The 56,541-nt window shown below is 57.3% G+C and carries 56 protein-coding genes and 1 pseudogene (2 of these 57 only partly in view); 42 read left to right on the top strand and 15 right to left on the bottom strand.

Annotated elements, in window-relative coordinates:
• The 3 genes from NHG65_RS18480 to NHG65_RS18470 all read left to right on the top strand — a co-directional run.
• Positions 1–270, top strand: the 3' portion of a protein-coding gene (locus NHG65_RS18480) for a sulfite exporter TauE/SafE family protein (RefSeq protein ID WP_261425381.1). It extends 531 nt beyond the left edge of the window; only the last 270 of its 801 coding nucleotides appear in the window; the start codon falls outside the window, past its left edge; the stop codon is at positions 268–270.
• 63 nt (positions 271–333) lie between these two features.
• Complete coding sequence (locus NHG65_RS18475) at positions 334–891, top strand: elongation factor P hydroxylase (RefSeq protein WP_262260041.1); 558 nt, start codon at positions 334–336, stop codon at positions 889–891.
• 31 nt (positions 892–922) lie between these two features.
• A complete protein-coding gene (locus NHG65_RS18470; RefSeq protein ID WP_099065661.1) occupies positions 923–1,204 on the top strand; it encodes a YfcL family protein in 282 nt (93 codons plus the stop codon).
• Between the two features lie 50 nt (positions 1,205–1,254).
• Here the strand turns inward: NHG65_RS18470 and mnmC are convergent, their stop codons facing one another.
• Positions 1,255–3,276 carry a bifunctional tRNA (5-methylaminomethyl-2-thiouridine)(34)-methyltransferase MnmC2/FAD-dependent 5-carboxymethylaminomethyl-2-thiouridine(34) oxidoreductase MnmC1 gene (mnmC, locus tag NHG65_RS18465; RefSeq protein ID WP_499182528.1) on the bottom strand — a complete coding sequence of 674 codons (2,022 nt, stop codon included), beginning with the start codon at positions 3,274–3,276 and terminating at the stop codon, positions 1,255–1,257.
• 170 nt (positions 3,277–3,446) lie between these two features.
• On the opposite strand from mnmC, the gene fabB reads away from it, so the two are divergent.
• From fabB to NHG65_RS18430, 7 genes are all read left to right on the top strand, one after another.
• A complete protein-coding gene (gene fabB, locus NHG65_RS18460; protein WP_012146081.1) occupies positions 3,447–4,661 on the top strand; it encodes a beta-ketoacyl-ACP synthase I in 1,215 nt (404 codons plus the stop codon).
• Positions 4,662–4,870: 209 nt separating this feature from the next.
• Positions 4,871–5,092: a putative periplasmic lipoprotein gene (locus tag NHG65_RS18455; RefSeq protein ID WP_004947462.1), complete on the top strand. Its 222-nt coding sequence runs from the start codon at positions 4,871–4,873 to the stop codon at positions 5,090–5,092.
• 205 nt (positions 5,093–5,297) lie between these two features.
• Positions 5,298–5,720, top strand: coding sequence for a hypothetical protein (locus NHG65_RS18450; RefSeq protein WP_413503211.1), 423 nt, complete (start codon positions 5,298–5,300; stop codon positions 5,718–5,720).
• A gap of 68 nt (positions 5,721–5,788) precedes the next feature.
• The gene (locus tag NHG65_RS18445; protein WP_219016705.1) at positions 5,789–6,112 is read left to right on the top strand and encodes a copper-binding protein; all 324 of its coding nucleotides are present in this window, start codon (positions 5,789–5,791) and stop codon (positions 6,110–6,112) included.
• A gap of 10 nt (positions 6,113–6,122) precedes the next feature.
• Positions 6,123–7,382, top strand: a complete 1,260-nt coding sequence (locus NHG65_RS18440) for a TolC family protein (RefSeq protein WP_499182527.1) — start codon at positions 6,123–6,125, stop codon at positions 7,380–7,382.
• Complete coding sequence (locus NHG65_RS18435) at positions 7,379–8,830, top strand: efflux RND transporter periplasmic adaptor subunit (RefSeq protein ID WP_499182526.1); 1,452 nt, start codon at positions 7,379–7,381, stop codon at positions 8,828–8,830. The genes NHG65_RS18440 and NHG65_RS18435 overlap by 4 nt, the downstream gene beginning before the upstream one ends.
• Positions 8,827–11,946 (top strand): efflux RND transporter permease subunit, encoded by a 3,120-nt coding sequence (locus NHG65_RS18430; RefSeq protein WP_499182525.1) that lies wholly within the window; start codon positions 8,827–8,829, stop codon positions 11,944–11,946. The genes NHG65_RS18435 and NHG65_RS18430 overlap by 4 nt, the downstream gene beginning before the upstream one ends.
• Before the next feature lie 49 nt (positions 11,947–11,995).
• Here the strand turns inward: NHG65_RS18430 and apbE are convergent, their stop codons facing one another.
• Positions 11,996–13,027, bottom strand: a complete 1,032-nt coding sequence (gene apbE, locus NHG65_RS18425) for an FAD:protein FMN transferase ApbE (protein ID WP_499182524.1) — start codon at positions 13,025–13,027, stop codon at positions 11,996–11,998.
• A gap of 155 nt (positions 13,028–13,182) precedes the next feature.
• On the opposite strand from apbE, the gene NHG65_RS18420 reads away from it, so the two are divergent.
• The gene (locus NHG65_RS18420; protein ID WP_499182523.1) at positions 13,183–14,295 is read left to right on the top strand and encodes an SLC13 family permease; all 1,113 of its coding nucleotides are present in this window, start codon (positions 13,183–13,185) and stop codon (positions 14,293–14,295) included.
• Positions 14,296–14,340: 45 nt separating this feature from the next.
• Here NHG65_RS18420 and pepT read toward each other — a convergent pair whose 3' ends face one another.
• Positions 14,341–15,573, bottom strand: coding sequence for a peptidase T (gene pepT / locus NHG65_RS18415; RefSeq protein ID WP_499182522.1), 1,233 nt, complete (start codon positions 15,571–15,573; stop codon positions 14,341–14,343).
• Between the two features lie 215 nt (positions 15,574–15,788).
• Between pepT and NHG65_RS18410 the strand changes: the two genes are divergently transcribed.
• Complete coding sequence (locus NHG65_RS18410; protein ID WP_283603660.1) at positions 15,789–16,685, top strand: endonuclease/exonuclease/phosphatase family protein; 897 nt, start codon at positions 15,789–15,791, stop codon at positions 16,683–16,685.
• 130 nt (positions 16,686–16,815) lie between these two features.
• Here the strand turns inward: NHG65_RS18410 and NHG65_RS18405 are convergent.
• Positions 16,816–17,004: pseudogene (locus NHG65_RS18405) on the bottom strand (GntR family transcriptional regulator); the annotation flags it as partial.
• Positions 17,005–17,096: 92 nt separating this feature from the next.
• On the opposite strand from NHG65_RS18405, the gene NHG65_RS18400 reads away from it, so the two are divergent.
• Positions 17,097–17,552, top strand: a complete 456-nt coding sequence (locus NHG65_RS18400) for a rhodanese-like domain-containing protein (RefSeq protein ID WP_099061640.1) — start codon at positions 17,097–17,099, stop codon at positions 17,550–17,552.
• A 4-nt stretch (positions 17,553–17,556) separates the two neighbouring features.
• On the opposite strand, the gene flk is transcribed toward NHG65_RS18400, so the two are convergent.
• Positions 17,557–18,585: a flagella biosynthesis regulator Flk gene (flk, locus tag NHG65_RS18395; RefSeq protein WP_085117864.1), complete on the bottom strand. Its 1,029-nt coding sequence runs from the start codon at positions 18,583–18,585 to the stop codon at positions 17,557–17,559.
• Between the two features lie 178 nt (positions 18,586–18,763).
• Between flk and NHG65_RS18390 the strand changes: the two genes are divergently transcribed.
• The 4 genes from NHG65_RS18390 to NHG65_RS18375 are packed head-to-tail and all read left to right on the top strand — an operon-like array spanning position 18,764 to position 22,421.
• On the top strand, positions 18,764–19,129 hold the full coding sequence (locus NHG65_RS18390; RefSeq protein ID WP_099061639.1) for a copper resistance protein: 366 nt from the start codon (positions 18,764–18,766) through the stop codon (positions 19,127–19,129).
• Between the two features lie 49 nt (positions 19,130–19,178).
• Positions 19,179–21,215, top strand: a complete 2,037-nt coding sequence (locus NHG65_RS18385; RefSeq protein WP_413477937.1) for a protein-disulfide reductase DsbD family protein — start codon at positions 19,179–19,181, stop codon at positions 21,213–21,215.
• Positions 21,212–21,928: a DsbA family protein gene (locus NHG65_RS18380; protein WP_085117858.1), complete on the top strand. Its 717-nt coding sequence runs from the start codon at positions 21,212–21,214 to the stop codon at positions 21,926–21,928. The genes NHG65_RS18385 and NHG65_RS18380 overlap by 4 nt, the downstream gene beginning before the upstream one ends.
• Positions 21,921–22,421, top strand: a complete 501-nt coding sequence (locus tag NHG65_RS18375) for a protein disulfide oxidoreductase (RefSeq protein WP_499182521.1) — start codon at positions 21,921–21,923, stop codon at positions 22,419–22,421. The genes NHG65_RS18380 and NHG65_RS18375 overlap by 8 nt, the downstream gene beginning before the upstream one ends.
• Positions 22,422–22,432: 11 nt before the next feature.
• On the opposite strand, the gene pdxR is transcribed toward NHG65_RS18375, so the two are convergent.
• On the bottom strand, positions 22,433–23,887 hold the full coding sequence (gene pdxR / locus NHG65_RS18370; RefSeq protein WP_499182520.1) for a MocR-like pyridoxine biosynthesis transcription factor PdxR: 1,455 nt from the start codon (positions 23,885–23,887) through the stop codon (positions 22,433–22,435).
• Between the two features lie 170 nt (positions 23,888–24,057).
• Between pdxR and NHG65_RS18365 the strand changes: the two genes are divergently transcribed.
• Positions 24,058–25,053 (top strand): DMT family transporter, encoded by a 996-nt coding sequence (locus NHG65_RS18365; protein WP_207978867.1) that lies wholly within the window; start codon positions 24,058–24,060, stop codon positions 25,051–25,053.
• Between the two features lie 238 nt (positions 25,054–25,291).
• Here NHG65_RS18365 and NHG65_RS18360 read toward each other — a convergent pair whose 3' ends face one another.
• From NHG65_RS18360 to NHG65_RS18350, 3 genes are read right to left on the bottom strand one after another with little or no spacing between them, the layout of a single operon-like run.
• Positions 25,292–26,809, bottom strand: a complete 1,518-nt coding sequence (locus NHG65_RS18360) for a tripartite tricarboxylate transporter permease (protein ID WP_085117845.1) — start codon at positions 26,807–26,809, stop codon at positions 25,292–25,294.
• Between the two features lie 11 nt (positions 26,810–26,820).
• Positions 26,821–27,252, bottom strand: a complete 432-nt coding sequence (locus tag NHG65_RS18355) for a tripartite tricarboxylate transporter TctB family protein (RefSeq protein ID WP_012146057.1) — start codon at positions 27,250–27,252, stop codon at positions 26,821–26,823.
• A gap of 13 nt (positions 27,253–27,265) precedes the next feature.
• Complete coding sequence (locus NHG65_RS18350) at positions 27,266–28,246, bottom strand: Bug family tripartite tricarboxylate transporter substrate binding protein (RefSeq protein WP_099061633.1); 981 nt, start codon at positions 28,244–28,246, stop codon at positions 27,266–27,268.
• Between the two features lie 295 nt (positions 28,247–28,541).
• On the opposite strand from NHG65_RS18350, the gene NHG65_RS18345 reads away from it, so the two are divergent.
• The 3 genes from NHG65_RS18345 (at position 28,542) to NHG65_RS18335 (ending at position 31,162) form a co-directional block, all read left to right on the top strand.
• Positions 28,542–28,862 carry a hypothetical protein gene (locus tag NHG65_RS18345; RefSeq protein WP_099061632.1) on the top strand — a complete coding sequence of 107 codons (321 nt, stop codon included), beginning with the start codon at positions 28,542–28,544 and terminating at the stop codon, positions 28,860–28,862.
• 220 nt (positions 28,863–29,082) lie between these two features.
• The gene (gene tctD, locus NHG65_RS18340; protein WP_099061631.1) at positions 29,083–29,757 is read left to right on the top strand and encodes a transcriptional regulator TctD; all 675 of its coding nucleotides are present in this window, start codon (positions 29,083–29,085) and stop codon (positions 29,755–29,757) included.
• Positions 29,744–31,162 (top strand): sensor histidine kinase, encoded by a 1,419-nt coding sequence (locus NHG65_RS18335; RefSeq protein WP_099061630.1) that lies wholly within the window; start codon positions 29,744–29,746, stop codon positions 31,160–31,162. The genes tctD and NHG65_RS18335 overlap by 14 nt, the downstream gene beginning before the upstream one ends.
• Here NHG65_RS18335 and NHG65_RS18330 read toward each other — a convergent pair.
• On the bottom strand, positions 31,159–32,061 hold the full coding sequence (locus NHG65_RS18330) for a DMT family transporter (RefSeq protein WP_099061629.1): 903 nt from the start codon (positions 32,059–32,061) through the stop codon (positions 31,159–31,161). The genes NHG65_RS18335 and NHG65_RS18330 overlap by 4 nt on opposite strands.
• A 117-nt stretch (positions 32,062–32,178) precedes the next feature.
• On the opposite strand from NHG65_RS18330, the gene NHG65_RS18325 reads away from it, so the two are divergent.
• The 15 genes from NHG65_RS18325 to hisP all read left to right on the top strand — a co-directional run bounded on the left by NHG65_RS18325 (position 32,179) and on the right by hisP (position 46,540).
• Positions 32,179–32,952 carry an AraC family transcriptional regulator gene (locus tag NHG65_RS18325; RefSeq protein WP_099061628.1) on the top strand — a complete coding sequence of 258 codons (774 nt, stop codon included), beginning with the start codon at positions 32,179–32,181 and terminating at the stop codon, positions 32,950–32,952.
• 53 nt (positions 32,953–33,005) lie between these two features.
• Entirely contained in the window at positions 33,006–34,127 is a 1,122-nt protein-coding gene (gene pdxB / locus NHG65_RS18320; RefSeq protein ID WP_099061627.1) for a 4-phosphoerythronate dehydrogenase PdxB, read from the top strand.
• 90 nt (positions 34,128–34,217) lie between these two features.
• A complete protein-coding gene (locus NHG65_RS18315) occupies positions 34,218–35,228 on the top strand; it encodes an aspartate-semialdehyde dehydrogenase (protein WP_099061626.1) in 1,011 nt (336 codons plus the stop codon).
• A complete protein-coding gene (gene truA / locus NHG65_RS18310; RefSeq protein WP_085117830.1) occupies positions 35,228–36,049 on the top strand; it encodes a tRNA pseudouridine(38-40) synthase TruA in 822 nt (273 codons plus the stop codon). Before NHG65_RS18315 ends, truA begins: the two co-directional genes overlap by 1 nt.
• 208 nt (positions 36,050–36,257) lie before the next feature.
• Positions 36,258–36,920, top strand: a complete 663-nt coding sequence (locus NHG65_RS18305; RefSeq protein ID WP_085117828.1) for a DedA family protein — start codon at positions 36,258–36,260, stop codon at positions 36,918–36,920.
• Between the two features lie 231 nt (positions 36,921–37,151).
• The gene (accD, locus tag NHG65_RS18300) at positions 37,152–38,060 is read left to right on the top strand and encodes an acetyl-CoA carboxylase, carboxyltransferase subunit beta (RefSeq protein ID WP_099061625.1); all 909 of its coding nucleotides are present in this window, start codon (positions 37,152–37,154) and stop codon (positions 38,058–38,060) included.
• A 149-nt stretch (positions 38,061–38,209) separates the two neighbouring features.
• Entirely contained in the window at positions 38,210–39,475 is a 1,266-nt protein-coding gene (gene folC, locus NHG65_RS18295; RefSeq protein ID WP_099061624.1) for a bifunctional tetrahydrofolate synthase/dihydrofolate synthase, read from the top strand.
• On the top strand, positions 39,476–40,216 hold the full coding sequence (gene dedD, locus NHG65_RS18290; protein ID WP_099061623.1) for a cell division protein DedD: 741 nt from the start codon (positions 39,476–39,478) through the stop codon (positions 40,214–40,216). It begins immediately after the preceding gene.
• Positions 40,217–40,448: 232 nt separating this feature from the next.
• Complete coding sequence (gene cvpA, locus NHG65_RS18285; protein WP_012146043.1) at positions 40,449–40,949, top strand: colicin V production protein; 501 nt, start codon at positions 40,449–40,451, stop codon at positions 40,947–40,949.
• A 21-nt stretch (positions 40,950–40,970) separates the two neighbouring features.
• Complete coding sequence (gene purF / locus NHG65_RS18280; RefSeq protein ID WP_499182519.1) at positions 40,971–42,488, top strand: amidophosphoribosyltransferase; 1,518 nt, start codon at positions 40,971–40,973, stop codon at positions 42,486–42,488.
• Positions 42,489–42,619: 131 nt separating this feature from the next.
• On the top strand, positions 42,620–43,192 hold the full coding sequence (locus tag NHG65_RS18275; RefSeq protein ID WP_099061621.1) for a UbiX family flavin prenyltransferase: 573 nt from the start codon (positions 42,620–42,622) through the stop codon (positions 43,190–43,192).
• A 301-nt stretch (positions 43,193–43,493) separates the two neighbouring features.
• A complete protein-coding gene (gene hisJ / locus NHG65_RS18270; RefSeq protein WP_099061620.1) occupies positions 43,494–44,276 on the top strand; it encodes a histidine ABC transporter substrate-binding protein HisJ in 783 nt (260 codons plus the stop codon).
• An 84-nt stretch (positions 44,277–44,360) separates the two neighbouring features.
• A complete protein-coding gene (locus NHG65_RS18265) occupies positions 44,361–45,047 on the top strand; it encodes a histidine ABC transporter permease HisQ (RefSeq protein ID WP_099061619.1) in 687 nt (228 codons plus the stop codon).
• Positions 45,044–45,748, top strand: coding sequence for an ABC transporter permease (locus tag NHG65_RS18260; RefSeq protein WP_012146038.1), 705 nt, complete (start codon positions 45,044–45,046; stop codon positions 45,746–45,748). Before NHG65_RS18265 ends, NHG65_RS18260 begins: the two co-directional genes overlap by 4 nt.
• An 18-nt stretch (positions 45,749–45,766) precedes the next feature.
• Positions 45,767–46,540: a histidine ABC transporter ATP-binding protein HisP gene (gene hisP / locus NHG65_RS18255; RefSeq protein WP_020827863.1), complete on the top strand. Its 774-nt coding sequence runs from the start codon at positions 45,767–45,769 to the stop codon at positions 46,538–46,540.
• 41 nt (positions 46,541–46,581) lie between these two features.
• Here hisP and NHG65_RS18250 read toward each other — a convergent pair whose 3' ends face one another.
• The 3 genes from NHG65_RS18250 to yfcG all read right to left on the bottom strand — a co-directional run bounded on the left by NHG65_RS18250 (position 46,582) and on the right by yfcG (position 48,629).
• Complete coding sequence (locus NHG65_RS18250; protein ID WP_099061618.1) at positions 46,582–47,496, bottom strand: TIGR01777 family oxidoreductase; 915 nt, start codon at positions 47,494–47,496, stop codon at positions 46,582–46,584.
• A 27-nt stretch (positions 47,497–47,523) separates the two neighbouring features.
• A complete protein-coding gene (gene folX, locus NHG65_RS18245) occupies positions 47,524–47,895 on the bottom strand; it encodes a dihydroneopterin triphosphate 2'-epimerase (protein WP_012146035.1) in 372 nt (123 codons plus the stop codon).
• Between the two features lie 104 nt (positions 47,896–47,999).
• Positions 48,000–48,629, bottom strand: coding sequence for a GSH-dependent disulfide bond oxidoreductase (yfcG, locus tag NHG65_RS18240; protein ID WP_099061617.1), 630 nt, complete (start codon positions 48,627–48,629; stop codon positions 48,000–48,002).
• A gap of 248 nt (positions 48,630–48,877) precedes the next feature.
• Between yfcG and yfcE the strand changes: the two genes are divergently transcribed.
• Together yfcE and yfcD are read left to right on the top strand one after the other, a co-directional pair.
• Positions 48,878–49,429: a phosphodiesterase gene (yfcE, locus tag NHG65_RS18235; protein WP_112348840.1), complete on the top strand. Its 552-nt coding sequence runs from the start codon at positions 48,878–48,880 to the stop codon at positions 49,427–49,429.
• A gap of 90 nt (positions 49,430–49,519) precedes the next feature.
• A complete protein-coding gene (gene yfcD / locus NHG65_RS18230) occupies positions 49,520–50,077 on the top strand; it encodes an NUDIX hydrolase YfcD (protein ID WP_099061616.1) in 558 nt (185 codons plus the stop codon).
• A 66-nt stretch (positions 50,078–50,143) separates the two neighbouring features.
• On the opposite strand, the gene pta is transcribed toward yfcD, so the two are convergent.
• The gene (pta, locus tag NHG65_RS18225) at positions 50,144–52,306 is read right to left on the bottom strand and encodes a phosphate acetyltransferase (protein WP_099061644.1); all 2,163 of its coding nucleotides are present in this window, start codon (positions 52,304–52,306) and stop codon (positions 50,144–50,146) included.
• 74 nt (positions 52,307–52,380) lie between these two features.
• Entirely contained in the window at positions 52,381–53,583 is a 1,203-nt protein-coding gene (gene ackA / locus NHG65_RS18220; protein ID WP_129936559.1) for an acetate kinase, read from the bottom strand.
• Positions 53,584–53,938: 355 nt separating this feature from the next.
• Between ackA and yfbV the strand changes: the two genes are divergently transcribed.
• From yfbV to NHG65_RS18200, 4 genes are all read left to right on the top strand, one after another.
• Positions 53,939–54,394 carry a terminus macrodomain insulation protein YfbV gene (gene yfbV / locus NHG65_RS18215; protein ID WP_099061614.1) on the top strand — a complete coding sequence of 152 codons (456 nt, stop codon included), beginning with the start codon at positions 53,939–53,941 and terminating at the stop codon, positions 54,392–54,394.
• 331 nt (positions 54,395–54,725) lie between these two features.
• On the top strand, positions 54,726–55,220 hold the full coding sequence (locus NHG65_RS18210) for a YfbU family protein (protein ID WP_099061613.1): 495 nt from the start codon (positions 54,726–54,728) through the stop codon (positions 55,218–55,220).
• A gap of 16 nt (positions 55,221–55,236) precedes the next feature.
• The gene (locus tag NHG65_RS18205) at positions 55,237–55,893 is read left to right on the top strand and encodes a sugar phosphatase (RefSeq protein WP_499182518.1); all 657 of its coding nucleotides are present in this window, start codon (positions 55,237–55,239) and stop codon (positions 55,891–55,893) included.
• A 99-nt stretch (positions 55,894–55,992) separates the two neighbouring features.
• A protein-coding gene (locus NHG65_RS18200; RefSeq protein WP_261463913.1) for an SLC13 family permease crosses the window boundary here: on the top strand, positions 55,993–56,541 show its 5' portion. The gene runs 1,284 nt beyond the window's last position; only the first 549 of its 1,833 coding nucleotides appear in the window; the start codon lies at positions 55,993–55,995; its stop codon lies beyond the right edge, outside the window.

Raw genomic sequence — 56,541 nt, 5'->3', positions numbered from 1 at the left:
TCTACCGCCCACGCCAAGGTGCTGAACTTCACTTCCAACTTTGGCAGCCTGGTGTTGTTTATCATCGGCGGCAAAGTGGTGTGGAGTATCGGTTTGGTGATGCTGGTAGGGCAGGTGCTGGGGGCTCGTCTCGGGGCGCATATGGTGATGACCCGTGGGCAGAAGCTGATCCGCCCGATGATCGTCATCGTTTCACTGGTGATGAGCTGCAAGCTGATATACGACAATCACGGTACGGAAATTCAGCAGTGGCTGGCATTGCATATTTAGCATGCCAAGAGAGCGGTAAAGTGAAATAATTGCCGCTTTATTTTTGTGGTTATTGGATTTTTTATGTCAGACACACAGGTTACCCATCAATACGAACAGCTGATTGATATCTTTAATCAGTGCTTCAGTGATGATTACAACACCCGACTGGTCAAGGGCGACGATGAGCCCATCTATCTGCCGGCCGACGACGAGTTGCCATACCACCGCATCGTCTTTGCTCATGGCTATTACGCCAGCGGCATGCATGAAATCTCTCACTGGTGCATCGCCGGTGAGCAGCGCCGCAAACTGGTCGACTTCGGTTACTGGTACTGCCCGGACGGGCGCGACGCGCAGACCCAAAGCGAATTCGAAGCGGTAGAAATCAAGCCGCAGTCGCTGGAGTGGATGTTCTGCGTGGCGGCCGGTTTTCCGTTCAACGTCAGTTGTGACAACCTGAACGGTGATTGCGAGCCGGATCGCATTGCCTTCCAGCGTAAAGTCCGCGAACGGGTACTGTTGCTGCTGGAACAGGGAATACCCACAAGACCTGCGCGCTTTATTCAGGCGTTACAATCGTTTTACAATACGCCACCGCTGACGGCCGAGCTTTTCCCCTATCCGGAAGATCTCAATTGACCGTCAGTTTGTTATTTAATGAGGAAATTTGATGATCGCAGAATTCGAAGCGCGCATTTTGGCGCTGATTGATGACATGGTAGAGCACGCCAGCGATGATGAACTGTTTGCCGGTGGCTACCTGCGCGGTCATCTGACGCTGGCGGTTGCCGAAGTGGAAGAACAGGGCGATCACACCGCTGAAGCCTTGAAGGCACAGGTGGAAAATAGCTTGCATAAAGCCATCGCCGCCGGTGAACTGTCGCCACCGGACCAGGTACTGGTGTATGGCATGTGGGAAACCCTGTACCAAACCGCGTTGCCGACCGCCTGATCCGCTTTACAGGGCGCTGGCAACAGCGTCCTGTAAAATGCTGATTAAACCTAAACCTCACGCCCCTTCAGTAATTTTCTTACCCACATCCGGTTCGGATTCAACGCCGCCATCATCTGGGCGTCACCCGGCAAGGGCTCGCCAAACAGCTGCGCCGCTAAAATTTCCGCCGCCAGCGGTGCCGAACACAACCCACGTGAACCTAACGCACCAATCACAAACAGATTGGGATAGCTCGGCGCATTGGCAATAGCCTCACCGCGCTGATGTTGGCGTTGCAGATCCTGATACTGGGCCAGCGTCGCCTGGAAGTCCGGGACTGCGCCAATCATCGGCAGATGATCGCGGGTAGCGCTACGCACGCCGCAGCGGGCGTGGTGACCGCTGACGTCCACCTGCAGCGGCCAGCTTTGGTCCGGCAGGCAGCGCAGCAGGCGGGCACGGTTGGCCTGCTGTTCTTCTTCGCGGTATTCGGTGGCAGTTTCGCCGCGCTGGTAGCTGGCGCCGATACAGTGCTGCTGGTTATGAGGATTGACCGGCGTCAGGTAGCCGTCGTAACACAGCACCTGTTTCAACTCACTCAGCGCCGGGGTGGTGGGGATATGGGAGACCTGACCGCGCACCGCATAAACTGGCATCGCTTCGCTTTGCGCCAGTTCGCCAAGCCGATGGCCACTGGCCAGGATCACCGTCGCATGCTGTTGGGGTTCACCCTGACTGAAGCTGAGCTGCCAGCCGCTGTCGGTGGCGGTCAGAGCGCGGACATCAGATTGATACTGACAGCTCAGCCCCTGAGCTTGCGCCAGGGCAATCGCACTGCGCGTCAGCTCGGCCGGGCACAGCCAACCGCCCTGAGGGTAGTTAATGCCGCCAAAACCGCTGTCAATGCCGCACAGGGCGCTGAGCGTGGTGCGATCGGCCGCCATGGCCAGTTCCTGCGGCCATTCAACCGCCAGCATGTTGGCAATCTTCCCGGCGCTCTTCTCATCAAAAGCTAACTGACTGACGCCGCACCACTGGTGATCGAACGCCACGCCTTGTTGTACCAGCGCATCGTACTGACGGCGGGCAAACAGGAAGGCGGCGCTGAAGAAGTTTTCCAGTGCATCGCCCCGGCCGTTCAACAACGGGTAGAGCGCGCCCTGACGGTTGCCGGATGCTCCTTCGGCCGGTTGCGGATCGGCACAGTACAGCGTGACCTTCGCACCCCGTCGCAACAGGGCGAGGGCGGTCAAGGCGCTGGCAACACCGCCGCCGATGATGGCGATATCGTCGGTATGCTCCGCCGCCGGGCGCAACAGCCAGGGGGTGGGATGGGCGATCGCGGGCGCATCGGCAGGCAGTTCGCCAATCAGCATTTCACGTTTCTGGCCGAAACCTTTGCTTTTGATGACCTCAAATCCGGCCTGCTGAAGCCCACGGCGTACGAAACCGGCGGCGGTAAAGGTGGCAAGGCTGCCCCCCGGCCGGGCAAAGCGTGCCATGGCGGCGAACAGCTGTTCGGTCCACATATCCGGATTTTTTGACGGGGCGAACCCGTCGAGGAACCAGGCGTCGATTTGGCGGTTCATACTGGCGTCAAAGTGCGGCAGCAGAGTATTCACGTCGCCAAACCACAGGTCGAGCGTAATGCGGCCTTCCGCCAGCAGCAGGCGGTGGCAGCCCGGCAGCGGTAACGGCCATTGGGCGCGTAACTCATCGGCATAGGGGGCCAGCTCCGGCCAACGTGCATGCGCCGCCGCCAGATCGGCCTGCAGCAGCGGGAATTTTTCAAAGCTGATAAAGTGCAGTCGCTGCAGCGTGGCGTTCGGCGTGGTTGCACGAAAGCCGGTAAAGGCCTGCCACAGGGTTAAAAAATTAAGTCCGGTGCCGAAGCCGGTTTCCGCGACGATAAACAGCGGGCGAGGGTGTTCGGCAAAACGCAGTGGCAGTCGGTTGCCCTTGAGAAACACGTAGCGGGTTTCTTCCAGCCCATCCTGATTAGAAAAGTAGACGTCATCAAACTGTTTCGAAACAGGTGTACCCTGTTCATTCCAGGATAACGCTGCGGTTTGGATCGGGGCGTTGCTCACGGTTGGTTGCTCGTAACTCAAGGGGTGACGGGATTCTAACGGCGCTGGCGCTATGGCGCAAACTGGATAAGAATAAAGCTGAAAAACGCTGATCGGACTTGTTCGGCGTACATCTGTACGCTAAAGTGCGATGCAAAATCCCGAATGTAAAATTGTGGAAGAGGTACTGAATGAAACGTGCAGTGATTACTGGCCTGGGAATCGTCTCCAGCATTGGTAACAACCAGCAGGAGGTCCTGGCGAGCCTGCAGGAAGGACGTTCTGGGATCACTTTCTCCCAGGAGCTTAAAGATTCCGGCATGCGTAGTCACGTATGGGGCGATGTTAAACTGGACACCACCGGTCTGATCGACCGTAAAGTGATGCGCTTTATGAGCGATGCGTCCGTTTATGCCTATCTTTCCATGGAAGAAGCCATCAAAGACTCAGGTCTGGCTGCCGATCAGGTTTCCAACGATCGCACCGGTCTGGTTGTTGGCTCAGGTGGCGGCTCTCCACGCAACCAGGTTGCTGGATCCGACGGCATGCGTGCCAAAGGCCTGCGCGGCGTTGGCCCGTACATGGTGACCAAGGCTATGGCTTCAGGCGTTTCCGCCTGCCTGGCAACCCCGTTCAAAATTCGTGGCGTTAACTATTCCATCAGCTCAGCCTGCGCAACCTCTGCACACTGCATTGGCCACGCGGTTGAACTGATCCAACTGGGCAAGCAGGACGTGGTCTTTGCCGGCGGCGGTGAAGAACTGTGCTGGGAAATGGCCTGTGAGTTCGATGCGATGGGCGCACTGTCCACCAGCTACAACGACACCCCGGAAAAAGCTTCCCGTACTTACGACGCAGCGCGTGACGGTTTCGTCATCGCCGGCGGCGGCGGTATGGTGGTAGTCGAAGAGCTGGAACACGCTCTGGCGCGTGGCGCACACATCTATGCCGAGATCATCGGCTACGGTGCGACCTCTGACGGTGCAGACATGGTTGCACCATCAGGCGAAGGCGCAGTGCGTTGCATGAAGATGGCAATGCAGGGCGTTGATACCCCAATCGACTACATGAACGTGCACGGGACTTCCACGCCGGTTGGCGATGTGAAAGAACTGGGCGCTATCCGTGAAGTGTTTGGCGACAACACCCCGGCAATCTCCTCCACCAAGGCCATGACCGGTCACTCACTGGGCGCCGCCGGCGTGCAGGAAGCGATCTACAGCCTGTTGATGGTTGAGCACGGCTTTATTGCGCCGAGCATCAACATCGAAAACCTGGATGAGAAAGCCGCAGGCATGAACATCGTGACTCAGCCGACTCAACGTGAGCTGACTACCGTGATGTCCAACAGCTTCGGTTTCGGCGGCACCAACGCCACGTTAGTCATGCGTAAACTGCAGAAGTAATTCCGGCCTCAAGGTTGTCGATCAAGCCCGCGTTTTCGCGGGCTTTTTACTGCCTGCAGATCTTGTCGGGGACCGTTCGGAGTTATCCCAAATTACATCTTCTGACGGATCATTAACGCTTCGTTCAGCCTTTTGCGCATACAATGGCTCAATAGCGCGAATATCACTCGGCGTCGCATTTCAGAGTGATCGAACATTGAGGCAAAAGTATGAAAAAGTTAATTGCGGTTGGGCTGCTGTCGGTATTTCTGGCTGGGTGCGCGACTGAGTCACCTTGTGTCCCGGTTTATGACGATCAGGGGCGTCTGGTGCACACCAACACCTGTATGAAAGGCACCACTCAGGATAACTGGGAAACCGCAGGCGCCATCGCCGGTGGTGCGGCGGCGGTTGCCGGTCTGACGCTGGGTATTATCGCGTTAACCAAATAACCTTCCGTCGGTGAGTTTCCCCGAATCAAGCCCAGCCTCCGCGCTGGGCTTTTTCTTTGGTTGAGACGCCACCGGTTGATTGATATCAAAGAATTTTAATTTCCACTTCGCCGCTGAAAGCCGCTTTGTCAGCGGGTGTAAATTCCATTCCTGCGCAAGCACTTGGCCGATATACTTCCGCCATCTCCCGCTCTGGAATGACCTGATGTCGGCTTTGGCGTCCATCTCTTTATCTATGCACCGTCTGCGCTTTGCTAAAAAGCGGGCTGGCGCATGGTTATTGGTCGTCTGCTGGCTGCTGTTGAATAGCCAACTGGCGCTGGCCAGCCATAATTGTAACCTGCAGTTCAGCGGCGAAGCGCCGATGGCCCAGCATATGATGCATATGCAAAACAGCCTGCCGTCGTCGGAACAGATGCAAACCCAGGGGCCACTGTGTGAGAAACACTGTGTACCGGAGTCAGCCCAACAAGACCACGCCAGCCTGACGTTAGCCGCCTTGCCGATCAGCAGCGAATGGGCCGTTATTGCGCCTTCCCCGTCACTTTCTATCCCGGTTAATACCTGGCAAACACCCCCGATAACAGGCCCGCCGACAGAGATAGTTTTCTGCCGGTTCCGTGAATAGCTCTGACAACCGCTTTGCCGTCCCTGACGGCCACTCGCGTTTGTTAACTATTTAATGGAGTACCCGTTATGCGTAATTTATTTGTCGTTGTATTGATCACCCTGTTTTTCTCCTCTGCCGCCAGCGCCGCCGATATGGCGATGCAACATTCTGCCGTAAAACCTGACGTCGAAATCCATAGCCAGGGCGTGATCAAAGCCTGGGATGAGCGAAAGGTGTCCATCGCGCACCAGGCTATTCCGGCGCTCAACTGGCCGCCCATGACCATGAGCTTCCAACTCCCTTCATCGCCATCGCTCACCGCATTGCCTGCGGGAACGGCGGTGGATTTCAGCTTCCTGCCCGTCGACGGTGGTTATCAGTTGGTGGCTGTCGCCGCCGCTCGCCAATAACGGAGGCGTCATGACCATTATTCTTTCTCACTCTTGGCGGGTGGGCTGGCTGCTGCTTGCCTGTTGGGCACCGGCCAGCCAGGCGGCGGAGTTGACGCTGCAACAGTCGCTGACGGCCGCCGAACGTTATTCGGCCGAGCTTTCGGCGAATCGACATCAGGTGAATGCCCTGGAGAACATGGCGGATTCGGCGATGCAATTGCCCGATCCCAAGCTGAAGTTCGGTATTGAAAACGTGCCGGTGCAGGGTGGAAACGCCCGACGCTTCACCCGTGAAGGCATGACGATGGGGCGGGTTGGCATCATGCAGGATTACGTCAGCAGCACCAAACGCCAACGTAAGGCGGATACCCTGCGTGCCGAGGCCAGCCAGACGGACGCCGGCAGTGCCACCATCCGAACCCGTCTGCAGCAGCAAACCGCACAGGCATGGCTGGAACTGGCGCTGAGTCGGCAAACCTTGCGCGATGCCACTGCCCTGGTCACGGAGAGTGAGCGTCAAATTGCCACTCAGCATGCTGGTGTGGCCGGTGGCGGTACTCCTGCCAGCGGCGTGCTGGACGCCAGACTGACGCTGTTGGCCATGCAGGACCGTATCAGCGAGGCGCAGCGTGACGTCGCGGTGGCGCAGGCACGCCTGACACAACTGACCGGTCTGGCGGCGACGGATACCGCCGGAACCCTGCCGCGCTTTGAACGTTTGCCGGCCGACAGTGACGTCTTGCGGCAGGCGATCAGGCAGCATCCCGAGGTGCTGCAGGCCAGCCGTGAGGCCGACGTAGCCAAGGCGCGTTCGGCGCAGTCAGAGGTGGCAGCCATACCGGACGTCGGCGTAGAGGTCTATTACGGCAAGCGTGCCGATGATTACGAAGATCTGGCTGGGGTGATGTTTACCGTCGATCTGCCGCTGTTCCGCTCACAACGGCAGGACAAGAACTACGCCGCTGATGTGTCCCGCAACATGGAGGCCAACGATCGACTGACGTTGCTGATCCGCGATCATCAGGCACAACTCGATACGCTGTTGGCACAGTATCAGGCGGCACAGGCGCAATGGCAGCGCCAGCAACAACAGGCGATCCCCCTGCAGCAACAGCGAGTGAGCTTGCTGTTGGCGCAATATCGCAGCGGTAAAGGCGACTTGTCTGCGGTGCTGGAAGCAAGGCGAGCACTGCTCGACAGCCGTCTCAGCGCCGGTAAGGCCGCTCGCGGACTGGCACAGATTTGGGCCGCCATCCGCTATCTCACCCCTCAGGAGTCGATGCAATGAAAATGCCATTTAAGCTGGCGCTGTTAGCGGCGTTAATCGGCGCTGGGCTGGCCGGATACTGGTTTGGTGCGTCGGGTGAAACCGCACCGCAGGTGGACAAAAGTGAACGGCAGGTACTGTATTGGTACGATCCGATGATGCCTGCCCAGCGTTTTGATAAGCCGGGGAAATCGCCTTTTATGGATATGCAACTGGTGCCGCGCTATGCCGATGAGGCGGAGACGGAGGGCGGTGTGACCATCAGCGCACGCCAGCAGCAGAACCTGGGGGTACGTATCGAAACCGCCCAGTTGCGTCCGCTGGATCCGCAGCTTAACGTTTTTGGCAGCGTGGCCACCGATGAACGTGGGGTGCAGATCATTGCCGCCCGCGCCAATGGGCTGGTGGAAAAACTCTATGTCCGTGCCAGCCAGCAGCAGGTGAAAAAAGGCGAAGCACTGGCACAGTTGTGGATCCCGGACTGGAGCGCGGCGCAGCAGGAGTATCTGGCGATACGCCAACTGGGTGACCGTGCGTTGACCGCCGCCGCACGCCAGCGGTTGCAACTGCTGTTTATGCCTGAAGCGGTGATTCGGCAGGTAGAGCGCAGGGGTAAACCCGAGCCTCGCATTACGATAGTGGCGCCGGAAAGCGGTTATGTGAACAAGCTCAGCGTGCTCGAAGGCGCGCAGGTGACCGTGGCGCAGGGGCTATTCGAACTTGCCCGTCTCGATCCGGTGTGGATCGTGGCTGATTATCCGCAGGCGCAAGCCGGGTTGCTGAAAGTGGGGGACAGGGTGCAGGCCAACTCCGCCAGTTGGCCGGGAGAGCGCTTTGAAGGCGAGGTGAGTGAACTGCTGGCTAATGTTGATCCGCTGACCCGAACCTTTAAAGCGCGGATCCTGTTGAAAAATCCTCAACAAAAGCTGCGGCCGGGTATGTACCTGCAACTGACGTTGTCGCAGAGCCACGTCGGTAAACCGGTGCTGGCAATCCCGCAGGAGGCGCTGATTGGCAGTGGCGATCGTAATCGGGTATTGATCGCCGAAGGTAATGGTCATTTCACGCCGGTTGAGGTGGTGGCCGGGCGCGCACAGGACGGCTGGGTGGAAATCAAACGTGGGCTGAACGCCGGGCAGCAGGTCGTGACCTCCGGTCAGTTCCTGATCGACTCCGAGGCCAGCATGCGCAGTGCCTTGCCGCAGATGGCGGCGGAAACCGAGGTTAAGCAGTATCAGGCTGAGGGCGTGATTAAGGCGCTGAATGGCGACAGCATGACGCTGTCCCACGGGCCGGTGCCGGAATTGCAGTGGCCGGCGATGACCATGGATTTTGCTCTGCCGCCGGGGGGATTACCGGCAGACATCAAGCCAGGCGACCGGGTGAAAATCCGCTTTGGCGTCGACGACAGCGGTTCGCATATCAGCCAGGTCCTGCCGGCGAGTACTGAACACGGAGGCCACTTATGATTGCATTAGTGATCCGCTGGTCGCTGCGTAATCGGCTGCTGGTGTTACTGGCTTCGGTGTTGTTGGCCGGCTGGGGTGTTTGGGCTTTGCAGAAAGCACCGCTGGATGCTTTGCCGGATTTGTCTGACGTGCAGGTGATCGTCCGTGCCACTTACCCAGGCAAGGCACCGCAGGTGATTGAAGACCAGGTTACCTATCCGCTGACCACTACCTTGTTGACGGTGCCGGGGGCTAAAACGGTGCGTGGCTTTTCCATGTTTGGCGATGCCTACGTCTACGTGCTGTTTGAGGACGGTACCGATCTTTACTGGGCGCGTTCACGGGTGCTGGAGTCGTTGAGCCAGGTGCAATCTTCATTGCCTGAACAGGTGAAGGTGGCGCTGGGGCCGGATGCCACCGGTGTGGGTTGGGTGTATGAATATGCTCTGGTGGATAAAAGCGGCAAACACAGCCTGGCCGACCTGCGTGCGCTGCAAGACTGGACGCTGAAGTTTGAGCTTAAAACCGTCCCCAACGTGGCGGAAGTGGCCAGCGTCGGCGGCATGGTGCGCCAGTATCAGGTGGTGCTGGATCCGCAAAGTCTGCGTGCGCTGAATATCACTCATCAACAGGTGGTGACGGCCATTCAGGACGCCAATCAGGAAGGCGGCGGGGCGCTGCTGGAAATGGGCGAAGCGGAATATATGGTGCGCACCTCGGGCTACCTGAAAAAGCTGAGTGATTTTGCCAACGTGGTGATCACCGTGCGCGACGGTGTACCTATCCTGCTGTCACAGGTGGCGACGCTGCGTGAAGGGCCGGAGATCCGCCGTGGCGTGGCGGAACTGAACGGGGAAGGGGAAGTGGCAGGCGGCATTGTGGTGATGCGCTACGGTAAGAATGCGCTGGAAACCATCAACGCGCTGAAGGTGAAGCTACAGGAGATTCAGCAGACTTTGCCGCCGGGGGTGGAAATCGTCACGGTTTACGACCGCTCTCAGTTGATCGAGCATGCCATCGAAACCTTGTCCCACAAGCTGCTGGAAGAGTTTATCGTGGTGGCTCTGGTCTGCACCTTGTTCCTGTTCCATTTCCGCTCGGCACTGGTGGCGATGATCACGCTGCCACTCGGCATTCTCGGTGCCTTTGTGGTGATGCATTATCAGGGGGTGAACGCCAACATCATGTCGTTGGGCGGGATCGCCATCGCGATAGGGGCGATGGTGGATGCGGCGATCGTGATGATCGAGAACATGCATAAGGTGCTGGAGCAGTGGCGACAACGCCACCCTGGGCAACAACCGACGTCGGCAGATTACTGGCGCATTTCGGAGCAGGCGGCGGTGGAAGTGGGGCCGGCGCTGTTTTGCAGTCTGCTGATCATCACGCTGTCCTTCATTCCGGTGTTCACACTTCAGGCGCAGGAAGGGCGGATGTTCTCTCCGCTGGCCTACACCAAAACCTATGCCATGGCGGTGGCGGCCGGGCTGGGGATTACGCTGGTGCCGGTGTTGATGGGTTACTTCATCCGTGGTCGCATTCCCGACGAACATGCCAACCCGATCAATCGCTGGCTGATCCGTCTGTATCAGCCGGTGCTGGCGGCGGTGTTGGCAAGACCGAAAACCACGCTCGGGGTTTCCTTGCTGCTGCTGTTGCTAACCTTGTATCCGCTTAGCCGCCTGGGCAGTGAATTTATGCCGCAGCTCGATGAAGGCGATTTGTTGTATATGCCATCGTCATTGCCGGGCATGTCGGCGCGCGAGGCCAGCAGGCTGCTGCAACTGACCGACCGGTTGATCAAAACCGTGCCGGAAGTGGCGACGGTATTCGGCAAGGCGGGGCGGGCGGAAACCGCCACCGACCCGGCACCGCTGACCATGCTGGAAACCACCATTCGCTTCAAGCCGCGTGATCAATGGCGGCCGGGGATGACCATGGACAAGCTGGTGGCGGAATTGGACAGCGTGGTCAAGGTGCCGGGGATAGCCAACGTGTGGGTTCCCCCAATCCGCAATCGGCTGGATATGTTGGCCACCGGGATAAAAAGCCCGGTCGGTATCAAGGTGAACGGCAATAACATGGCCGAGATCGAACGGATTTCTGGGCAGATTGAGCAGGTGGTGAAGCGGGTTCCGGGCGTTACCTCGGCACTGGCCGAGCGCATTACCGGCGGCCGTTACGTGGATATTGATATCGACCGCCAGCGGGCGGCACGCTACGGTGTTTCGGTCAAAGAGCTGCAATCTATGGTTGCGACGTTGGTGGGCGGCGAAAACATTGGCGAAACCATAGAGGGGCGGGCGCGTTATCCGATCAATGTGCGTTACCCACGTGAAATCCGTGATTCGGTGCAACAACTGCAGGCGTTGCCGGTTCTGACCGCCAGCGGGGGCCAGGTGCCGTTGTCGATGTTGGCAGACATTCGGGTGACCGAAGGGCCGCCGATGTTAAAAAGTGAGAATGCGCGGCTTTCCAACTGGATTTATGTCGATCTGCGTGGGCGCGATCTTAAATCGGCGGTGGAAGAGATGCAGCAGGCGGTCGCGCAGCAGGTCAAGCTGCCGGCCGGGGTGTCATTGGGCTGGTCCGGGCAATTTGAATATCTGGAACGCGCCAGCGCCCAGCTGAAAATCGTGCTGCCGGTGACACTGGCGATCATTTTCGTCTTGCTGTTTGTCACCTTCAGCAGCGTGCGCGATGCGCTGCTGATCATGGCGACGTTGCCCTTCGCGCTGATCGGCGGCGTGTGGCTGCTGTACCTGTTGGACTACAACCTGTCGGTGGCCGGGGCGGTTGGCTTTATTGCCCTGTCCGGGGTGGCGGCGGAGTTCGGCGTGATTATGGTGTTGTATCTGAATCACGCGTTGGAAAAACACCGTCAGCCAGGGCAGCCGCTCACTCAGCAACAACTGATGGCGGCCATCAGTGAGGGGGCGGTACTGCGCGTGCGGCCAAAAGTGATGACCGTCGCCACCATCATGGCCGGGTTGTTACCGATCATGTGGGGCGATGGTGCCGGTTCTGAGGTGATGCGACGCATTGCGGCACCGATGATTGGCGGGATGGTCAGCGCACCCTTGTTGTCGATGCTGGTGGTTCCGGTGGTTTATTTGCTGTTGCACCGTAAAGGATGACGGAGCGGGGCGCGGTATTGAACTGCGCCCCTTATTACTGAACCCGAAACTATTTCACCAGAAACGCTTTAAACTGCGGCGTCATCACGGCGCTGAATCCCTGGTCAGTTTTGCTGACCAAATACACCGCCAGCCCTTTTTCCTCTGCCAGTTTCAGTGCTTTTTCCGTTCCCAGCACCATCAGCCCGGTATCCCAACCGTCGGCTTCAAGCGCGGTCGGGGCGATCACCGTGGCGGACACCAGACGGTGGGTAATAGGTCGGCCGGTCGCGGGATCGATCACATGTGAATAACGCTGCCCATCCTGTTCGAAATAGTTGCGGTAGCTGCCGGCGGTGCTGATGCCATACCCTTGCAGATCCACCAGGGCCTGCACCGCATTCTCGCGGTCGGTTGGTTTTTGGATCGCTACCCGCCAGGCTTTGCCCTGGCCGTTAACGCCGCGTGAGGAAACCGCACCGCCGACCGAAACCAGATAGTTGGTGATGCCGTTGCGCGCCATCAACTGCACCAACTGGTCAACGCCATAACCTTCACCCAGGGTTGAGAGATCGACATACATCTCCGGCAGGTCTTTTTGCAGCCACTCACCGCGATCGTCACTGATCAGCTTGAGATGCTGCAGGCCGACATTCTTTTGCGCCGCTTCTATTTGCTGCTGGCTCGGCACCTTGACCACTTTTTTATCCGGGCCGAAGCCCCACAAATTGACCAGTGGACCGACGGTAATATTCATCGCGCTCTGAGTATCGCGGCCGATGCGTTGAGCCATCAGGATAATGTCCGCCATACCGCGTGGGATCGGCTGTGGATCGGCGCTGCGGGTCTGATTAAAGCGCGACAGTACCGAATCATTGCGGTAGGTGGAGATATCGTCGTTGGCCCGCTCCAGCACGGCGTCGATCTGCTGTTGCAACTGCTGTTTATTGATTGCCATGTCACCGCTGACCTTGACGCTGTAAAAGGTCCCCATGGTTTTGCCGTCGATGTCCGTCTGCGGGCGGGAGTTCTGGTCATTACAGGCGGTCAGCAAACCGAGCACGAGACTCAGCAACAGTCCTTTGGCGAAAACGTTAGCCATAAAAAATCCTTTAAAACTGGGAAAGGCGCTACCAATAAAGTAAAGCGCGACGAATGAAAAGCAGTTAAAGGTAAAATAGCATTTTGCTGGCGTTCCCGTCGTGCTTGGGCTAACTTCTGGCTCCCGACCCCTGGTTGATTTTTGAAGCGCTCAACATGAGTTCAAACGCCGCTCTCCGGCTGATCCAGCCGTTCCTGAAAGATCGTTTTTTACATATTCTGCTGTTGGCCGGCGTGTTGATGGCGGTCATTAATCCGCAGCCACTGCCCGCGCTCAGCGGTTTTATTGACTGGCGAACCATTATTACCCTGCTGGGCCTGATGCTGTTGACCAAGGGGGTTGAGGTCAGCGGCTATTTTGATTTTATCGGCCGCAAGATAGTCAATACGCTGCACAGCGAACGGCGGCTGGCGCTGTTTTTGGTGTTTTCTGCCGCGCTGTTGTCGTCATTCCTGACCAACGACGTGGCACTGTTTATTGTCATTCCGCTGACCATCACGCTGAAAAAACTTTCTTCGCTGCCGATTAGCCGGCTGATTATCTTCCAGGCGCTGGCGGTCAATGCCGGCTCGCTGCTGACGCCGATTGGCAATCCGCAGAACATTTTGCTGTGGAGTAAATCCTCGTTGTCCTTCCTGGGTTTCATTGCCCAGATGGCACCCTTTGGTGTGGCGATGCTGGCCAGCCTGCTGCTGTTGACCTGGTTCAGTTTCCCGGCGCGGGATATCGTTAAGGCCCCGCACACCGAAGGCTACCCTTATCAGCGACGTCTGTTGCTGAGCTGTGTGGCGTTGTACGTGATTTTTCTGCTGTGTCTGGATATTGACCTGCCGCTGTACGGTCTGTTGGCGGTATTCGCCGGTTTTTTACTGCTGGCGCGCCGGGTATTGCTGCAGATCGACTGGAGCCTGATTTTTGTCTTTATCGCCATGTTTATCGACGTGGGGTTGTTCACTCGACTAGAGGTCGTCCAGCCCTGGTTTGCTGACATTGCCAGGCTAAGCGAGGGCGGTATTTATGCCCTGGGGATAGGCCTGTCACAGGTGATCAGCAATGTGCCGGCGACCATTTTACTGCTCAATTACGTGCCTTCCAGCCAACTGTTGGCCTATGCGGTGAACGCCGGTGGTTTTGGTCTGGCGATCGGCTCGCTGGCCAATCTGATTGCACTGCGGATGGCGGGCGAGCGAAAAATCTGGCTGAAATTCCATTATTATTCGCTGCCACTGCTGGCGTGGGGTGGGTTGCTTGGCTGGCTGTTGGCCTAAGAGCGGTATTTTTGTATGAAATACCGCTCTCCCTTGGCCAAGCAATTAACCGCGAGCCGCCAGCAAACAAATACTGCGGGTGACCTGATAGGACTTCACAAAGGCGCTGATCGGCAGAAACTCAAAGCGTGAATGGAAATTGTGCGCGCCGGTAAAGTAGTTGGGGGTCACCAGCCCGCGGCTGGACAACGCCGCACCGTCGGTGCCACCGCGCATCGGTATCACCTTTGGCGGAATACCATGGGCGGCGAGGGCGCCGAAAATCAGTTCGATGGCACGTTTGTCTTCACCGATAGAGTTGCTGATATTGCTGTAGATATCCGTGACGCTGCAGCTGACCCTGGCCCGCGGGTAGTTTGCCGCCACCTGCTGCACCACTTGCTGAATACGCTCTTTACGCGCATTGAAATTCGCCAGATCAAAATCACGGATCGACACTTTCAGCGTGGCGAGGTTGGCATTGGCCGTCATGTCATTGAACCAGAAGTAGCCTTCACGTCCCTCGGTATGCTCCGGCGTATCCTGGCTGTCGAACTGGTTGATGATGTCGTTGGCGATGCGAATCGGGTTGATCAGCACGTTCTTGGCCGACATCGGGTGAGCGGTCACCCCCTCAATGCGGATCTCCGCCGCGGCCGCGTTGAAGTTTTCATACACCACTTCCCCCAGTTCGCAGCAGTCGATGGTATAGGCGAAGTCCACATCAAAGCGAGCCAGATCCAGCGCCTTGGCACCGCGCAGGCCAATTTCTTCATCCGGCACAAAGGCCACCAGAATATCGCCGTGGCGGTCGGTGGCGCTCAGGTTAGCCAACAGGGTCATCACTACCGTCACTGCGGCCTTGTTATCGGCACCGAGCACGCTGGTCCCGTCGCTGAAAATAATCTCTTCATTCGGGTAGGCCAGGATCTCCGGGTGCTCGGCGGTGCGCAGCCAGATGTCATGCTCCGCGTTCAGGCACAGATCCTGGCCGCTAAAGCGCAGGCGCTGCGGATGAATATGTGCTGACAGGCCGACGTCAACGGTATCGATATGAGTAATAAAACCGATGCGCGGCGCACCTGGCTGGTTACCGGGCTTGCGTGCGGTGACGGTGGCGTGCTCATCAATTTGCACGTCTTTCATCCCCAACTGGCGCAGTTCGGCGGCCAGCAGCTTGGCCATATCATGCTGGCCCAGCGTGCTGGGCAGGGTGGTGACGGCGGCATCGCTCTGGCTGGTCACCGCCAGATAGCGGAAGAAACGTTCGGTGAGCTGTTCGGCTATGGCGCTGGTCATGCGGGTTCCTCTCGGTAAGCGGTCTATTGGTTTTAAAGGTAAATCAGCCGGTTGTCCAATGGTGCAATACTTCGGCTGTCGGAATGCGAGACGCCGCGCAGAATAAAAAAATAGCGGCACAACTAGGAAATAGTCGCGGGTAACTGCGGCAAAATCGTTGTTAGCTGTGGGGAGCGGGTGCCCCAACAAAAATCTTAACCTTAAAAGGAGAATTCATGCGCTCACGTCAGGCTTTGCTTATTACTTTGTTATCCCTGGGAATATCTCAGACCGCCTGGTCTTCTACCGACGGCGGCCATGCCAACAGCAACGCCAATAGCCGCGAAGTAGCCAGCGCGCTCGGCGGCCTGAAGAACAAAACCTATAGCCTGGAGCAGGCACCGAAGATCCGCGTCGCCAGCTTCAATATTGCCGCCGGTAAGGTCAGTGACATGACCGCCATCGCCAAAGCGATCAAGGCGATGAACGTCGACGTGGTGGCGCTGCAGGAAGTGGACAAGCTGACCGGCCGCAGCGGTAAATTGGATCAGGCTGAAGAGTTGGCCAAGCTGACCGGCATGCACGTGGTCTTTGGGCGCGCGATTGACTTTGACGGCGGTGAATATGGTCTGGCGTTCCTGTCAAAATACCCGCTGCATGACAGCAAGATTTATCCGCTCCCCTCCGGTCAGCGTGAACAGCGCATTGCCTTCAGTGCCCAGACTGACGTGCCTGAATTCCCGGCCCCAATCACCCTGATCAATACCCATCTGGACACCAAGGAAGATCCTGCCATGCGTTTGGAGCAGGTGCGTGAGTTGAACGATCGCACTATCGAGATGCGCGGTATCAAGCTGTTGTTTGGCGATATGAACGACGTGCCGGGCAGCGTCACCTGGACCGAACTGGGCCGTTACTGGAACGACATCATGCCCAGCGCGCAAGATGGCCGCAGTTGGCCGGCAGAAAACGCCGAAATCAAGGTCGACTACATCTTTAGCGGCAATGCCCAACGCTGGCACCTGGACAGCCTGACGGTGCCGAACGCCAGCGGCGACTGGAATGGCATTCACTGGCCGGCGGTCAGCGATCACCTGCCGGTGGTTGCCGAACTGCGCCTGACCGAGCAGTAATTTAATCGCAAACGGCGTTGTCAGTTTAAACGAGGGAAATCTGTGCCAGCCGTTCGATAGCGGCACGGATTTCACCCGGTGTCAGGGCAGAAAAGCCCAACAGCCAACCGTCGCGCCGCCCGGCTGGCATTAGATAGCCCTCGGCCTCAAGTTGGCCGTAGGCCGCCTCGGCGGTCACGCGTGAGACCGCTAAATCTGCCGCCAGTACTCTGGATGAGGGCAAACGTTGCCCGCTGATCAACGTCCCGTTATGCATAGCCCGGCGCAGCGTGCTGGCCATAATGGGACTTATCAATGGGCGAAAATGGGTATCAATCATCAGAGTGCCTCCGGGAAACCTCGGCCTTCAGGCCGGGGAGGAAAGGAGGCGGTTTTCGAGCTAACCAGTGTTTATTAACAGGAGTGAATTCCATGGCGGTATCTTCATTGGTTTTGGCCTTTCCACCGGGGACGGCGGCGCAGAGTCTGGATTATCTGGCCGCGAAGCTGAGTTATTACGCAGATGCGTGGGACGTGGCAGAAGATCTGCGCAATGGCGTCAGTGAGATCCTGGTGATCGATACCCGTGCGGAAGCCCTATACGCGGCCGGACATATTCCTGGTGCCATCAGTTTGCCCCATCGCCTGATGGACGAGGCCGGTACGGCGCATCTTGCGCGCGATAAAGTCTATGTCACTTATTGCGATGGCATTGGCTGCAACGGCTCCACCAAGGGGGCGTACAAGCTGGCGCTGCAAGGATTTCGGGTGAAGGAATTGATTGGTGGGTTGGACTTCTGGCTACGCGATGGCCATCCATTGGCCACCGGTGAACAGCCGGGCTCGCTGCAGGGAAGTGCTATTGGAGAAGACTGCGGCTGCGCCTGAGGGGTTAAAACACCAGCGCCAATACCAGGGCCAGCACCAGAACAAACAGGATAAAGGCCACGGCCGGTTTGCTCAGCGCTTTTTGCAGCGGTTGGGGCAGGGCGGCAATCAGTGGGTTGAGCAATGGCTGCGGTTCGGCATGGCTGCCGGACAGCGGCTGTGCCGGACCGGTCTTTTCCAGGCGGCGCGCAAACAGCTGGTTGATAATATCGCTCATCTGCGGATGGGTCAGCGGTGCGCTGGCATTGCAGTGAAAACGTGACTGGCAGTAGTCATTCAACTGCTGTTGCTCCTGCGAGTCTGCAGGCTGTTTGAGCACGGCCAACAGGTTGTTCAGCGTGGGTGCAGTCTGTGGACTCAGCGCGACCTTCACCTGCAAAAACTGGTTCAGCAGTTGGAAGTGGCGGGCAGGCAGCGGATCGTTGGTTTTTACCCCACTCAGGTCAAACAGCGTCTGCCAGATCTTGACCGGTGATTCGCCGGTGGCGGCGCTGAGCTTGGTCACCTGCTGTTGCAGGCTCTGGTGCTCGGCAGGCAGCAGCGGGCGATCGCTGGTGGTGGTTTGCTGCGGCTGAGGAATGGCCAGGCTGCGGGTCTGCAACAGGTTCAGTACCTGTTCTAACTGCGGATGGCTCAACTGGCTCAGCACCGTATGGCCAAACTGCTGGCGAATAAAGTCGCTGACGGCCAGGCGGTTATTGCCCTGCGGCAACAGTTCGGTAAGCTGCTGCAACAGTTGGCGGCTGGCATGGCTTTGTTGCACCTGTGCCAGACGGTTTTGCAACAGTTGCTCGGCCGGTTGGAAATGGCGTGCCAGCAGTTCGCTGTTGTTGTCCGTCTGCAGGTCATGGCGCAGCGTGACCCAAATCTCTGCGGACTTGGCCGGGCTGAGCGCCATGATCTTGACGACCAGCTTCTCCAGCGTCGTGCGTTGTGCCGGGGAGAGCGGACTACCGTCAGTGGCTGTGGTTTTGTCCGGGCTCGGGGAACGATCGTTGGCGATCGGGGTGCCCGGACCACTCAAAGGTTGCATATCACCTGTCCTTCGCTGTGTAGAAAATCGTCATACCCGGCGAAAAGCGCAGGATTGTGCTTATGATACCTGTAAATTGCCGTCATCAATACCGCCGTCAGACATTTCTTTACAGGCAAAACATTGCTAAACGCGTCTGCGCCGCTAAGATAAGCGCAGACTTGGAATTGAGGACGGCATGGTTAAACAGCAGCGGATTGCAAAATGGTTTTTATGCCTGGCTTGCCTGGTCGTATTGACCTGCATGACTCAGCGCATGGCGAGCCTGCATGCGTTGCAGCAAGTGACGGGTCTGCCTGCCGCCAGCGCCGCACAATCCCCCGCCGATGACACCGCCGAATTGCAACCCACGCCCTGCGAACTGAGTGCCAAATCGTTGTTGGCCTCGCCGCCGGTGATGTTCGAAACCCTGCTGTTCGGCCTGGGTCTGTTATTGGTGCTGTTGGCACCCACCGTGGCCGCGCGCCTGCGCATTCCCCCTCCCAGAGTTATTTCCCCCACCACCCTCAGGGTACATCTGCGATTATGCGTGTTCCGTGAATGAGTTAATCACCCGTCTGTTTTGGTGATTGGCTTATTTATGGAGAAAAAACATGTTGAATATCATCAGGTCGGCATTAGCCTGCCTGTTACTGCTGTGGCTACCTGCTTTGCAGGCGGCGGACAGCGGCTGGCTACAAAGTCCGACTAACGATCACGCCAAGGTGCGGCTGCGTGCCGACACTTCGCACAATGGGGAAACCCGTTTGCTGCTGGGCATAGAGCTGCAAAAAGGCTGGAAAACCTATTGGCGTTCGCCGGGGGAAGGCGGTATTGCGCCGGCCATCACCTGGCAGGGCAATCCACCGCCGGCGACCTGGTACTGGCCGACGCCGCAGCGTTTTGACGTTGCCGGTATTTCTACCCAGGGTTATCACGACCGGGTTGAGTTGCCGATGGTAATGAAAGGCGCGGTGCCGCGTCAGTTGGCGGGCACCCTGACGCTTTCTACCTGCAGCAACGTCTGCATCTTGACCGACTATCCGTTCAGTCTGGATCTTGGCGCGCCGTCAGACGCGCAGTTTACCCATGACTTTGCCCAGGCGATGGGGCAGGTACCCATTGCTGATGGGCTGGTGGAGAGCATTAAAGCCGGCTATCAGAACGGGGAGCTGCAGATCAGCGCCGAGCGAACCGCCGGTTGGCAGCAGCCTGAGCTGTTCTTCGATACATTGGAAGATGCCGACCTCGGCAAGCCGAAGGTCAGCAGTGAGGGTTCACAGATGTTCGCGCGGGTGCCGGTCAGCGATGGCTGGGGTGACAGCGCAGCGGATTTACGCGGCAAAACTCTGACGTTGGTGATCGGTGACGGTGGCGTGGCGCAACAGGTGACTCTGCCGATTGGCGGGCCGTTGGCCTCACCGATTGCGGCGAGTTTCTCGTTGTGGCAGGCGGTCCTGATGGCGCTGCTCGGTGGGCTGATCCTCAACCTGATGCCCTGCGTGCTGCCGGTATTGGGCATCAAACTGGGTTCGATTTTGCAGGTCGAACAGCGCGACCGACACAGCATTCGGCTGCAATTTCTGGCCTCGTCGTTCGGCATTGTGGCGTCGTTTATGGCGCTGGCCTTGCTGATGACGCTGCTGCGGCTGAGTAATCAGGCGCTTGGCTGGGGTATCCAGTTCCAAAACCCGTGGTTTATCGGCTTTATGGTGTTGGTGACGCTGTTATTCAGTGCCAACCTGTTCGGCCTGTTCCATCTGCAACTTTCCTCTTCGCTGAACACCAAACTGGCGACCCATAACGGCCGTGGTTTGGGCGGCCATTTCTGGCAGGGTGCTTTTGCCACCTTGCTGGCGACGCCGTGCTCCGCACCTTTCCTGGGTACCGCGGTGGCATTTGCCCTGGCCGCGCCGTTGCCGGTGTTGTGGGGTATGTTTGTCGCGCTGGGCATCGGCATGAGCCTGCCCTGGCTGCTGATTGCCGCCTGGCCGGCGCTGGCGCTGCGTCTACCTCGCCCTGGGCGCTGGATGAACAGTCTGCGCCTGGTAATGGGCCTGCTGATGCTGGCTTCTTCGCTGTGGCTGCTAAGCCTGATGGCCAACCATATCGGTGGGATGCCGACGCTGGTGGTGGGGGTTATCGCTCTGCTGGCCCTGTTGCTGGCGGTCGGCTGGCAACATGGCATTCGTCTGGCGGCCAAGCTGGCTGCCGGGACCCTGGTACTGGTCGGAGTGGTGCTATTGGCCGGTTCGCTGACCGCCGGGCTGTGGCGTCAGCCGCTGCAAGACAATGTAGCCTGGCAGCCGCTGAGCGAAGAGGCGATCACCCAGGCGCTGGCCCAGAACAAGCGGGTGTTTGTCGACGTTACTGCCGACTGGTGTGTAACCTGTAAAGCCAACAAATTCAACGTACTGCTGCGCGATGACGTGCAAAAGGCGCTGAGCGCTGAGGACGTTGTTGCCCTGCGGGGGGACTGGAGCCGTCCATCGGCTGAAATTAGCGCCTTCCTGCAACAACGCGGCAGCGTCGCCGTGCCCTTTAATCAAATTTATGGCCCCGGCAGCCGAGATGGCGTGGTGTTGTCCCCGCTATTGACCCGCGATGCCGTATTGCAAACTCTGTCCGCCGCCAAAGGAAACTCACAATGAAAAAATTAATGATTTTACTGATGTTGATCGCCACCCCTGTTTGGGCCGCCGCCCCTTTTACCCCGGATCAGGAAGTGCGCATTAAAGAGCTGATCCGCGAAACTCTGGTGTCGAACCCGGATATTCTGGCGCAGGCGGTTGATGCCTGGCAGCAGCAAACCGCCGGCCAACAAATCAGCCAGGCGATCAAGCAAAACGCCAAAACCCTGTATGAAGACCCGGCCAGTCCGCGTCTGGGGGCGGCCAATGCCAAACTGACGCTGGTAACCTTTACCGATTACAACTGCCCGTACTGCAAGCGTTTTGATCCGATGCTGGAAAAAATCGTTAAAGAGAACCCGGATGTGGCGTTGGTGGTGAAACTGTTGCCGTTCAAAGGGGAAAGCTCGGTCAGTTCGGCGCGCGTGGCCTTGACTACCTGGCAGCAGCATCCTGACCAGTTCTGGGCGTTGCACCAGCGGCTGATGGCGAAGAAAGGTTTCCACGACACCGCCAGCATTGCCGCCGCACAGCAGAAAACCGGGGTGAAAGCCGTAGCGCCCAGCGAGGTAAGCATGACCACGCTGCGCACTAACATGGAACTGGCGGAGCAACTGGGCGTGCAGGGGACGCCGGCGACGCTGATTGGTGACCAGATGCTGCCGGGGGCCGTGTCTTACGAGGAGCTGGAAACGATGGTGAAACAACAATTGGCGAAGGTCAAAAATGGCTAGGCTGCGACGTTGGACGCGCGAACTGCTGATCCTGCTGCTGATCGTCCTGGTGGCGGCGTTCGGGATGGACTGGCTGCGCGCACCGCAGGCACCGGCAGCCTTCGACTCGCAGGTTCTGACGACGCTGAACGGTGAACAGATGTCACTGGCGCAGCTCAGTCAGGATAAGCCGTTGCTGGTCTATTTCTGGGCCAGTTGGTGCGGTGTTTGCCGCTTCACCACCCCCTATGTCGCCAGACTGGTCGGAGAGGGGGATAACGTGTTGACCGTAGCGCTGCGCTCCGGCGACGACACTCAGGTAGCGCAGTGGCTGGCGGGCAAACGGGTGACCTTGCCGGTGGTGAATGATCCGCGTGGCGAGCTGTCGGCGCAGTGGCAAATCGGCGTCACCCCGACGCTGGTGATCATCTCCAAAGGCCAGGTGGTGCAGAGCACGACCGGGTGGACCAGCTACTGGGGCATGAAGCTGCGGCTGTGGTGGGCCGGGCTGTAATCAGCGGCTTATTATGACGCCATCACCTGACTAATCGCCCGGCACAGCCGGGCGATACCTTCCTCAATCAGCAGCGGCGTATTGGCGGCGAAATTCAATCGCAGGCCGTGTGCGCCACGCTGTTCATCGGCATAAAAACATTCTCCGCGCGCAAAAGTCACACCCTGTCGCCAGGCCACCGGCATCAGGGCTTCGGTGTTAACGGTCGCAGGCAGCGTCAGCCAGATAAACAGCCCGCCCTCCGGTGTTTCAAAATGGCAGCCTGGCGGCAGTTGTTGCTGCAAAGCCGCCACCATCACGTCCCGGTGTTGGCGATAGATCCGCCCGGCGCGCCGCAACTGTTTGTCGTAGCGACCTATGGTGACGAAGGCGTCCAGCGCCCGCTGGATCAGGTTGGAACTGGTAAAGCTGTCGACGTGTTTCAGCCGGGCGATGCGCTGATAATGTTCGCTGTCCGCCACCAAATAGCCGATGCGCATACTGGGTAACAGCATTTTGGAAAAAGTGCTGACGTAAATCACCGCACCCGGCTGCGCCAGTGCCCGCAGCGAGGGCAACTGCTTGCCGTTGTAGCGCAGATCGCCGACAAAATCGTCCTCCAGGATCACCACGCCAGCACGCTGGGCCAGTGCCAACAGGCGTCGACGGCGGGCTTCGCTCATGCAGCGTCCGGTGGGATTATGGAAGTTGGGAATGGTGTAAATCAGCTTCGGGCGATGTTTTTCCAGCAGGGCGGGTAGATGTTCAACCAGCATGCCGTGCCGATCGCTGGGGACAGTGACGATATTGATGCGGTGCAGGCGCAGCAGCCCCAGCGCTTCGGCGTAGGTCGGCTGTTCGACGATCACCGTATCGCCCGGCTCCAGCAGGCTTTGCACAATCAGGCTGATGGCGTGCTGCGAACCGTTGGTGATCAGCAATTGTTCTGCATGGGTCGGAATGCCCTGCGCGGTGAGGATCCGCCCCAGCGTATCGCGCAGCGGGTAGTAGCCACAGTATTCGCCATAGCTGAAAGCCTCTTCCGCATGGCGGCTGAGTACTGACAGCAATATCTTGCGGAATTCTTCCTGAGGGAAAACCTTCGGGCTACCGACACCGGCGGCAAAGTTGATGATGTTGTCCGGCAGCGGGATATCGGGGTAGCCATCCAGCCGTGAGGTCAGGGTGGTGAAACGTTCCGTCGGGAAAGCTGTGTCGGTGCTGGGGCGCGGTTGAGCGGGTTGTGGCAGCGGGTGCTGGACATAGGCACCGCTGCCGCGCCGTTGGCGCAAGAAGCCTTTGGCCGCCAGTTCGGCATAGGCGTTATCTACCGTCAACCGGCTGACGGCCAGTTCGCTCGCCAGCGTACGGGTTGAAGGCAGCTTATCGCCATCGACAAACACGCCGCTCAGGATCGCCCGCCGCAGCGCTTCTTCAATTTGCAGATACAGCGGGACGTCCTGCTGGCGGTCTAATGGAATATGCATGCGAAATTGGCTCGGTTAACGGTGATGATTTTTACTATACCCCATAGCAGCAAGCCTTCAAGCGGATAAAAGTGGCCTGTATAACATTGGGGGAAAGTGGCTCTGGCGGCAAAATCGCGCGGCGTTAGAATCTCTGCCTGAGTCTATTACCGCCGTTTTTTGAGGGTGTCATGTCATTACCATCGGGTGTTTCAGCCAGGCCGGTTTTCCCCGGCGCGGGTATTTTACAGGGCAGCAGTCAGGGTTATGTGATTGCCATTATCAGCGCCATGTTGCTGGCTTTTACCGCCATTATTATCCGCGTGCTGACGCAGTATTATCACCTGCCGACCTTTGTGCTGGCCTTTTGGCGAGCGGCGTTGGTGGCGCTGGTTTTATTGCCGGCGCTGTTGCTGTTTAAGCCCGAGTGGGCGCGTTTACGGCGTTCGCAGATCCCCTTTTATGCCTGCTATGGCCTGCTGCTGGCGGTATTCAACAGCCTGTGGACGTTGTCGGTGGCGCTGAACGGCGCGTCGGTGGCGACCATTCTGACTTACTGTTCGGTAGGCTTTACCGTCTTTCTCGGTTGGATGATCTACAGCGAGCGCCTGAACCTGCGTCAGTTGGTGGTGATTGTGGTCAGCCTGGGCGGCTGTTTCCTGGTCAGCAACGGTGACAGCATGGGCAACAGCCATTTTAACCTGCTGGGGCTGCTGGTCGGTATGTTGTCCGGTATCGGTTATACCCTCTACACGCTGGGCGGGCGGGTCGCGACGGAGCGTCATTATCCGGTGTGGAATACCATTTTATATGTGTTCGGCTTCTCGGCCATCTACCAGTGGCTGTTCAACGCCGCGTTGACGTTCTACCCGCTGGCGGCGTTCCACGGCATGACCGGTTCTTTGTGGTTCCTGTCCCACGGGGTTCAGGGCATTGAGTGGCGTGGCTGGCTGTTGTTGCTGACCCTGGCCGCCGGGCCGACGCTGTTGGGGTTTGGTTTGTACAACATCAGTCTGAAAACCTTGCCGCTGGCGGTGGCTAACCTGATTTTGTCGCTGGAGCTGGTGTTTACGGCGGTGATCGCCTATTTCCTGCTGGGGGAAAACATGAATCAGTTGCAGTTGCTGGGCAGTGCGCTGGTGATGGGCGGGGTGCTGATGTTGAAGAGCAAGACGGCGGAGGCGTGATTTGTTACTCAAAAACAATGCCTCAGGCTTTAGGATGTTGTTTCTTGCAGTAGATAAAGGGCGGAAATCACTCACCCTCAGACGGCTGACAAAGCTCGTTATTAGGGAGAGCGTGCCGAAGGGGTCGTAGCAGCTTTAGCTGCCGGAGCGCCCCTCGGTGCGCTAGGCCCGAGTATCTAGGGTTCAAAGACAACTTTGTCATCAAACCAAGGGCGGGGTAAACACCCCGCCCTTTGGCTTACTCGGCCTTGGCCGCTTCCGCCCTTTGGCGGCGTTTGCGTACGATGCGCAGCAGTGGCGGCAGCACCAGCACGGACACCGCCAACACCAGCAAGGTTTGCGCGATGCTGCTGCTCCACAAAATGCCAAACTCCCCGTTGCTGATCGACAGCGCGCGGCGCAGGTTCTGCTCCAGCATCTCCCCTAATACGAAGCCCAAAATCAACGGCGACATTGGGAAGTGCATTTTCCTCAGAATATAGCCAAACACCCCCAGCCCGACCATCAACAGCAGGTCAAAGGTGGTGCTGTGCACTGCATAAACGCCGACCGCAGACACCGCGGCAATCGCCGGGACCAGGAACCACAGCGGAATGGTCAGCATGCGGGTGAACAGGCCGACCAGCGGCAGGTTCATGATCAACAAGATCACGTTGGCAATCAACAATGCGGCGATCAGGCCCCAGACAATATCCGGTTGTTCGGTGAACATCGCCGGGCCAGGCGTGATGTTATACAGCGTCAGCGCGCCCATCATCACCGCCGTGGTACCGGAACCCGGCACGCCCAGCGTCAGCATCGGAATAAACGAGCCGCAGGCTGAGGCGTTATTGGCGGCCTCTGGCGCTGCCACGCCGCGAATATCCCCTTTACCGAAGGTGTCGCTGTTACCGCTGATTTTCTTTTCGGTCATGTAGGTGAGCGCACTGGCGATGGTGGCACCTGCGCCCGGCAGAATGCCGACGAAGAAACCAATCACCGAAGAACGCAAGGTTGGGCCAACGCACTGGGCGGCTTCCTTACGGTTGAACAGCAGGCGGCCGGTTTTGCGCACCAGCTTTTGTCCGCCGCTGGTGCTTTCCAGCATCAACAGGATTTCACTGACCGAGAACAGGCCAATCACCACCACGATGAACTGCACGCCGTCGGAGAGATGAACACTGTCGAAGGTGAAGCGGTAAACTCCGGTGTTGGCATCCACCCCGACCGTCGCCAGCCCCAGGCCAATCAGCGCCGCCAGCAGCGACTTCAGCGGGTTCTGGCTCATCATGCTGCCCAGGCAGGCGATGGCGAACACCATCAGGGCAAAGTACTCCGCCGGGCCGAACGCCAGTGACCAGCGTGCCAGCAGTGGGGCGAACAGGATAATCCCGCCGATGGCGATCATCGAACCGACAAAAGAGCTGACTGCCGAGATCGACAGTGCCACACCGGCACGGCCTTGCTGCGCCATCGGGTAGCCGTCCAGCGCGGTCATGATGGCCGCCGCGTCACCCGGTACGTTAAGCAGTATCGAGGAGATACGACCGCCGTACTCGCAGCCGATATACACCGTCGCCAACAGGATCAGCGCGGACTCGGCCGGCAGTTTGAGGGCGAACGCCAGCGGCAGCAAAATAGCCACGCCGTTGATCGGCCCCAACCCCGGCAGCAGGCCGACAATGGTGCCAACGAAGCAGCCGATCAGGGCAATAATCAGGTTCTGTGGCACCAATGCCACCTCGAACCCTTGAGATAAATACATCCAGGTTTCCATCATCGCCCCCGTTAGCTCAGCCAAACGCCGAGTGGCAGTGTCACATCAAGTAAGCGGTCAAAGGCGTAATACAGCGCCACGCCCATCACCACGCCGGACACCAATGCTGCCTTCAGGCTGGCCTGGAACAGCAGGCCAATGCTGAAGGTCAACAATGTCGTCGCCAGCGGAAAGCCCAGCCACTCGAAGCCCCAGGCGTACAGCACCAGGGTAATCACCAGCACCAGCAGGCGTTGCATGACCTTGTTATGTGGCCATTCAACTACCTGAGGTTTGTTCAGCAGCAGCAGGGCTGCGCACAGCGCCATCAGGCTGAGGATCGCCAGCGGGAAGGGACGTGGCCCCAGGGGCTCGTAACTGTATTCGCTCTGGATACCCCAGCCGATAAACAGGCCGCCGATACACAGCAGCAGCCAGAAACCGGCAAAAATGCGATCGCTCATGGTATGCCCCCGGTTACTTGGCCAGGCCGAAAATTTTGGCCTGTTCGCGGTACTGATTGACCTGGGTTTTCACGTAGGCATCCAGTTCCTTGCCGGCCAGGTTGAATTCAAACAGGCCACGCAGATCGCGCTGTTTTTTGAACTCATCGGTCGCCGCCATTTTCTGGAAGGTGTCGAGCCACCATTGGTATTCCTCTTCACTGACCTTCGGGCCAAGGTAGAAACCGCGGATAACCGGCCAAACCAGATTGAACCCTTGTTCTTTGGCTGTCGGTACATTGGCTAACTGACCCGGCAGACGCTGATCGGCATATACCGCCAGTACGCGGATTTTGTCGCCCTGCAGGTAGGGCACCATTTCGCTCAAATCACCGGAAACTGCCTGAATGTGGTTGCCGAGCAGGGCGGTAACCGGTTCGCCGCCGCCTTCGAATGCCACGTAACGCATCTTGTGAGGATCGATCCCGACCTCACGCGCCAGCAGGGCGGTTTTCATCCAGTCCTGGCTGCCGATAGAGGCACCTGCGCCGAACACCACGCTGTTCGGATCTTTTTGGAAGGCATCCATCAGGTCTTTCAGGGTTTTGTACGGCGAGTCGGCGCGGACCGCGATCATGCCGTAATCAGTACCGACGGCGGCCAGCCATTTCACGTCGTCGACGTTGTAACGGCCAAATTTCCCTTGTGACAGGTTCAGCAATGAGCCGCCGGAGAAGGCGACCACGGTGCCGAATTCCGCCGGACGCTGGGCGACAATGGCGTTATAGGCCACCGCGCCAACGCCGCCGGGCATGTAGGTGACGCGCATCGGTTTATCGATGGCTTTGGTTTCCTGCAGCGAGACCTGAATCAGCTTGCAGGTCAGGTCAAACCCACCGCCGGGCTTGGCAGGGGCGATACATTCGGTACGTTTCGGTGCTTCAATGGCAAAGGCCTGATGGGTTGCCAGCAGCAGGGCGGTAGCGGTCAGAGTGCGGGTGATTATTTTTTTCATTGCTTTCCCCAAGGTATTTTTTCAGTCGGTGTCGATCCCCGCCGATACGGGTTGCTGGATTGTTAAATCAACAACCTTTCATTTACCTTTCAACCCGCGGAAAAGTTTACGGGATGTGATACGCATCTCCTGTTAGGGGCAAAACAGCGGTGTTTACGGGGCGGCCGTTGCGCTAACACATGCCCTGTGATAATTACAGCCCGTAAACCTTGCTTAAAACCTGTGTATTATCAGTTTTGCCGAGGTTTTTTTGAGATAAAATGCCTAAAACTAAAATTATGACGGGTGCGGGATTATGTTTTTATTAGGGAAATTATTCGGTGGCAGGGATAGCGATAAAGTAAGAGCTATTAAAATGTTACCGTCGGCGTATGCCGAGATGTCCGGAGGGGCAGGAGAGTGTCGGCTGAAACGCCTGCGACCGGAGATTGGCGTTTTTGAACTGCATTTTTCTACTGAAAAAGGCGATAAATACGTTTGCCCAATGACGGCCTGTATTACCGGCATTGATATTGTTTTTGCCGCCCATAATCGCTCGGTGCTGGTGTCACCGCCATTCACCCCAACCAAATTGCAGCCGGTGTTGGATATTGCCCTGGCCGAAAGCGGAAAATAATAGCCCGCCCACGGAATAGACGGCTGCGCCGACTGGCCAGCGTTTATTCCGTGTCACAATTGTGCCCCAGCTCCCAAAACTGGCTCGGCATAACCCTTCTATCCCCCGGTCTTACGTGCCATCCTTCGGTTATCAATATGTTAATTAACCACTGACCAGAGCCGGGTCCCTCGGCACCGCATCTGGCCTGTAGGTATAGATAAATCAATGGAATGGAAAAATGCGTCTGTTATTGGTTGAAGACCATCCCGAGTTATCTCACTGGTTGCAAAAGGCGCTGACCGGCGTCGGTTTTGCCGTCGACGTCGCGCCGGACGGGCTGGCGGCCGACCATCTGTTATTAAACGAAACCTATGCGCTGGTGGTGCTCGACGTGGCGTTGCCGCGCCTGAATGGGCTGGAGCTGCTGGCCCGGCTGCGCAAGCGCGGACAGGATTTACCGGTGTTGTTACTGACGGCCAGAACCGACGTCGCCGATCGGGTCAAAGGGCTGAATCTGGGCGCAGACGATTACCTGACCAAGCCGTTCGAGCTGGATGAGCTGGAAGCGCGTATCCGGGCGTTGCTGCGCCGCAGCGTCGGCGTCACTCAACAGGCGCTGCAGTACGGGGCGCTGACCTATCATGATGAAGGCTATTTCCAACTGGACGACAAACCCTTGCAGTTGACGCCACGGGAACTGGCGGTGCTGACCGCGTTGATCCACCGGCGTGGCCGACCGGTTGCCAAACAGCAGCTGTTTGAACAGGTGTTTACCCTGTCCGATGAGGCCAATCCGGAGAGCATCGAACTGTACGTTCATCGGCTGCGGAAAAAGCTGCAGGGCAGCAATGTGGCAATAATCACCCTGCGTGGTCTGGGCTACAGCCTGGAGCTCAGCAATGAGGTGGTTTAACGCGCCGAGATCGCTGTTTTATCAACTGTTGTTATTCTTTGGTTTACCGTTGCTGGTGTTGGGCGGCATCTCGATTTATACCCACTACTTCAGCGCGATGAATGCTGCCACGCTGGCCTACGATCGCACGCTGCTAGCATCGGCGCGTACCGTGGCCGAGCGGCTGGTGGTGCGCAATGGTCGGCTGGAAGCGGATGTACCCTATGTGGTCCTCGACAGCTTCGAGCGCAACATGAACGATCAGCTGTATTACGAAGTGATCTCCCCGCTGGGGGAAAGTATTTCTGGCTATAACGATCTGCCGCCGATGCCGCCCCATATTCTGCGTTCCAGCCTGTATCCAGCGCTGGTGCATTTCTATGATGCCGAATATCGCGGCCGACCTATTCGCGTGGCTGCGCTGTACCAGCCGATCAACGAGTCTGGCGTGATGGGCATGGCGACCATTCTGGTGGCGGAAACGCTGGAGTCACGCCGCTATCTGGCGCGGCAAATGATGCTTTCCGCGTTGCTCAGCCAGGGTACCGTGGTGGTGTTGACCATGATCCTGGCCTTTGCGCTGCTCAAGCGGGTGCTGAAACCGATGCGCAAGCTTTCCGGCATCATGCTGCGGCGCGATCCGGGTGAACTGACGCCCTTGCCGATGGTGTTGCCCTGGTCGGAAATGCAGCCACTGCTATTGGCATTTAACCGTTATATTGAACGGCTGCGGCTGATGGTGGCGCGTCAGGAACGTTTCAGTGCCGACGCTTCGCACCAGCTTCGCACGCCGTTAACCGTGCTAAAGACTCAGGTGGGGGTCGCGCTGGCCAGCGATAAACCGCAGCAGTGGCGGGAAAGCCTGTTAGCGATGAGCGCTACGCTGGATAACACGGTGGCGCTGACCGATCGTCTGCTTTATCTCTCCAGGCTCAAAGCCCATGAACACCAGGCGGATCGCCAGTTGCAGCCGGTGAATCTGGCGCAGGTGCTGCGCGATGCCTGTTTTTCACGACTGCCACAGGCGCGCAGTAAACGTATCGATCTGGGGTATGAGGGGGAATCCGTCTGTTGGGTCGGTGGGGAGGCGTTGCTGCTGACTGAACTGTGTGCCAACCTGCTGGACAATGCGCTGAAATACACCCCGAATCAGGGTACGGTCACGGCACGACTCACCATGGATACGTTGGCACGGGAGTGCGTGCTGGAAATTGAAGACAGCGGCCCAGGCATTGCCGAACAGGACACGGCGCAGGCGCTGCAGCCGTTTCATCGGCTGGATAACGTGGGCAATCAGCCCGGTGCCGGCCTGGGGCTGGCGCTGGTCAGCGACATTACCCGTTATCACGGCACCCGCCCGGAGCTGTTGACCTCGGCCACCCTGGGAGGCCTGCTGGTGCGGGTGCGCTTTCAACTGCTGCCTTAGCTTTCACACTCTGCGGTTTGTTTTGCCTTGCGTGCCAGCGGCGTGCGCAGGCGCTGCGACAGGATCACCCCCAGCAGGGTGATGCCGCCGCCGATCAAATGGTAACTGTGCAGATGTTCATGCAGGAACAGCACCGCAATGATAGCGGTAAATACCGGTGCCAGATTCATAAAGATCGACGCGGTATTGGCACCCAGACGCATTACGCCGTGGATCCACAGGTAAGGTGCAATGATCGAGGCCGGGATACCGGCGAACAGCACCAGCGGGATATTCTGGCTGGTCAGCGCGACGTCCTGCGCCATCAGAAAATTAGGCAACAGCAACACTACGCCGAAGACGATCTGTACATACAATGACTGCCAATTTGGCAGGGCGATCGCCCAGCGCTTGGTCAGCACGCCATACAGCGCATAGGCGGCGGTGGCGGCAAACATCATCAACTCGCCTTTGCCGATTCCATGTTGCAACAATTCGGCCGGGTTACCGGCGCTCACCAGCCAGATTAAGCCAGCCAGCGACAACAGGCTGCCGATCGCAATGCCCACCGTCGGTGCTACCCGCAATAACACAATACTGATCAGAATGGTCAGTAACGGGATCAGGGAAACAATAATCCCCATAAACAGCGCGCTGACGCTCTGTGCCGCGTAATAGGCCAGGCTCTGATACAGCACCATGCCCAACATGCCGAGAACCAGCAGCTTCCACCAGTTGGCGCGTATTGCCCCCCAGTGACGGATCACCCCTGGCAGGACGAAAGGCGTCAGAGCGATCAACGCCAGCAGCCAGCGGTAGAAGGAGATGGCTGCCGGATCGATGGCGGTGGCGGAGAGCTTGCTGACCACGGCATTGATTGACCAAATCAACACCGCCAGCAGAGGGAACAGCATATTCATGATAATTATTCTCATTAACAACGGACATGCTGGCTAGTTTACTCGTGTCCGGTTTATTATATATAGCGATATCCAGACAATATTTTCCCTAAACAAGACAAGTCACGGGGCGAAACCATGCCAGAAATTCGTCATTATCCCGAAGCGCTGATCCCGGCGCCACGGCCGGTGCAATTCCGCTGCGAGGAGTTCAACGCCCGTACGGAGTTTCAGCCACACCAGCACAGTTGGGGGCAGTTGATGTGGGTCAAGGCCGGTGTGATGGTGCTGCGCATCGGCGGCCAGCGTTTTTTGGCTCCGCCGGAGTTTGTGCTGTGGGCACCGGCGGGCATTGAACACTCCTGTTATAACCAGCGTTTGGCGCAGTGCCGCATGGTCGATATTGCGTTGCCGCTGTGCGCCGGGCTGCCGGTTGACCCCTGTTTGATCAGCGTAACGCCGATTTTCCGCGCCATTGCCGAAGATTTTTACGCACGCAAACAATACATCCCTCAGAGCAAACAGGATTTGCGCCTGTGCCGGGCGCTGATCGACCAACTGCATCTGTCGCCGATTCAGCAAACCTACTTGCCGTCGTCCGAAGACAAATTCCTGGCACCGGTGCTGGAGGCGCTGGAGCACTGCCCTTCGGACAACACGTCGCTCGCCGCCTGGGCTGCCCGGGTTTATACCACCGAACGTACGCTGTCGCGCCGTTGCCAGCAGGATCTGGGGATGTCATTCAGCGAATGGCGCCAGCGGTTGCGTTTCCTGCATGCCGTATCCTTACTGGAACAGGGCAAAACCGTGCAGGAAGTGGCGCTCGAGGTAGGGTATAGCTCGGCCTCGGCGTTTATTGTCATGTTTCAGCAAATCGCCGGTACCACCCCCGAGCGCTTTCGCCGGGCATGATTCGGTGGCACACTATTTCCCAGCGAAATAGCCGTAAACCGTCGGAGCAATAAGTGAAAATCCTGGTTGATGAAAATATGCCGTACGCGACTGAATTGTTCAGTCGTTTGGGGAATGTGCAGGCGGTGCCTGGCCGTCCGATCCCGAGTGATGCGCTGGCTGATGCCGATGCTTTGATGGTGCGTTCAGTGACGAAAGTCAATGAAGCGCTGCTGGCCGGTACCCGTATTGGCTTTGTCGGCACCGCCACCGCTGGGACCGACCACGTAGACGATGCCTGGCTGCAACAGCAGGGCATCGGTTTTTCTGCGGCACCGGGCTGTAATGCCATTGCGGTGGTGGAATATGTGTTCTCCGCGCTGATGCTGCTGGCCGAACGTGATGGTTTTCAACTGCGGGATAAAACCGTCGGCATTATCGGCGTGGGCAACGTAGGCTCGCGTCTGGATGCCCGCCTGAAAGCCCTGGGGGTGCGCACCTTGTTATGCGATCCACCGCGTGCCGAACGTGGTGATGCCGGTGAGTTCTGGCCGCTGGAAAAACTGGTGGCGGAAGCCGACGTGTTGACCTTCCATACGCCGCTGAATAAATCCGGCCCTTATAACTCGCTGCACCTGGTGGGCGCTGAACTGCTGGCGGCACTGCCGGACAATCGTATTCTGATCAACGCCTGCCGCGGTGCGGTGGTGGATAATGCTGCGCTGCTGCAGGCGCTGGAAAAAGGCAAAAAGCTGAGTACGGTGCTGGACGTCTGGGAACCGGAACCGGAGCTCTCGCTACCGTTGCTGGCGCGGGTGGATATCGGCACCGCGCATATTGCCGGTTACACGCTGGAAGGCAAGGCACGCGGCACCACTCAGGTGTTTGAAGCCTTCAGCCGCCACCTGGGGCAGCCGCAACAGATCGAGCTGGCCTCGCTGCTGCCGGTACCCGAATTCAGCCAGATCCAGCTCAATGGGCCGCTGGATGAAGGCAAATTAAAACGATTGATGCACTTGGTGTATGATGTGCGCCGCGATGATGCGCCGCTGCGCAAAGTGGCCGGGCAACCGGGCGAATTTGATCGTCTGCGCAAGCATTATCAGGAACGCCGCGAGTGGTCTTCATTGCGCGTCCAGTGCGATGACAGCGCCAGTGCGGAGCTGCTGCACAAGCTGGGTTTCCTGACGGCATAAGGCTTTCTTAAGCCACAGCGACTAATTTTGTTATCAGGGCGGTGCAGTAGCCGCCCATCTGCATTTGAATAAATACTCTGGAGAAACCCAATGTCTGACGGCTGGAATATCGCTCTGCTTGGCGCCACTGGCGCGGTAGGTGAAGCGTTGCTGGAATTATTACAGGAACGCCAGTTCCCGGTGGGCGAACTCTATCCCTTGGCAAGTGTTCGTGGTGCCGGTGCTACGGTGCGCTTCAATGGCAAATCGGTACTGGTACAAAAAGCGGAAGAATTTGACTGGTCACAGGCGCAGTTGGCGTTCTTCGTCGCCGGTACCGAGGCCTCGGCCCGCTACGCGGAAGAAGCCGGCAACATGGGCTGCCTGGTGATCGACACCAGCGGCCTGTTTGCGCTGGAGCCGGACGTGCCGCTGGTGGTCCCTGGGGTGAACCCGCAGGTGCTGGCAGATTACCGTAACCGCAATATCGTTGCCGTGGCCGACAGCATGGTCAGCCAACTGCTGACCGCGATCAAACCTCTGACCGAGCAGGCCGGGCTTTCCCGTCTGCACGTTACTACCCTGATGTCGGTATCGGCACGCGGCAAAGTGGCGGTCGACGATCTGGCCGGCCAAAGTGCACGCCTGTTGAACGGCATTCCGGCTGAAGCGGGCGTTTTCGCCAAGCAGTTGGCATTCAACCTGTTGCCGTTGCTGGCTGATGAACAGGGCAGCGTGCGCGAGGAACGTTTGATTGTCGATCAGGTACGTAAAGTGCTGCAGGACGAAGGGTTGCCGATTTCCGTGAGCTGTGTGCAGTCGCCGGTATTCTACGGCCATGCGCAGGTGGTTCATCTGGAAGCGCTGCGCCCAATGTCTGCGGAAGAAGCACGCGGTGAACTGGAGCAGGTGGACGATATCCAACTGAGTGAAGAAGACGACTACCCGACCCAGGTGACGGAAGCCTCCGGCAGCGATGTGTTAAGCGTCGGCTGCCTGCGCAATGACTACGGCATTCCGGAGATCCTGCAGTTCTGGTCGGTCGCTGATAACGTACGCTTTGGCGGCGCGTTAATGGCGATCGAAACTGCCGAACGTCTGGTGCAGGAGCAGATGTACTGATGTCTGAAGTTGTCTTGCCCACCCAGCCGACCTTAAAAATCGCGCTGGGGATTGAATATGACGGCAGCCATTATTACGGCTGGCAGCGTCAGCAGGAAGTGGCCAGCGTGCAGGCCTGTCTGGAACAGGCGTTGAGCAAGGTGGCCAATGCGCCGATCAACGTGCTGTGCGCCGGACGTACCGACGCCGGGGTGCATGCTACCGGCCAGGTGGTACATTTTGAAACCACCGCGCAGCGCAAGGACGCCGCCTGGACGATGGGGGTCAACACCCATTTGCCGCCGGATATCGCCGTGCGCTGGGTGACCGGCGTGGCTGAAGATTTTCATGCGCGTTTCAGTGCTACTGCACGCCGCTATCGCTACATTATTTATAACCACCGCTACCGCCCGGCGGTATTACAGCAGGGGATGACCCATTTTTATCACCCGCTGGATGCCGAACGGATGGAAAGGGCGGCTCAGGCGCTGCTGGGCGAGAACGACTTTACTTCGTTCCGCGCCGTACAATGCCAGTCGCGCACGCCCTGGCGTAATGTAAAACACGTTAAGGTTACGCGCTACGGCGAGTATCTTGTGGTAGATATCAAGGCGAATGCCTTTGTACATCATATGGTTCGCAACATTGTCGGTAGCCTGATGGAAATTGGCTGCGGCAATCAGGATGAGAACTGGATGGCCGAGTTGTTGGCACTGAAGGATCGAAATCTGGCTGCGGCGACGGCGCGGGCCGACGGGTTATACCTGGTTAGCGTCGATTACCCTGAGCACTTTGCCATACCCCGGCCGGCAATGGGGCCACTGTTTTTACCCGACAATTAAACAAATGTGCCCTATGAATTTCAAGCTGCAGCTAGGCGCCCAGCTCACTCATCCCCAGGCGCTTACTTGAGTAAGTAACTGGGGTGAGTGAGTGCAGGTAACAACGCTGCAGCTTGAAAGGCGACGGGTATAAACACTGGCGCGCTTGACGCGTTACTCCCTTGTGTACCTGCCGGGTGGGTGAGACACCCGGTAAAAGAGAGAACCTATGGACATTATCAAGTTTGTGATTGATTTTATTCTGCATATTGACGTGCATCTGGCCGAACTGGTGGCGCAATACGGTATGTGGGTGTACGCGATTCTGTTCCTGATCCTGTTTTGTGAAACCGGGCTGGTGGTGACGCCTTTCCTGCCGGGCGATTCTCTGCTGTTTGTTGCCGGTGCGCTGGCGGCATTGCCGACCAACGATCTGAATGTGCACACCATGGTTGCGTTGATGATAGGTGCGGCGATACTCGGGGATGCGGTCAACTACACCATAGGTCGGCTGTTTGGGGAAAAGCTGTTCAGTAACCCGAATTCGAAAATTTTCCGCCGCAGCTACCTGGATAAAACCCACCAGTTTTATGAAAAACACGGTGGAAAAACGATTATCCTGGCGCGATTTGTGCCGATCGTGCGTACTTTTGCGCCGTTTGTTGCCGGTATGGGGCATATGTCCTATCGCCATTTTGCTGCCTACAACGTGATTGGTGCTCTGGTTTGGGTGCTGCTCTTCACTTATGCTGGCTACCTCTTTGGCGATCTGCCGATCGTGCAGGAAAACCTGAAACTGTTGATCGTGGGTATCATCATTGTTTCAATTCTGCCGGGGGTCATTGAAATTTGGCGCCATAAGCGCGCGGCTGCCCGCCAGCAAAAACAGTAAAAACATCGCTTAACCTGTCGGTTCGACCAGTTTTTTGTCCACAGAGTCGGGCCGATATGGTTTAATGAGCGACATTTATGGTCTGTTCCTGTTAACAACCTTGAAACCTGTGCCTTGCTCGCGCGCATGCCGCGTTTTGCCCAGGCATTTTTCATTGGTGTGTTTTCGGGGGGATTGTTAAAGCATGAACAGCGGACTGGCGTCTGCCAGGTTCAAACAGAAAGGTCATCGATGAGCTGGATTGAACGAATTCTTAACAAGAGCAATATCACCCAAACCCGTAAGGCGAGTATTCCTGAAGGGGTCTGGACCAAATGCGATAGCTGCGGTCAGGTTCTCTACCGCGCCGAGCTGGAGCGTAATCTGGAAGTGTGCCCGAAATGCGACCACCACATGCGCATGACTGCGCGTATGCGTCTGCATACCCTGCTGGATGAAGGCAGTGAAGTGGAACTGGGCAGCGAACTGGAGCCGAAAGACGTTCTGAAGTTCAAGGATTCCAAAAAGTATAAAGATCGCCTGGTTGCCGCACAGAAAGCGACCGGTGAAAAAGACGCGCTGGTCGTGATGAAGGGCACGCTGTACGGCATGCCGATTGTCGCGGCTTCGTTTGAATTTGCCTTTATCGGTGGTTCCATGTCGTCCGTGGTCGGTGCGCGCTTTGTGCGTGCGGTTGAGCAGGCGATGGAAGATAACTGCCCGCTGGTGTGTTTCTCAGCCAGTGGCGGTGCCCGTATGCAGGAAGCGCTGATGTCGCTGATGCAGATGGCGAAGACCAGCGCAGCGCTGGCGAAACTGCAGGAACGCGGTCTGCCGTACATTTCGGTATTGACCGATCCGACCATGGGTGGTGTTTCTGCCAGTCTGGCGATGCTGGGCGATATCAATATCGCCGAGCCGAAAGCGCTGATCGGTTTTGCCGGTCCACGCGTTATCGAACAGACGGTACGTGAAAAGCTGCCGCCGGGCTTCCAGCGCAGTGAGTTCCTGATTGAAAAAGGCGCGATCGACATGATTGTACGCCGTCCGGAAATGCGCCAGACCCTGGCGAGTATCCTTTCCAAGCTGACCAACCAGCCGCAGCCGCATTTCGATGAAGCCGCGCCGGTGTCTGAGCAGGAAAATCAGGCCGACGCCTGAGGCAATAAGTGACCCACACCGCTATCAGTCGGTGTGGGTTCAGCCGCCATTTTGTGGCTAAATGACGGCTGAAAACGGAGAGCATCGCCTTTACCGCGGTGAGGGTGGTGCCCGATGGATTAATGAACCCAAGTTCAGTGACGGGACTCATGCAAAACCACCAAATTCCCCAAGCCACGTCGCCATTGAGCTCGTGGCTTTTTTATCTGGAACGTCTGCACAGCCAGGCGATCGAACTCGGCCTGGAACGCGTACAGCGCGTTGCGGCGCATCTTGATTTACTCACTCCTGCACCGACGGTATTTACCGTTGCCGGTACCAACGGCAAAGGCACCACCTGTCGCACCCTGGAAACCATCCTGTTGGCGGCCGGTTTGCGCGTTGGCGTCTACAGCTCGCCGCACCTGGTGCGTTATACCGAACGGGTACGCATTCAGGGCGATGAACTGAGCGAGGCCGAGCATTGCCGTTCGTTCGCCGCTATTGAGGCGGGCCGGGGTGAAACTTCTTTGACCTACTTCGAATTCGGCACCCTGTCGGCGCTGCAACTGTTTAAACAGGCTAAGCTTGACGTGGTGATCCTGGAAGTCGGACTCGGTGGACGCCTGGACGCGACCAATATCGTCGATCCGAGCGTGGCGGTGGTGACCAGCATCGCGCTGGATCATACCGACTGGCTGGGCAACGATCGCGAAAGCATTGGCCGCGAAAAGGCCGGTATCTTCCGTAGCGGCAAGCCGGCGGTGGTAGGTGAACCTGATATGCCGGCCACCATTGGGCAGGTAGCGGAAACCCTGGGTGCCCAACTGTACCGCCGTGGCGATGCCTGGACCTTCAGTGAACAGGGCGAACGCTGGCAGTGGCAAGGCGGCGGCACTTTGCTGACCGACCTGCCGATGCCAAACGTCCCCTTGGCCAACGCTGCGACCGCGCTGGCAGCGCTGCATTTTTCTGCATTGGAAATTGATGAGCGGGCGATCTTCACCGGGCTGCAGCAAGCGACATTGCCTGGGCGCTTCCAGATTGTACGGCGTGAGCCGACGCTGATCCTCGACGTGGCGCATAACCCTCACGCGGCAGGCTATCTGGCCGGGCGTCTGGCGACTTTGCCGCGCAAGGGTGGCAAGGTGCGTGCGGTGGTAGGGATGTTGTCGGATAAAGACATCGCCGGCACCCTGGCCTGTTTGAGTGAGCAGGTCGATGAGTGGTATTGCGCACCGCTGGACGGGCCGCGCGGGGCCAGCGTTGAACTGTTGGCGCAATATTTGACGGAACCGCGGCAGTTTGCCGATGTCGAAACTGCCTGGCGTCAGGCTATGCAGGACGCAGATATTCAGGATATTGTGATCGTCTGTGGATCGTTCCACACCGTTGCACAGGTTATGGCGGCGTTAGACGAGATGCGGGGAGTGTGAGTGGCAAGTAAATTTCAAAACCGATTGGTCGGTACCGTTATTTTGGTCGCGCTGGGGGTGATTATCCTGCCAGGGCTGCTGGACGGTAAAAAGAAGCATTATGAGGACGAATTCGCCGCCATTCCATTGGTGCCAAAGGCCGGTGATGTGGAAGAAAACGACGTGCTGCCACCGGTAAGCCAACCGCTACCGGCACAGCCGCCGGAAGGGGCGGGCGCGTTGGTTGAGCAGCAGGCGGCCAATGAGGCCGCAGCGCAGCAGGCAGTTCGCCAGCCGACGCAGCAGCCGACGTTGGTTACGCCGCCGGTCGAAACCCGTCCACAGCCGACACCACAGCCGACGCCACAGCCAAAACCGAAACCGGTAGAGGTGAAGCCAAAACCGGTGCAGCAGCCGAAGCCGGTAGAAGTGAAGCCGGTAGTGAAACCTGAGCCAACGCCAGTACCCAAGCCTGAGCCTGCACCTGTGCAGAAACCGGCGGAAGAGAAAGCGCCGGCGGGGCAGGCTTATGTGGTGCAGCTCGGCGCGCTGAAGAACGCCGCCAAGGTCAATGAGGTGGTGGCATCGCTCAGGCTGTCCGGCTATCGCGCCTTTACCGTGCCGTCAACGCCGGTACAGGGGCAGATCACCCGGATTTATGTCGGTCCGGACGCCTCGAAACAGAAGCTGCAGTCTTCGCTGTCCGCGCTGAACTCGATCAGTGGTTTGAGCGGTCAGGTGAAGCCGTACGGCGTACGTTAAGATGAGGGGGCACAGCATGCTGTGCCCCTGAAACGATGGATGCCGATATAATCATTAAAAATAATGTGCCTTTCGTAGCTGAAATGGCCTATGTAGGCGCGGCGATTGGGAATTTTTTTATCGCCGTTTTTTATTTGTAACGTGGTAGGAAAACCCCTACGCAAACGTTTACGTTTTCTGTTAGAATTCGCCGCGAAATGGATGCAGGGGCGATTCATCATTGGAATAGTTCATGGTCTGGATTGATTACGTCATTATAGCGGTGATTGGATTTTCGGCTCTGGTGAGCCTGATCCGAGGGTTTGTTCGCGAAGCATTGTCACTTGTGACATGGGGATGTGCGTTTTTTGTTGCCAGCCATTTTTACTCTTACCTTGCAGTCTACTTCACTCGTTTTGAAGATGAACTGGTGCGAAACGGCATCGCGATTGCCATCTTGTTTATCGCGACCCTGATCGTAGGCGCTATTGTTAACTATGTGATTAGCTCACTGGTAGAGAAAACCGGGTTATCAGGCACCGACCGGGTGCTGGGCGTCTGTTTCGGCGCACTGCGCGGCGTGTTGATCGTTTCGGCGATACTGTTTTTCCTGGATACCTTTACCGGCTTTTCACAAAGTACCGACTGGAAACAGTCGCAGCTGATCCCCCAGTTCAGTTACATCATCAGGTGGTTCTTTGACTACCTGCAGAGCACGTCGAGTTTCTTGCCGACCCATTTACCGGGGCGGTAGCGCTGATGAGGAAAAGACAACATGTGCGGTATTGTCGGTATCGCCGGTTTTATGCCGGTAAACCAGTCGATTTATGATGCGTTGATGGTGCTTCAGCACCGTGGCCAGGATGCCGCAGGCATCGTCACCATAGATGCCCATAATGGGTTCCGTCTGCGTAAAGCCAACGGTCTGGTGAAGGATGTGTTTGAGGCACGCCATATGCAGCGCTTGCAGGGCAACATGGGTATTGGCCATGTGCGCTACCCGACGGCTGGCAGCTCCAGTGCCTCAGAGGCTCAACCCTTCTATGTCAACTCGCCGTTCGGCCTTACGCTGGCCCACAACGGTAACCTGACCAACGCCCATGAGCTGCGCCAAAAGCTGTTTGAAAGCGGCCGCCGCCATATCAACACCACCTCCGATTCCGAGATCCTGCTGAACGTACTGGCCAGTGAGCTGGACCGTTTCCAACATTTTCCGCTGGAGTCCGACAACATTTTCACCGCCGTTGCCGCCATGCATCAGCAACTGCGTGGCGCATACGCCTGCGTAGCGATGATCATCGGCCACGGTCTGCTGGCGTTCCGTGACCCTAACGGTATCCGCCCGCTGGTGATTGGCAAACGCACGCTGGAAGATGGCCGTAACGAGTATATGGTGGCTTCCGAGAGCGTGGCACTGGACACGCTGGGCTTCGAATTCCTGCGCGACGTGGCGCCGGGCGAAGCGGTGTACATCACCGATAAAGGCCAACTGTTCACTCGCCAGTGTGCAGAGAACCCGAAAACCAACCCGTGCCTGTTCGAATACGTCTACTTTGCTCGTCCAGACTCCTTTATGGACAAGATTTCGGTCTACAGCGCCCGTGTGCGTATGGGGCAGAAGTTGGGTGAGAAGATTGCCCGTGAGTGGGAAGATTTGGACATCGACGTGGTGATCCCCATCCCGGAAACCTCCTGCGATATCGCGTTGGAAATTGCGCGTATCCTGGATAAGCCGTATCGTCAGGGCTTTGTGAAGAACCGCTATGTCGGCCGTACCTTCATCATGCCGGGCCAGCAGGCGCGCCGTAAGTCGGTACGCCGCAAGTTGAACGCCAACCGTGCCGAGTTCCGCGACAAGAATGTGCTGCTGGTGGATGATTCCATCGTGCGCGGTACCACTTCCGAGCAGATCGTAGAGATGGCGCGTGACGCCGGGGCGAAACGCGTTTATCTGGCTTCCGCTGCGCCGGAGATCCGTTTCCCTAACGTGTACGGCATCGACATGCCGAGCGCCAATGAACTGATTGCCCACGGCCGTGAAGTGGATGAAATCCGCCAGATCATCGGTGCCGACGGCTTGATCTTCCAGGACCTGGACGATCTGATCGAAGCGGTGCGCGAAGAGAACCCGGATATCAGCCAGTTCGAATGCTCGGTATTTAACGGTATCTACGTCACCAAAGACGTCGACCAGAGCTACCTCGAGTATCTGGAATCGCTGCGCAATGACGACGCCAAAGAAATGCGTGGGCAGACCGAAGCGGAAAATCTGGAAATGCACAACGAAGGCTAAGCCTTGGCCTTGACCAAAACAGTGCACCGTGGCGCTCGCTGCGGTGCATTATCCCTCCCTGACTTGCTTATGTAGCCCCATTGCGGCAAAGTCTGCCTGATCCCATTTTTTCCTTGGCAGAGGCCAGCTTTATGAAACGACTCATCATCGGTATTTCCGGCGCCAGCGGCGCAATCTACGGCGTGCGCCTGTTACAGGTATTGCGCGACGTCGCAGAGGTGGAAACCCATTTGGTGATGAGTAACGCGGCCCGGCAAACTCTGGCGCTGGAAACCGATCTCAGCCTGCGTGAAGTGCAGGCGCTGGCCGATGTGGTGCATGACTCACGCGACATTGGTGCCAGTATTTCTTCCGGTTCGTTCAAAACGGCCGGGATGGTGATTTTACCTTGCTCGATCAAAACATTATCGGGTATCGCCAATAGCTACAGTGACGGTCTGCTGACGCGGGCTGCCGATGTGGTGCTGAAAGAGCGTCGTCGGTTAGTGCTGTGCGTACGTGAAACCCCGTTGCATATCGGCCATCTGCGCCTGATGACTCAGGTGGCGGAAATGGGAGCGGTGATCATGCCGCCCGTGCCGGCGTTTTATCATCGCCCTGAAAGCGTAGAAGATATCATCGATCAAACCGTTAACCGGGTGGTCGATCAGTTTGACATTGAATTACCGCAAGATTTATTTGCCCGCTGGCAAGGCACGAATTAACAAATTTTTCCCCAATTTGGTACATTTGTGCAACACCGCACTGAATTAGGGCGGCGCATGCACCATAATGATCCCACTTCATCACGCTCACTGTTTCAAGGCTCTGGTATTTCTCCATTGCCCGTGGCGCGGCCAACACTGGCCGATTTAATTTTGCGGTTATCGTCCCAGGAAACAGTTTTGTGAAGGCCGGAGCCGTTCCCTCCGCCTACAGCAACAAATGTGGCACGATTACTGCAAATTGATTTGGTGGAAAAGTAATGCCCGCAGTGGCATCAAAAAATCAATTTGAGGGTAATTTATGAAAAAGCTGGTTAAGGTTCTCCCTTTAGTCTTGGCTTTAGCAGCAGCAAGCAGCGCATTTGCCGCGGTACCATCGACGCTGAAGATAGGTACCGATCCGACCTATGCACCATTTGAATCCAAAAATGCCAAAGGTGAGCTGGTCGGTTTTGATATCGATCTGGCCAAAGAGCTGTGTAAACGCATAAATACCCAATGTACCTTTGTGGAAAGCGATTTTGACGCGCTGATCCCGTCCCTGAAGGCGAAGAAAATTGACGCCATCATCTCTTCTCTGTCGATCACCGAAAAACGCCAGCAGGAAATAGCCTTTACCGACAAGCTGTACGCCGCTAACGCCCGTCTGATTGCACCGAAAGGCTCCAAGCTGCTGCCAACCGTGGACGCGCTGAAAGGCAAGAGCGTCGGCGTGTTGCAGGGCACCACCCAGGAAGCCTATGCCAACGCCATGTGGCAGCCTAAGGGCATCACCGTTGTGCCTTATCAGAACCAGGATCTGGTGTATGCCGACTTGGCATCCGGCCGTATCGATGCCGCCTTCCAGGACGAAGTGGCGGGCAGCGATGGCTTCCTGAAACAGCCTCCAGGCAAGGATTATGCTTTTGCCGGTGAGTCGGTGAAGGATGACAAATTCTTCGGCGTGGGTACCGGCATGGGCCTGCGCAAGACCGATACCGAGCTGAAAGCGGCGCTGGATAAAGCCTTTGCTGAAATGCGCAAAGACGGCACTTACGACAAGTTCGCGAAGAAATACTTCGATTTTGACGTCTACGGCGGTTAATGCCGCAACCGTTCCGTGTTGTGACTTCGGGGCTGGCTCGCCGGCCCCGATGGTTCGGGATCCAATGACGACAGGGTGAAGTAAATGCTGCAAGGCTATTCCCAATTGATATTTGAGGGCGCTCTGGTGACGCTGGAGCTGGCCCTCAGTTCTGTACTGCTGGCGCTGGTGATCGGTTTGATCGGTGCCGGTGGCAAGCTTTCCCAAAATCGCCTGCTTTCAACGCTGTTTGGCGCCTATACCACGCTGATCCGCGGCGTGCCTGACCTGGTGCTGATGCTGTTGATTTTCTACGGCCTGCAAATTGCGCTCAACAACCTCACCGAACTGCTTGGCTTCTCGCAAATCGATATTGATCCGCTCAGCGCCGGGATCATTACCCTCGGGTTTATCTACGGTGCCTATTTCACTGAAACCTTCCGCGGTGCCTATATGGCCGTGCCGAAGGGGCAGATCGAGGCGGCAACCGCCTATGGCTTCACCGGTTCGCAGATTTTCCGCCGCATTCTGTTTCCCGCGATGATGCGTTTTGCCCTGCCGGGCATTGGCAACAACTGGCAGGTGATCCTGAAGGCGACGGCGCTGGTATCTATTCTGGGCCTGAATGACGTGGTGAAAGCCACTCAATTGGCCGGTAAAGGTACCTATCAGCCGTTCTTCTTTGCGATCGTCGCCGGGGTGGTTTATCTGATTTTCACTACTCTCTCCAATGGCGTATTGCTGTGGCTTGAACGGCGTTATTCCCTGGGCGTCCGGAGGGCTGAGCTATGATCGAAATTTTGCAACAGTACTGGCAATCGCTGCTGTGGAGTGACGGCTACCGTTTTACCGGTGTCGCCGTCACCTTATGGCTGCTGATTTCCTCGGTGGTGATGGGCGGCTTACTGGCGATCCCAATGGCGGTGGCGCGCGTTTCTTCCATCACCTGGGTGCGTTTCCCGGTCTGGCTCTACACCTATATTTTCCGCGGCACGCCGCTGTATGTGCAACTGCTGGTGTTCTACTCCGGTATGTACAGCCTGGAAATCGTCCGTGGGACGGACTTCCTCAATGCCTTCTTCCGCAGCGGGCTTAACTGCACCATTTTGGCGCTGACGCTGAACACCTGTGCCTATACCACCGAGATCTTCGCCGGGGCGATCCGCTCGGTGTCGCACGGTGAAATCGAGGCGGCCAATGCCTATGGCTTCTCACGCTTCAAAATGTACCGCTGCATCATTTTGCCTTCTGCGCTGCGCACCGCACTGCCGGCCTACAGCAACGAAGTGATCCTGATGCTGCATTCCACCGCACTGGCGTTTACCGCTACCGTGCCGGACTTGTTGAAGATAGCGCGAGATATCAATGCGGCGACCTACCAGCCGTTCTATGCCTTTGGCATTGCGGCGGTGCTGTATCTGATCATCTCTTACGGGTTAATCAGCCTGTTCCGCAAGGCGGAAAAGCGCTGGATGGCACACGTTAATCACTGATAATGACGGGAACCTACTATGTCTGAGAATAAATTAGCCGTCACCGAACTGCATAAACGCTATGGCGAACACGAAGTGCTGAAAGGCGTCTCGCTGGCGGCCAACGCAGGGGATGTGATTAGCATCATCGGGTCTTCCGGTTCTGGTAAAAGTACCTTTTTACGCTGCATTAACTTCCTGGAGAAGCCGAGTGAAGGCTCCATCAGCCTGAACAACGAAGATATCCGCATGGTGCGTGACAAGGACGGCCAACTGAAGGTCTTCGACAAGAAACAGCTGCAGCTGCTGCGTACCCGCCTGACTATGGTGTTCCAGCATTTTAACCTGTGGAGCCACATGACGGTGCTGGAGAACGTGATGGAGGCGCCGGTACAGGTGCTGGGGCTGAGCAAGACCGAAGCGCGTGAGCGCGCGATACGTTATCTGGATAAGGTGGGTATCGACGAGCGGGCTCGCGGCAAATACCCGGTGCATCTGTCTGGCGGCCAGCAACAGCGTGTGTCTATCGCGCGCGCCCTGGCGATGGAACCGGAAGTTTTACTGTTCGATGAGCCGACGTCGGCGTTGGATCCGGAGTTGGTGGGGGAAGTCCTGCGCATCATGCAGAAGCTGGCGGAAGAGGGCAAAACCATGGTGGTGGTAACCCACGAAATGGAGTTTGCGCGTCATGTTTCCAGCCACGTTATCTTCCTGCACAAAGGGCTGATCGAAGAGCAGGGGCCACCGGCCGAGCTGTTTGGCAATCCGAAAAGTCCTCGCCTGCAGCAGTTCCTGTCCGGCGCGTTAAAATAGTGACCTGCCGGGGTCGGATCTTTCTGGCCCCGAGCGGATCGTCAGCGGGTTTCGGCCCGCTGATTAATCACATCATCCAATGCCTGTTCCAGCTCCAAAAAGCGGAAGCTAAAACCGGCTTCCTCCAGCCTTCTGGGTACTGCTCGCTGCCCACCCAACACTAATACTGCCGCTTCCCCCATCAATAAACGCATGGCGAATGCCGGTACGCGTAGAAATGCCGGCCGATCGAGCACGTTGGCGAGCTGAGCGGTAAACTGTTCGTTGTGAACCGGGTAGGGGGCAACCATATTGAACGGCCCTTGCAGGGTTTGGTGTTCCAGCAAATAGACAATGCCATCGACCATGTCTTCCAGATGGATCCATGGCAGATATTGGCGGCCGTCGCCTATGGGACCGCCCAGCCCAAAGCGGAACGGTGGCAGCATTTTCGCCAAGGCACCACCTTTGGGCGCCAGCACCACGCCGGTACGTAGCAAACAGACGCGGGTGGCATCGCTTTGCGCTTGCAAAGCCAGGGACTCCCAGCGTTGGCACAGCTGATGGGTGAATTCGTCGTGTGGGGCTTCGTCTTCGGTGACCACCGCCTGGCCCTGATCGCCATAGTAGCCAATCGCAGAACCGGAAATCAGCACGCTGGGTGGCGCGCTGCCAGCGTTAATCAGCTTGGCCAACTGCTCGGTCAGATCCCAACGGCTGTGGCACAGTCGTTCTTTCTGCGCTTTGCTCCAGCGCTTGTCGGCGATCGGCTCCCCGGCCAGATTGATCACCGCGTCAAAACCGTCCAGCGAGGGTTGATCCTGCAGCGTTGACCAGTAGCTGACCTGCTCGCCGAACTGCTCACGTGCGCGCTGCACGTTGCGGCTCAGCACCGTAATTTGGTGAGAAAGGCCCAGCAGCCGCTGCGTCAGGCTGCTCCCTATCAATCCTGTGGCACCGGTGATCAGGATCCGCATGGTCGATTCTCCCTGAAACTGTGGTTTTCAGGCCCGGCGATAGCTCATGGTCATCGAAACCGAGTCGGCGTAGCGCAGGGCCAGTAGTTTATCTATCTCCACTTCAGCATAGGTTACCCAGGCGTGTTGTTTCACGATATCGAGCACATCCTGAGTTAATTTTTCCAGCAGGGCGAAGCGGTTATCTTCCACATGGCGGATGATGGCTTTGGTGATGGTGCGGTAATTGAGCGCGTCGTCGATATTTTCACTGTCGCGCGCCTTGTCCGCCGGGTAATGGATCACCACATTAATCAGGATGTCCTGACGGTTGTTGATTTCTTCTTCCTTGATACCGATGAATGTACGCAACCGCAGATTTTTTATACGAATAATGGCGTCGGGTTGACTGAATGACATCAGAGAGTCTCCACAGGTCTGATTATTGGTGCTCAGAATACACGGAAAGCAGGGAAAAGATAACGAGTCGGGGGAAACTCCCCGGAGGCCGGGGAGCTGGAAATTTAACCCTGCTCAGCCAGCTTGTAGGCACGCTCGGTAGCCGGGCGGTTGCTGATGCGTTCGAACCAGTTGCGTACCGCAGGATAATCCGCCAGATCGATGCGCTGACGCGGGTGTGACACCACCCAGGGATAAGTCGCGATATCGGCTATGCTGTAGTTGTCACCGCCCAGATAGGGGTGCTTTTGCAACTCGGCTTCCAACACGGCATACAGGCGCTTGGTTTCCAGGTGGTAACGTTCGATGGCGTAAGGTACCGGCTGTGGTGCGTAGTGGTTGAAGTGGTGATTTTGCCCGAGCATGGGCCCAAAGCCCGCCACTTGCCAAAACAGCCACTGCAGCGTGGCAGCGCGCTCACGCAGCCCTTTGCTCAGCAGCTTGCCGGTTTTCTCCGCCAGGTACAGCAGAATTTCGCCGGACTCGAACAGGCTGATCGGCGTACCGCCATCAACCGGTTGCTGGTCGACAATCGCCGGGATTTTGTTGTTGGGTGAAATGCTCAGAAAATCCGGCTTGAACTGGTCGCCGGCGCTGATATTTACGCGGTGGATACGGTAGGGTAAGCCAACCTCCTCCAGAAACAGGGTAATCTTGTGACCATTGGGAGTAGGCGCGTAATACAGGTCAATCATGTTGCCTCCTGCGGTAAGGTGATCTGTAAGTCATTACACGTTGTTGCGGTCTTCGCCGCGCACAAAGGTATATCAGAGATCTTTCTCTAGGGTTACCAACAATAGCAGCTAAGAATAGCAGGCTATGTGAGATTCGTCTGATGCTATCTCCACAAGATGCATCACAATGCTTTGCAGGCGTATCTGCGGTTTGCCGCACGGTGCCAGCGCGCTAAAATAGGGCTTATTTCCTTAACAGGGACAAGGTTATGAAGCTGTTATTTGCCTCGGACATACATGGTTCGCTCCCCGCCACCGAAAGCGTGCTGGAGCGTTTTGAACAAAGCGGCGCCGACTGGCTGATCCTGCTGGGCGATTTGCTGAATCATGGGCCGCGCAATGCACTGCCGGTGGGTTATCAGCCGGCGCAGGTTGCCGAACAATTGAATCGCTATAGCGACAAGATCATCGCCGTTCGCGGCAACTGTGACAGTGAAGTCGATCAGATGCTACTGTCTTTCCCTATCACCGCGTCTTGGCAGCAGGTGCTATTACAAAAAAGACGATTGTTTTTAACCCACGGTCACCTTTATCATCCCTCGGCACTGCCGCCGTTATCTGCCGGTGATGTGTTGGTCTACGGACACAGCCATTTGCCGCAGGCGGAACGGCAGGGAGAAATTTACTGCTTTAATCCAGGGTCGGTCAGCATTCCGAAAGGGGGCTTTCCTGCCAGCTATGGCATACTGGAGGACGGCGTTTTAAGTGTGGTCACTTTGCTCGGCGGCAAGGCTGTTGCAGAGGTGGCATTAACGCACTAATTTATACACACACAATAAAAATCTTTGAAAAACACTCATTGATTAACCAGTGCGCGGGATGCATCGCGCCAAAATAGAAGGTTTTAGAGGATGGCGGAACAGGATCAGGCTGCAGATACCGAGTGGGTTGATATCGTCAACGAGCAAAACGAAGTGATTGCTCAATCCAGTCGCCAACAGATGCGTGCCCAACGGCTGCGTCATCGTGCTACCTATATTGTGGTGCATGATGGAATGGGAAAAATTCTGGTGCAGCGTCGCACCGACATTAAAGATTTCTATCCGGGCTGGCTGGACGCCACTGCGGGTGGTGTGGTGCAGAGCGGGGAGAATGTACTGGATTCCGCCCGTCGCGAAGCGGAAGAGGAGCTGGGCATTGCCGGCGTGCCTTTCGCCGAACACGGCCTGTTCTACTTTGAAGAAGATCAGTGCCGGGTGTGGGGCGCATTATTCAGTTGCGTATCTCACGGCCCGTTTGCGCTGCAGGAAGAAGAAGTGGCTGAGGTGAGCTGGCTGACGCCGGAAGAGATCACCGCCCGCTGCGACGAATTCACGCCGGATTCGCTAAAAGCGCTGTCGCTCTGGCTGACACGCAACAACGAGCAGGCTTACGGTAAACCGCTACGCGATAGCGATGAAAATGCCTGATGGGGTTTCAGAAATGAAAAAGCCGGTCAATTGACCGGCTTTTTTTATCGGATAACCCAGAGGTTATCAGGCTTTCACTACAGCTTCATCAGCCTGGGAAGACTGAATGGCGGTCAGCGCCACGGTGTAAACAATGTCGTCTACCAGTGCGCCACGTGACAGGTCGTTCACCGGCTTGCGCATGCCTTGCAGCATTGGCCCGATGGACACCAGGTCAGCAGAACGCTGTACCGCTTTGTAGGTGGTGTTACCGGTGTTCAGGTCCGGGAAGATGAACACGGTAGCCTGGCCCGCAACCGGTGAGTTAGGCGCCTTGGATTTGGCTACGTCAGCCATGATCGCGGCGTCGTACTGCAACGGACCGTCGATGATCAGGTCAGGACGTTTTTCCTGTGCCAGACGGGTCGCTTCACGCACTTTCTCAACGTCGCTGCCCGCACCGGAGTTGCCGGTGGAGTAGGAGATCATCGCTACGCGTGGTTCGATACCGAAAGCGGCGGCGGAGTCGGCTGACTGGATTGCGATCTCAGACAGTTGCTCAGCGGTTGGATCCGGGTTGATCGCACAGTCGCCGTACACCAGAACCTGGTCAGGCAGCAGCATGAAGAACACGGAGGACACCAGCGAGCTGCCCGGTGCGGTTTTGATCAACTGCAGCGGTGGACGGATGGTGTTGGCAGTAGTGTGAACCGCGCCGGAAACTAGCCCGTCAACTTCGCCTTTCTCCAGCATCAGGGTGCCGAGAACCACGTTGTCTTCCAGTTGCTCACGCGCAACCACTTCGGTCATGCCCTTGCTCTTACGCAGCTCAACCAGACGCGGCACATAGAGTTCGCGGACGGCGACCGGATCAACGATTTCGATGCCTTTGCCCAGTTCAACGCCCTGAGCGGCAGCAACGCGCTTGATCTCTTCCGGATTACCCAACAGCACGCATTCTGCGATACCGCGTTCGGCACAGATAGCTGCCGCTTTCACGGTACGCGGCTCGTCACCTTCAGGCAGCACAATGCGTTTGCCGGCTTTGCGTGCCAGCTCGGTCAGTTCGTAACGGAATGCCGGTGGAGACAGACGACGTGAACGCTCGGAGGTGGCGGTCAGAGACTCGATCCATTCGGCGTTGATGTGGCTGGCCACGTAGTTCTGCACTTTCTCGATGCGCTGATGGTCGTCCGCCGGCACTTCAAGGTTGAAGCTTTGCAGGCTGAGCGAGGTCTGCCAGGTGTTGGTGTCGACCATAAATACCGGCAGGCCGGTCTGGAAGGCACGTTCACACAGCTTTCTGATCGGCTCGTCGATGGCATAACCACCGGTCAGCAGGATGGCGCCGATTTCTACGCCATTCATCGCAGCCAGACAGGCAGAAACCAGCACGTCAGGACGGTCTGCCGAGGTCACCAGCAGTGAGCCTGGGCGGAAGTGTTCCAGCATGTGCGGGATGCTGCGCGCACAGAAGGTCACAGACTTCACGCGGCGGGTCATGATGTCGCCTTCATTGACCACGGAGGCCTTCAGGTGACGAGCCATGTCGATAGCGCGGGTGGCGATCAGATCAAAGCTCCACGGCACGCAACCCAGAATCGGCAGCGGGCTGTTGGCGAACAGCTGCGCCGGGTCAACGTTGGTCACGCTGGCCTTGGTGGAGTCGTCGAAGATCTCGGACAGGTCAGGACGGGTGCGGCCCTGCTCGTCAACCGGGGCGTTCAGCTTGTTGATGATCACGCCGGTGATGTTTTTGTTTTTGCTGCCGCCGAAGCTGCTGCGGGCCAGCTCGATGCGCTCTTTCAGCTGTGCCGGGGAGTCGTTACCCAGCGCCAGCACGAAGACGATTTCTGCATTCAGCGTTTTGGCGATTTCGTAGTTCAGCGCGTTGGCGAACTGATGTTTACGGGTCGGTACCAGACCTTCGATCAACACCACTTCTGCGTCTTTGGTGTTTTCGTGGTAGCGAGCCACGATCTCTTCCATCAGCTCATCTTGCTTGTTGGAGCTCAGCAGGCCCTCAACGTAGCTCATGCGCAGCGGTTCGGCCGCGGTGATGGTGGAGTTGCTGCTGCGGATGATGGTGGTGGTTTGATCGAGCGAGTCGCCGCCAGTACGTGGCTGTGCGATAGGTTTGAACACGCTCAGGCTAACGCCTTTTTGCTCCATGGAGCGAATGACACCCAGGCTGACGCTGGTCAGGCCGACGCTGGTGCCAGTGGGGATCAACATAATTGTACGTGACACAGAATAGTCCTCTTCACGAATTAACATGAGGCTAAAACAGCACCGTCAGCCTGGGCTGACGGTGTCGGAGAGCGTTACGCGGTCAGACGGGATGCGTCTTGCGCGATGACCAACTCTTCGTTGGTCGGGATAACCAGCGCCAGGCGGCTACCGTCTTTGGTGATGGCACCGGATTTACCGAAGCGAGCAGCCATGTTGCGGTCGTGGTCAACTTCGAAGCCCAGCAGGCCCAGTTTGTTCAGGGTCAGCTCACGCACCATACCGGCGTTTTCACCGATACCGCCGGTGAAGACGACTGCGTCCAGACGGCCGTCCATCAGTGCGCTGTAGGCACCGATGTACTTGGCCAGGCGGTGGCAGAATACGTCCATCGCACGCTTGGCATCGGCTTTGCTTTCGTAGTTGTCTTCAACATAACGGCAGTCGCTGGTGACTTCGGTCAGGCCCAGCAGGCCGGATTCTTTGGTCAGCATTTTGTTGATTTGATCAACGCTCATGCCCAGGGAGTCGTGCAGGTGGAAGATAATGGCAGGATCGATGTCACCGCTACGGGTACCCATGACCAGGCCTTCCAGCGGGGTCAGACCCATGGAGGTGTCAACGCATTTGCCGTTGCGCACTGCGGTAACGGAACCGCCGTTGCCCAGGTGGCAGGTGATCAGGTTAACTTCTTCAACCGGCTTGTTCAGCGCCTTGGCCGCTTCTTGAGTCACGTAGAAGTGGCTGGTGCCGTGTGCGCCATAACGGCGAACGCTGTGGTCACGGTACAGGCTGTACGGCAGGGCGTACAGGTAGGATTCTTCCGGCATGGTCTGGTGGAACGCGGTGTCGAACACGGCAACGTTTTTATCCGCCAGTTTAGGGAAAGATTTCAATGCTTCAGCGATACCGATCAGGTGCGCCGGGTTATGCAGTGGTGCAAAAGGCACCGAATCTTTGATACCCTGCAGGACTTCGTCATTGATCACGGCAGAAGCAGTAAACTTCTCGCCGCCGTGCACAATGCGGTGACCGATAGCGGTCAGCTGTGCAGAAAGCTCAGGTTTTTGTGCCAGAATTGTATTAACAATGTAGTTCAGTGCTTCGCTGTGCGCAGCGCCGGCGCCCAGAGCCGCTTCGTGTTTCGCGCCGTCCATCTTCCACTTGAGGCGAGCCTCAGGCAGGTGGAAACATTCGGCTAAGCCGGAGAGGTGTTCTTCACCGTTGACAGCATCGATGATAGCGAACTTCAGGGAAGAACTGCCGCAGTTCAGGACCAGTACTAGCTTACTCGACATGGAAGTACCTACTTAAATAGTTCGTGTTGTTAAAGGAAAGACCAAAACACGTGGTGAATTAATCGTCAATCAGACAACAAGCGTAGCGCATAATGCCGTTGACATTTATGATTAACATCATGTGAATTGCACAAACCACATGACGATGAAAAAACCGATGATTTCTCTGCGGTTTAAGTAATCTTGATTTTTATAGGGCTAAAAGTTGACAGAATTCTTGTCATCTTCTACCGGCCAAAAGGCCGGCTTAGGATACCGATAGCCTGAGGCAAACACAAAATAAATTTAAAGCTTCAACTTTTTTAGTATTGTGTTGGCTGTGTCCTTATTTTTCTTTGTGACGTTGAGGTACGCAATGACGAGCAAACCGTCCGGTTCCGTTAGCTGGTTTCAGGTCTTCCAGCGCGGGCAGCATTATATGAAAACCTGGCCGTCGGACAAACGTCTGGCTCCGGTCTTTCCGGAGAATCGCGTTGCGAGTGCCACCCGTTTTGCCGTCCGCTTTATGCCACCGCTGGCGGTGTTTGCCCTGACCTGGCAGATTGCCCTGGGTGGCCAGTTGGGCCCGGCGATCGCCACTGCGCTGTTTGCGTGCAGCATGCCGATGCAGGGTCTGTGGTGGTTGGGCCGTCGTTCGGTCACCCCGTTGCCGCCAACGCTGCTGCAATGGTTCCATGAAGTCCGCAACAAGCTGGCGGAAGCCGGTCAGGCGGTAGCACCGGTAGAAGGCCCGCCGACCTACCAGGCGCTGGCGGACCTGCTGAAACGCGCCTTCAAGCAGTTGGATAAAACCTTCCTGGATGACCTGTAACCACAAAAATGGCCGCATTGATTGCGGCCTGATTAAGTTTGATGTCTAGTCTGAGATACCCGGGCCTAGCGCACCGAGGGGCTATTATGTGACACATCCATGTGTCCCACCCTTTGGGCCGACTGAAGTCGTTCCAATTTGTTCCCGACAAATTGGTCGGCAGCTGAAGCTGCTACGACCCCTTCGGCACGCTCTCCCTAATAATAGGCCTGGGCATAGCTTGTTCCAGCCAATAACCCCGGTTTAAATCAAAGAACCGGCGAGTTGTGATTTCCTGCGATATTGCGCTGTGCGATGCTTCCGCCATTAGTAATTTATCGAGGAAATTATAATGGAAATGACCCACGCCCAACGGCTGATCCTGTCGAACCAATACAAAATGATGACCATGCTGGATCCGGATAACGCCGAGCGTTACCGCCGCCTGCAGACCGTTATCGAACGTGGTTTTGGCCTGCAGATGCGCGAGCTGGATCGCGACTTCGGCGAAATGAGCGAAGAAGTGTGCCGCACCATTATCAACGTGATGGAAATGCACCATGCGTTGCAGGTCTCCTGGGATAACCTGAAGGAAAAACAGGGGATTGAGGCGCGCCGCCTGGCGTTTCTCGGCTTTGACGCCGCAACCGAAGCGCGTTATCTCAGCTATGTGCGGTTCCTTGTGACCACCGAGGGACGCTATACTCATTTCGATTCTGGCAGCCATGGCTTTAATGCCCAAACCAAAATGTGGGAAAAGTACCAGCGGATGCTGGCTATCTGGCTGTCATGCCCACGTCAGTATCACCTGAGCGCCGTTGAGATAGCGCAAATTATCAATGCCTGATTAAAAGAGGTTTCCTGTGGAGTGTAAGGGTTTTCTGTTCGATCTTGATGGGACGTTGGTTGATTCACTGCCGGCGGTAGAGCGCGCCTGGATTAACTGGGCCAAACGCCGCGGTATTAATCCGCAGGACGTACTGGATTTCATTCACGGTAAACAGGCCATTACCTCGTTACGTCACTTTATGCCGGGTGAAAGTGAGGAAGCCATTCAACAGGAGTTCCTGCTGCTGGAGCAGGTGGAAGCGCAGGATACCAATGGCGTCACGGCATTGCCTGGGGCTGCAGCCTTGCTGGATCGCTTGAACCGCCTCGATATCCCGTGGGCGATCGTGACTTCCGGTTCGATCCCGGTGGCTACTGCTCGTCGTAATGCCGGTGGTTTGCCGCAGCCGGAGGTGTTCATCACCGCCGAGCAGGTAAAACATGGCAAGCCGCAGCCGGATGCCTACCTGCTGGGTGCGGAGCGCCTGGGGCTGGCGCCTCAGGACTGTGTGGTGGTGGAAGACGCCGCTGCCGGTATTCTTTCCGGGTTGGCTGCGGGCTGCCAGGTGATTGCGGTCAACGCACCAGCCGACGCCCCCAAGCTGGAGCAGGTTGATCTGCTGTTAACCTCGCTTGAGCAGATTGCGGTGAGTAAAACGGAACAGGGTGCGGCGATAAGCCTGGTCGCCTGACCGAACCTATCTTCACCCAAATTGATTAGACCCCGCACCGGCGGGGTTTTTTTATGCTAATTTTTAAGCCCTTGGATATCTCTGCCGGATGAGGCCGTTTTGAACAGCGAATTACTGTGGGTGCTGAGTTTACTGTTGATTGCCATCGTGCTGTTTACCACCAACAAGCTGCGGATGGACGTCGTGGCGTTGCTGGTGATCATCGCTTTTGTGTTGAGCGGCACGCTGACCCTGGCGGAGGCCACGGTGGGCTTCAGCGATCCCAATGTGATCCTGATCGCCGCGCTGTTCGTGATTGGTGAAGGGTTGGTGCGCACCGGCGTGGCTTATCAGGTGGGGGACTGGCTGGTGAAGGTGGCCGGCAGCAGCGAAACCAGGATGCTGATGTTGTTGATGGTCACCGTGGCCGGACTCGGGGCTTTTATGAGCTCGACCGGCGTGGTGGCGATCTTTATTCCGGTGGTACTCAGCGTGGCGGCGCGGATGAAAATCGCGCCGGGCAGGTTGATGATGCCACTGAGCTTTGCCGGTTTGATCAGCGGCATGATGACCCTGGTGGCAACGCCGCCGAACATGGTGGTCAACAGCGAGCTGGTCCGCGAGGGTATCAGTGGTTTTGGCTTCTTCGGCGTAACCCCGGTCGGTCTG

Source organism: Serratia myotis, from assembly GCF_027474885.1.
Classification (GTDB): Bacteria; Pseudomonadota; Gammaproteobacteria; order Enterobacterales; family Enterobacteriaceae; genus Serratia; species Serratia proteamaculans.
This window is presented reverse-complemented; position numbering and strand designations above follow the sequence as displayed.

Coding starts and splice junctions, on each gene's coding strand:
- NHG65_RS18475 (WP_262260041.1), top strand. CDS start 334: ATGTCAGACACACAGGTTACCCATCAATACGAACAGCTGATTGATATC.
- NHG65_RS18470 (WP_099065661.1), top strand. CDS start 923: ATGATCGCAGAATTCGAAGCGCGCATTTTGGCGCTGATTGATGACATG.
- fabB (WP_012146081.1), top strand. CDS start 3,447: ATGAAACGTGCAGTGATTACTGGCCTGGGAATCGTCTCCAGCATTGGT.
- NHG65_RS18455 (WP_004947462.1), top strand. CDS start 4,871: ATGAAAAAGTTAATTGCGGTTGGGCTGCTGTCGGTATTTCTGGCTGGG.
- NHG65_RS18450 (WP_413503211.1), top strand. CDS start 5,298: ATGTCGGCTTTGGCGTCCATCTCTTTATCTATGCACCGTCTGCGCTTT.
- NHG65_RS18445 (WP_219016705.1), top strand. CDS start 5,789: ATGCGTAATTTATTTGTCGTTGTATTGATCACCCTGTTTTTCTCCTCT.
- NHG65_RS18440 (WP_499182527.1), top strand. CDS start 6,123: ATGACCATTATTCTTTCTCACTCTTGGCGGGTGGGCTGGCTGCTGCTT.
- NHG65_RS18435 (WP_499182526.1), top strand. CDS start 7,379: ATGAAAATGCCATTTAAGCTGGCGCTGTTAGCGGCGTTAATCGGCGCT.
- NHG65_RS18430 (WP_499182525.1), top strand. CDS start 8,827: ATGATTGCATTAGTGATCCGCTGGTCGCTGCGTAATCGGCTGCTGGTG.
- apbE (WP_499182524.1), bottom strand. CDS start 13,027: ATGGCTAACGTTTTCGCCAAAGGACTGTTGCTGAGTCTCGTGCTCGGT.
- NHG65_RS18420 (WP_499182523.1), top strand. CDS start 13,183: ATGAGTTCAAACGCCGCTCTCCGGCTGATCCAGCCGTTCCTGAAAGAT.
- pepT (WP_499182522.1), bottom strand. CDS start 15,573: ATGACCAGCGCCATAGCCGAACAGCTCACCGAACGTTTCTTCCGCTAT.
- NHG65_RS18410 (WP_283603660.1), top strand. CDS start 15,789: ATGCGCTCACGTCAGGCTTTGCTTATTACTTTGTTATCCCTGGGAATA.
- NHG65_RS18400 (WP_099061640.1), top strand. CDS start 17,097: ATGGCGGTATCTTCATTGGTTTTGGCCTTTCCACCGGGGACGGCGGCG.
- flk (WP_085117864.1), bottom strand. CDS start 18,585: ATGCAACCTTTGAGTGGTCCGGGCACCCCGATCGCCAACGATCGTTCC.
- NHG65_RS18390 (WP_099061639.1), top strand. CDS start 18,764: ATGGTTAAACAGCAGCGGATTGCAAAATGGTTTTTATGCCTGGCTTGC.
- NHG65_RS18385 (WP_413477937.1), top strand. CDS start 19,179: ATGTTGAATATCATCAGGTCGGCATTAGCCTGCCTGTTACTGCTGTGG.
- NHG65_RS18380 (WP_085117858.1), top strand. CDS start 21,212: ATGAAAAAATTAATGATTTTACTGATGTTGATCGCCACCCCTGTTTGG.
- NHG65_RS18375 (WP_499182521.1), top strand. CDS start 21,921: ATGGCTAGGCTGCGACGTTGGACGCGCGAACTGCTGATCCTGCTGCTG.
- pdxR (WP_499182520.1), bottom strand. CDS start 23,887: ATGCATATTCCATTAGACCGCCAGCAGGACGTCCCGCTGTATCTGCAA.
- NHG65_RS18365 (WP_207978867.1), top strand. CDS start 24,058: ATGTCATTACCATCGGGTGTTTCAGCCAGGCCGGTTTTCCCCGGCGCG.
- NHG65_RS18360 (WP_085117845.1), bottom strand. CDS start 26,809: ATGGAAACCTGGATGTATTTATCTCAAGGGTTCGAGGTGGCATTGGTG.
- NHG65_RS18355 (WP_012146057.1), bottom strand. CDS start 27,252: ATGAGCGATCGCATTTTTGCCGGTTTCTGGCTGCTGCTGTGTATCGGC.
- NHG65_RS18350 (WP_099061633.1), bottom strand. CDS start 28,246: ATGAAAAAAATAATCACCCGCACTCTGACCGCTACCGCCCTGCTGCTG.
- NHG65_RS18345 (WP_099061632.1), top strand. CDS start 28,542: ATGTTTTTATTAGGGAAATTATTCGGTGGCAGGGATAGCGATAAAGTA.
- tctD (WP_099061631.1), top strand. CDS start 29,083: ATGCGTCTGTTATTGGTTGAAGACCATCCCGAGTTATCTCACTGGTTG.
- NHG65_RS18335 (WP_099061630.1), top strand. CDS start 29,744: ATGAGGTGGTTTAACGCGCCGAGATCGCTGTTTTATCAACTGTTGTTA.
- NHG65_RS18330 (WP_099061629.1), bottom strand. CDS start 32,061: ATGAATATGCTGTTCCCTCTGCTGGCGGTGTTGATTTGGTCAATCAAT.
- NHG65_RS18325 (WP_099061628.1), top strand. CDS start 32,179: ATGCCAGAAATTCGTCATTATCCCGAAGCGCTGATCCCGGCGCCACGG.
- NHG65_RS18315 (WP_099061626.1), top strand. CDS start 34,218: ATGTCTGACGGCTGGAATATCGCTCTGCTTGGCGCCACTGGCGCGGTA.
- truA (WP_085117830.1), top strand. CDS start 35,228: ATGTCTGAAGTTGTCTTGCCCACCCAGCCGACCTTAAAAATCGCGCTG.
- NHG65_RS18305 (WP_085117828.1), top strand. CDS start 36,258: ATGGACATTATCAAGTTTGTGATTGATTTTATTCTGCATATTGACGTG.
- accD (WP_099061625.1), top strand. CDS start 37,152: ATGAGCTGGATTGAACGAATTCTTAACAAGAGCAATATCACCCAAACC.
- folC (WP_099061624.1), top strand. CDS start 38,210: ATGCAAAACCACCAAATTCCCCAAGCCACGTCGCCATTGAGCTCGTGG.
- cvpA (WP_012146043.1), top strand. CDS start 40,449: ATGGTCTGGATTGATTACGTCATTATAGCGGTGATTGGATTTTCGGCT.
- purF (WP_499182519.1), top strand. CDS start 40,971: ATGTGCGGTATTGTCGGTATCGCCGGTTTTATGCCGGTAAACCAGTCG.
- NHG65_RS18275 (WP_099061621.1), top strand. CDS start 42,620: ATGAAACGACTCATCATCGGTATTTCCGGCGCCAGCGGCGCAATCTAC.
- hisJ (WP_099061620.1), top strand. CDS start 43,494: ATGAAAAAGCTGGTTAAGGTTCTCCCTTTAGTCTTGGCTTTAGCAGCA.
- NHG65_RS18265 (WP_099061619.1), top strand. CDS start 44,361: ATGCTGCAAGGCTATTCCCAATTGATATTTGAGGGCGCTCTGGTGACG.
- NHG65_RS18260 (WP_012146038.1), top strand. CDS start 45,044: ATGATCGAAATTTTGCAACAGTACTGGCAATCGCTGCTGTGGAGTGAC.
- hisP (WP_020827863.1), top strand. CDS start 45,767: ATGTCTGAGAATAAATTAGCCGTCACCGAACTGCATAAACGCTATGGC.
- NHG65_RS18250 (WP_099061618.1), bottom strand. CDS start 47,496: ATGCGGATCCTGATCACCGGTGCCACAGGATTGATAGGGAGCAGCCTG.
- folX (WP_012146035.1), bottom strand. CDS start 47,895: ATGTCATTCAGTCAACCCGACGCCATTATTCGTATAAAAAATCTGCGG.
- yfcG (WP_099061617.1), bottom strand. CDS start 48,629: ATGATTGACCTGTATTACGCGCCTACTCCCAATGGTCACAAGATTACC.
- yfcE (WP_112348840.1), top strand. CDS start 48,878: ATGAAGCTGTTATTTGCCTCGGACATACATGGTTCGCTCCCCGCCACC.
- yfcD (WP_099061616.1), top strand. CDS start 49,520: ATGGCGGAACAGGATCAGGCTGCAGATACCGAGTGGGTTGATATCGTC.
- ackA (WP_129936559.1), bottom strand. CDS start 53,583: ATGTCGAGTAAGCTAGTACTGGTCCTGAACTGCGGCAGTTCTTCCCTG.
- yfbV (WP_099061614.1), top strand. CDS start 53,939: ATGACGAGCAAACCGTCCGGTTCCGTTAGCTGGTTTCAGGTCTTCCAG.
- NHG65_RS18210 (WP_099061613.1), top strand. CDS start 54,726: ATGGAAATGACCCACGCCCAACGGCTGATCCTGTCGAACCAATACAAA.